Below are 43,949 nucleotides of genomic sequence, written 5' to 3' on the forward strand. Positions count from 1 at the left end.
CCATAAACGCTAAGATTTGAGCTAATGGGTAAGTCATATCGCCTTCTCGATGAAAAGAAAGCTTACCGATATCAATACCCATTATCCCCATCGGTCGGTAGCCCGTTTGGTTTTTGTTCTCAAATTGCAATACGATATTTAAGCCAAGGTGGTTTTCTAATATCCCCATTTTGTCAAATGATGCCGCTCCAACCCTTCCATGTCGCCACGAGTAGACAATTTGCCGGTTTCGATCAAAGTAAACTTCCGCGTCTTGAGGTTTGAGTAAGAAAAGCAACCACGCTCCTAAAGATAAAGTGCACATCAGGGCAAGGAAGCCTGTCGTCGAGAGAAAGCTATCTAATTTTCCGAGTTGCTTMAGCGCTCTCATATGAGTAAACAATGTCACACTACCGTCTTGCTCAAAATAGATGCTGARACCTTTAATGGAATTATCTGCGAGAGCTATCCCGCGCCGATAAATATCTTCTTTTTTCTTATCTCCTTCCTTTTGTGCATCTGAAAGGCGGTTTATGTATCTGGCTTTGTCTTCTTTATAGCTTTCAATCATACGCTCAGCTCGAGCCTTTTGAGACTCAAAGTCATATTTGTGGCTGGAATCGTAGAGAAAATACAGGGTTAATATGGTTAGCATCAGCATCCATGGCACGACAATGGTATTKCGGCGAGTATGATAACCAGTCCTTAACGTCAACAGATKGTCATTGACCGTCATAAASGGTTCGAGCGGGTCTTTCATCGGGACGACKATCACTTCTGCTCGAAATTGCGCCCACCATTTTGAAAAAGGTTGCGCTTTGGTTGTGAATATTCCTCTAGAGCCGCGATTCATTTAYTTYCCCCAAGGTGTTGAGTTTGGTTTTTCATCAAGCATACCTATTTGACTCGTGCTTATGTRGCCGCTGTTGGTTAAATAGCGTTTTGGCACAATGGTGTTTGGTGTCGGTTCATAACACCAGATCAGACGCGCTGGATGCGAAAACTCGACATTGACCGTGACATGCAGGCCGTCTTCTTTGGCGATACATAACGTCCTATCTTCAAATGCCGCCGCCAATGCACTCCTGAAGGTTTCGGTCATAGCCTTATCGGGATCTGGGACTGAGTAAGCCGCGTATTTGGCGTCATCCAGTTCACGAAAAACCGAACCATGCAATTGAGATATGTTCATTTTAAAATCTGGCAAAACGAACACATAACTGAGCTTGTAACGATATGGCGCTGAACCATACGGACGAATACTGTTATCCACTATTGAGAGTTTTGGTGCGTAGAAATAGTTCAAAAACTCCTGAGACTCGACGTTCAATGCGGCATCAAAGTATTTGATGTTATCAGATGTCACTGCTTTGTTGTTATCAGATGCCACAGCGGTGAGAACATCTATCCTCTCTTGAACAGTATCAATGTCTTCTTGCTTTTTAAAATCACTCCAAAATGGATAATACTTACTCGTCCCCCAGAAAGAGCTGTAGAGCAAGTTTTCAAAACTATTTTTGCCAAATCGGTCGATTTGATATGCGCTAAATAGGAGGCCAGCAAGACCAACGACTAATAATATGACTCCAACAGGGCCCTTGATGACAGAAAGGGCAATCAATAGACTGGAGACGCCACCAGTCAGATAGCCCAGAGAAGCTTGTTTATTGCCTGATCTATAACTAGTAAAAACATCCCAGAAGTAAATAAATGCCATTGCTACGTTTGCACCTACAACAAGTCCTTTTATCGGCGCTGCTGCTAGACGCGTATCTAGACGCTGACTGTAAGCTTGTAAACTGCGTACTCCGAGCTTTTCAGCTAACTGCTTACTCATATTCGGTAACTGCTTTTGAAGAGCAAGAAGTGCCCTCTCAGTGCCACGTGCTGCAACATTTACTCCCTTAGCACTATACTGGCTAAGAGTAATACTGTCTGCGGTAATTGCCGCGAGCGTAGACAACATTTTCACCGTACGATACACATATTCTTTATCATCATTAACGGGATCAAGTGTATCGAATTGTGTTTGAGCTAAAAGATCATTGATGGTGTTCACATTTGCTTGGTACGACCAATAGGTCAGTCCTAAGCCTGCACTTTCTTGAGCGAAGTGGAGAAGTGTTTTGGTAGGGAGCTTATCGACCATCTTTTTGAGCCATTCAGGTGCTGATGCTGTTGGCTCAGCTTCCAGCAATTCGAAAATACGTTGCTCTGCTTGGTTTGCTTTCATTTCAGACCAATTGAGAAGCTTTTCTCCAAATTGCACGTTTGATTTGATCGAGCTTTTTTGACCTGTTTGTTTATCGATTAAGTTTTCGATGTCATCGAGCGCCACGTTGACTCGATTCCCCGTAAACCGAACTCCTAATAAGGCATCAAATAATGTTGGTAAGGTTGATCTATAAAAACACTCTAACCCAGAATTTCCCAGTAACTTAGTGCCATAAGTGAACTCGGCTTGTATACGAGCTAAATAATTGCCTATAGAAGTTAATACTGGAGGAACCGCATGGTGCCAATTTATTTGTTCTTGAGGTTGAAGAAATACTATCTGAATCGCTTTTAGAGCAATTCCCCACACCTTATCTAATGGGGTGAGTTCTTCTGTATGAAAGGCTTCACCAACCCATCTATCCATGCTTTCAATACCTTCTTCACTTGCGGTCACGCCTTCAAAAAGCGACCCAAGAAGGAGCAGCAGTTTACCCATCTCGGCAGCAGGATCGATAATGCCTTGCTGACGAATATCAAAGTAGTGTCTTAGATAGCAAGTAAGCGAGCCAACCTCATCTTCAGCGCCTTTATCTGCAACAAAGTAGTTCATTAGAGCAAGCAACTTCTTACGTTCTGTCTTTTTGTTGCTGATTTCATCTTGATAATCTGCCAAAAATACTGGGAGCCTTTCCGTATCAAGGTTTTCCTCTGCTGCTTTTTTGACTTCTAAAATATCGCTTTCAAGACACGACTGTGCGTATTGACCAATCGTCAAAGGGTATTGGTTGACACTTACATAGGCTTGCTGCTCAGCAACATTTTTCGAGATGGCTTTGGAGATATCACGCTGACGACCAACAGGATCAAACAAAGCCACCAACGTACCATCTTTATGCTCGCTATGGCTTTTTTGCATGGTTTCTACTATGCCTTCAGCCGCAAGGTGATAACTTAGTGCGGTGGTGGCCAAATCAAGGCCATGGGGCATCGGTTTGGCGCTGTCTTTGTCTGCCAACCACTTCTCATCGTTATTACGATAATCTTCAACCAATTTACTCAAGTTATCTTGTGTGGCTTTTTGGCTGAACTCCGTGTTCGGTGCACTTAGGTCAACCCGCTGCATAGACTTTCCACGTAACTCCTCATCATCGTTCATCTTATCGATGATGGCAGCTGACCATTCATGCTCAGAGTAAGCAATGGATATGTGCTTGGTTTCTGCGGTGACGAACGCAAAGGGATAGAAGGTGGAGCCAGATGATGTATCGAGCGTTAAACCATCTTGGGCGTTTTCTTCATTGGTAAAATAGTACTTCTCAAACTTCTCAATCACCCCCGTTGGGGTGTCGGTTTGAGCGTACTTAAAGATATGAAACGGCTGCGCCTCGTCTTCTCCTTCTTCCTTAATGTATATCCAACCTTCACGGAGTAAGCGAAGCAGATAACCGCCCGTTTCGTTCAACCCTGATGCGGCGACCATATCAGTCATGGTCGGTGGCGCTTGCGCTGGCATCAGCTCGCCAAAGAAGTTCGCGTAGCCATAGCGCACCGGATAAATGGGGATCACATTTTGAATCACACCAGCCACTTCATTCATATAAGGCTCAACCGTATCAATCGATTGAGTGGTATTCACTACCGCGGGTATGGCTCGATTTTCTGTCGCATATAAATTTTCTGGCGCTTTAGTGACGTGCACATTGGTTGTGTTAGCAAGTAGAAGTGAAGCTTTAGTCTGAAGTTTGGTAAACGTTCCTGAAATTAACTTTGGTAATCCCTTCATATAAGCGTTTAGCGTATTAATATGCTTATCGAATACATCTTCAGATAAATACGCATATTGAAGCTTACTGGCTTCATCACGTAAGAAGGTGAGTCGAGCTTTGATTTTACCGAATAGAGCTTCGAATTCATCATTGATGGTTTTTTGCGCCGCTTGCCATTCATAACGGCTTAAGTAAGTTTGTGGATTGCCCTTACCACGTGCTCGCATATACGCGAGCATTCGGTCAGCATTTTCATGGGGTGCCAGTCTTAGTAACACAGAGAGTATTTCGCCCTCCTCTAATACAATCGGAAGCGTGTACGCCAAAAGCACCTCTGTCGTATGGGGTAAAGGCTGATTTAAGTGGCCAATAATGGCGGTACACGTTTGACCAAACTCATAGGCAGTTTCAGGATGAAAATGGCAGAAATGCAACTTAATTTCGGTTTCTACCATATCTTGGAAGAATTGATCTTCACTCAAGGACGCGCCAATACATCCCCAAGGGGTACCAACCGTATCAATTTTAGTCGGTTGCCAAAAGCCACGCCCACCCTTGCTTGCCATGTCAAAAAATTCATCATCTGGCGTTGACTCTGAATAACGAGGGTTTTCTCTGCGTATTGGCGTGACGACAAAATCATCTTGGCTTTCTTGCGCAACAATTTTGACTTTTCCTGGTTTTAGCTCCGCCGTCGTGCTTTTGCCATTCTCATCTAAAATGCCGGAAGTCACCGGCGCACCTTGCTCATTCATTAGTGTATATTGGGCATTGGTTAACCGTTGTCCATTAGGGTAACGTACACTCACATCCACCACATCGGTGCTTTCTAAATCTTCATCGACACTGACCGAGGGGTTTTGTACCCCCCCTAAACACATGGTATTAGCCGCGTTCATTGTCATTTGGTCAGAAAGGCGCGCGACGCCTTTACCTTCAATGAGCACATCCGGCGAAGCAGAAATAAACTCAGCTTCAGCTTCAATAGTACCGGAAGATATACCTTTCTTATCGCCGCCTGCATCACCCGTACTTTTTGAAAACGTACTGCCTTTTAGCGCTATGCTATTACCTCCATCTGCACTGACCGAGGTTGAACCACCCGCTAAATCTGCCGATTTAGCATTATTGCCATATGGAATAGGAACAACTGGCTTGCCGACTGTCGTCAAACAAACATCGGGTAGCGTTGCGTTAGCTTCGCCTCCTGAGCCTTTGTGAACAACACTCAACCCATTTGCGGCTATCGTTACTGCCATATGTAATAACTCCTTGGCTAATTTAAAGTGATTTTGGTGGCTTGAATTCTCTGCATTTTTTCAGCAGTGCTATTAATCGTTTTAGCAGTCGTCTTGATGCTACTATTTTTCGCCGTCATCGTTATTTGAGCGTCACCAGAACGTATAACAACCTCTTCTTCACCTTGTATCTGCATTTTTTTTGAACGAAAGACAAGGCATTCACTGCTAATCAAAGAGGTGTAGATATTAGTGAGGATGGGAAGGTTAATATCACCAGTGAAGAACTCAATACGACAATCCAGTTGGTTGTCAATCGCCAGTTCAATATCAGACATCGTAAATGCTCGCCCGATACTTGCCCAAATAGGTTGACCCAAAGGGTTATTTTCAAAGTCTACTTTGACTCTATTTAAGTCCTGATGAAGTTCGATCACCCACCCGAAACGTGAATTCAATTCTGGGGTGTGCTCTGGTTGCTCATACATGCGCATTACTTCGTTGATGTAAATATCGAGCAATGATATCAATTAAGTTAGAGAAGACACTTTTTCTAACCATCTGAGATACGTCGACTCTCCCCCTCGTTTGCAATGAACTTATAGTTATTATGACCATCACACTAGGTAATATAAATATAGCGTTAGCCATAAGGCATAAATCACCAATAACATGAAAATCAATAATCGAGATATGCGTCACGCTTTGTATTTTTAGGATACACTCGCTGCTCACGTCATTCTCGAAAAGTCGCATAAAAATCAGAACAAGCGGTATCAAATTGGTAGTAGCGACAAAAACCAGCCCAAAGGCGTCTGGCACAAGGCACCATTTTAAATACGTTCTACTATTGATAGACTTCAAGCAACTGTTGAAATTTTAGATCAATCAAAACATACGTAGCCGCGTACATAAGAGCAAGTGTGACCCCACTAACAGTAAGGATCAACTTTGGTGACACTACTCTTTTTAGAGGCTTCTTTAGATACTTAGCGTTCAAATTAACGAGAGAAACTTTCTCTTGTTCAGCTAACCTATCATCACGAACCAAACGATAAATTGTGCTACCGATCTCAGCTAACTTCTCATTGCCACGTTCTTCCCGACCATATTTACCTTGAAAGCCCAATTGAAGTAGCAAATAAAGAAACTCTATCACATGGCGGTATTTCCTAGGATCTGTCTTCAAACGTTCAAGAATGATAAAGAACTTATCACCGCCAGACGTTTCGTTGTGAAATTCAGACAGTAAACTGTTTTGGCTCCAGTAACTGTTCGCACCCCATTCTTGTCGACACACTGATTCATCCATTGCCGCACACAAGCAATAACGAATAACTAAAATCGATGCACGATCAAGCTCCATATCGTTAAGTTTACGTTCACCCTTTCGTATTTCACGCGCGACTTGTTCTCGAAACGGCATCGGATCATCTAGCCAAGGGATAGAAGACATACATGACAGGCTTGCGATCAGCCAAGTAAATTGGTCAACAAGTGGGTTAACACCCATGTTTTCAATGTTCAAATTACGCACTGAGATGTTGCGAGATAAATCTGGAGCAGGCATTACCTCCATTGGCTTGCCTGGCTCAGGTTGGAATAACACTACCGTCGCATCGGTTTCTGCGTAACTCATAAACGGACTGCCCATAGTTGCAGTGATAAATTCGCGAAGTCACCGGCTACATGAACCGCAATAGCAGCGGCATTCTTAAGCGCAGCCCACTCTTCACACGCTTTATCCAGTTCGAAATAGGTATAACCAGCATGATAAGGAAGTGATCGGGGTACGACAGGCATAGGTTTAATTTCGATACCCGGAAGCTGTAAGTTAATCAAATCGCGAATATTATCAATCGAACCAATCTTCGTTTGGCTAATAAATTGCGTGTGTAAAACGTCCAAAGTAACGTCCGCTTTAACCGCAAGAATAAACGTAGTGTTATCCACTAATTTGCTATCAGTAATGGCCGCTGTGCGAATGCCATATTTTTGTTCGGTTAGTGCCAGTGGCACTGCACGTTGCTCAGACATCACACTCAGCGTCATCTTAGCGCTTTCTAATGATCTCGATAGACACGAGGTTAAATCACCATGATTATATTTAGTGAACTCTTGAGGACGTCGAGATACAGAACAAAGGGTTGATAACTCTCCTTCCGCTTGCACAAGCTCGCGATACAAAGATTCAGGATGTACTCCATCAACACTCGCAAAGTGCCAAAACAAAGGCTCATAACGGTTTAATGCTTGCAAAAGCATAAAATCAGACACCGAAGAAACACCTTGTTGATCAACAACACCGAGTCGTTGCACGATAGATTCGGCTCTGTGCTTTAACATAGAAGCAAACTCTGTCGCGAATTTGCTCAAAACGACGGAAGCATGAATATCGACGCAGGTTGGAATGAAGCTATCGTCTAAGATGACACTTCCATCTGGCTTTACTTCAGAAATCTTTAAAATAGGGATCGAAGTATAAGCACTTTTATCCTCATGGTCATATTTCAAGCAAAAGCTAAGTTTACCAACAATAATACTCGCCATATCTTCAGAGTCGTAACAAGCATCAACCGCTTCTTGCGACTCCATATTGTACCGTGCACCGTTTTGTTTTGAACCAAATAGCTCCGAGCGCTCTGAGGGTAACGGACAACATAAGTACACCACTTTGTCCGCGATAGCAGGATCGACATCTTTCACTTCTGGCAGTTCGGCTAACAAAGGTAAGTCGAATGGTGTGCGGTCTTGTAAAATCCCTTCAGCTCGAGTAATGCCTATTTTTCCAAGAACCAACAGCTCGTTATTAATCTCTAACCGTTTAATACCCCAGTGAAGAGGAGAACTATAGGAACTCAACATATTTGACAGTTTACTTTGAGAACGATCTAACTGTTGAAAATGCTGAGGCTTCATGAACATCCCATCTTGCCAAACAACTGGATTGTATAAAGACATCTATCTATCCTTTAAAAGTAAACTTGTTCAATACCGCGAGTATTATTTGATGACAATTTGCTATCTTCTAATTTAAGCCTCAGGAAGTACTCACTTTTCTCTTCAATTACTTCTACTTGACGCCATGAAGAGCCGTTTATATCTCTAAATGCGACCGAGAACCCAACCGCTCTTGTCGATGGGTCAAGCACCAGCATTTCACTGACCACATCACCTGGTTGCAATTGATATTCATAGCGCTTTATATACTCATCCCCCAATGATGCTTTATCATTTTCAAAAAGAGCAAAAAAATCCAAACTTCGAAACAGAACGGGTGATGTCAATTCGTGCACACGTAAGATCACTGGGGAGGATTGACCGCCCTCTCGTTGGTTGAGATTCGATGATGCTTCAATCACTAATTCAATCGATGATGTTTCAGGTGTAATACCTGATGACTCCTTAAATTGGTCCCACATCGAGCAACCTGATAGCAATATAACCCCAATACATATGGCGACACTACGCATGACTTTCCTTAGTTGATTTGTTATATATTTCTTTAATTTGACCTTGCAACGAAGTCTCATGTAACTGACGTCGCTTATGTGTGTAAAACTCAGTATATTCTGACCACAACTTCGATTTTGTAGTAAATATAGAGCCTTTAACATAATCATCCTCAAATCGCATAGGATCCGTTATAGTTGATTGCTTGATGAGTAAATCACTAACTGCTTTGCTATAAATGGTTCGGTGCTTTTGAAGTTCATCTAATATTTGTTCAATCAATTCTGTAGGCGCCAGTAAATCTTGACTATTCAATATCAGCATTAGCTCAGTTAGATTCGCCTCTTGTTGTATATTTTCTGGCTCATCTTTAATCAATTCAATTTCGCGAAGTTCTTTTTGTAAGTTATCCATACATAAGCGAAGACAGGTTCCCATCTGTTTAAAAAACTCAGGTTCCTTACTAATCAAATCAGCCTCATTAATACCAAGCCCTTCGCAGAACGCCTGTGCTAAATCTTTCGTAACAACAAACTGACCTAAGTCTTGAGAACTATCATTCCCCAACTCTCCCTGAAGATTGCTCGTAATCTCTTTTTCATTATGCGGAGTGGGTTCTTGTGCTGTAGGTACAAACGGCTGCGTTACTTCTTCCCACTTTTGGCGACTGTCTTCACCAACATTAAGTTGGCTTGGTTTACTTCCTACACCTTCAAGTGATGGATGCGTTCCTTCTACTTTGCCCTTTTCGCTCGAGTAAGCATTTTGATGATGAATAAACGCTCCATCTGGTTTATCTTGATCCTGTTCTAACTGAGTTTTCAATTTTTCCATTCCCATCCAATCTTCTGGGATTAGACTCGACAACTCAATTTCAGAGTGAATACTTAGGCTATCGTCTACGATCTGGCGGCTATTATTAATCGAATTGACCTGACTGCTTTCAAGATTATTTTCATCGCTGATTAAATGGTCATCTTCGCTATGCATAGAAAACTGAAGGTGTGCGACAGGGTCATGGCTCTCGATTTCATCGAGTTTTGTTTCCATAAATATATCTTCAAGCGAGCCTACCTGAACGCTTTCTTCCACAACCACTTCACCCAGATTAACTAATGGATCCGTCGAGTCTCGTTCAGGTGCAATATCAGATGCAATATCTTGTGTCGCTACAACTTGCTCTAGGGCGATACTAATCTCGTACTGCCCCATTGATATAATATCGCCATCACAAATCGAGACAGGTTGATTTTTTAGGATTTTGTTACCATTAACTAAAATACCATTAGTGCTAACATCACTGATATAAAATGTATCCCCGTAAACACTAATTAAACAATGAGTACCCGAAATAAACCGGTTATGGTCTATGAGAGATAAAGTACAACCAGCAGAGCGACCAATTGAACCACCACTTTCAGGCATTTCAAACTGCTTAACACCTACGTATTCTTCTGGGCACTTTGAAATAAATAGAACGAGCTGATTTAAGCGCATTATAAGCCTCTAGAATAAGAGTGAAACTGTCAGCTCAACACCGCCGAGGCCACTATTGTAGACAGGATGAATGTAAGACACTTGTGGAATTATTTGTAAATGCGCATCCGGGCTACTACCCAATTTGATCACACTACCTATCGTTGCTACAGCGCCCAACTCAAATTGTTCAACATCATCAAGCTGATTACCATATTTATACCCATCTTTGTCTACTTCCCATCGATTTGAGTATTGTGAAAACCCAGCAGAAAGGCCAGCACCGATATAAGGTGTAAAGATACTCCATGAATCTAGGGCAAACTGAGGAACAACGCGAAATTCATAGTTCGTGACTTCTTGATAAACACCATTGCTAGGTGCCTCTATTTGCTCACTCAAATAATTAAAACCTAACCACCAACGCCAACGGTTGTTATTTTTATCGATAGGACGAGTATGAACGATTCCATAACGTAAAGAATCCTTTTGACCGCTAGAACCTTGATCGTATTCCATACTTTCAATTGCTAGCATATTCACTGAAATGCCATATCGTTCGCCTTTCGCAACCGCAAAAGATGAAAACAGGCACACAACTGAAATCAGCCCGACATTAATTGGTTTTAGCATTTACTTCCTCTAGGTCGTTCCCCTGGTACAATTTGGAGGAAAGATAACAAGTATCTCTTTTTTTTCAACCCGCTAATAACCACCTCGAACAAATAAGTCAAATTACCTAACAATAAATGTCAAATACCTACTGATATGAACATTGTAATCTTCTCTTCATTACGAAAATAAGGATGACGTACCGTAATCAACTCGTAAGCCAACATTTCAGGAAAGCTCTTCAAACAACACAGGATTCGCCTGGTAAAGAAAATTCACTAATATTTAGAACCAAAAAATGATATCTTCGTTCCACTTTCTCATACTTTTTATCCACTGCAAAAATAGACAAGTATCGATATATAATTCTAATTTATTCTGGGCTCACAAATTATTACACTCATAAATTTATTTATAAATCAATATAAAATCCAAAACTGAGATTAGCATCACAATTAATTGAATTTAATTGTTAGCCGAGTTTATAGTTATTTAATTTTATTTTTTTGCCGATAGAATTCATCAAATAAAAATCACTAAAAATCACTAAAAATATCGCGCATTCTGAATATGCAGAATGACAAAATTATAAATAAGAACTCAGTTGGAACCAACATTCATGATTTTTACCGACTTCGCAAGAAGACCTATCGACGAAACTTTGCCCAGCGGGATCAACCCAAACAATTTGGAAGAGTTCAACGAAATAAAGCAACAAATAAACAACCTAAATAAGGTAACTGGTCGCACTTCGTGGAAATTAGTCCAAACATTATCGAAGAAAATCCTCGTATCACATAGCAAGGATTTTCGGTGCAGCTGCTACTACACCGTTGCAGCTAATCAGAATGAAGGGCTAAAAGGCTTAGTTGAGGGGTTAAGCTCGCTACTCGATCTTTGCGTTGTTTACTGGTTTAGTGCTTTTCCAGAACACTCAAAATCAAACGCTCGGATTAGTGCCATTGAATGGATGGTAGAAAACATAGAAAAACGAATTCAGAAAAAAAATGTGACCCAAGATGACCTTCCTTTAATTGAAGCTAGCCATCAGCTTTGCATTCGTATTGAAGAAGAATTACGCCTCCATTATGGTATTAAAGCACCTTCACTAGGTAGAATCCATCGCATTTTAAAACGTTGGATAGAGGACCTGAAAGAACGCAAGATTCGAGATATTGCGATATTAGAACAAAGCAAAAAAAAACCCGTTCACTCAGTTCCGGTTATATCGCCCCCTGTTGGAGTAAGTATCGACATCCCTTCGAGTGCATCCAAACAGCCGCAAGAGGAAGCAAAGCTTAACCCTAGTAAACACGCATCTGGACGACTGGCAATCTATTCAATGATAGGGATTATAGTAATAGCGTTAGTCTCTCATTTTGCTCATAAACAGCACACCTATTTATCGCTCGAAAATCAAATCGCGCACGCGTCCATAACTGAACTCAAACCTGTATTAGACTCGTTAGGTTACGACAATCATATCTATTCTAGCGACTTGAGAAGCGCTGTTGTTAAACGGCTTGACTTACTGCTTACAGATTGGGCTTCCGACCCGATAAAAGTCAGTGAGGTAAACACTATCTCTGCGCTCACGGAACAATTAATTGTACTTTACCCTGACTCATCATCAGCACGACTTCTACACGAAAGTTTCACTCGTCAGCGGATTAAATTTGAATCAGATTTTCAAACATTACTTAATCGCTTTACATCTGCAAGAACCACATTTGCCAACGTTAAAATAAACAATTCTGACTCCGATTCGGCTAAAGCATACGAGTATAGCAACTCTTTATTCCCGCTTCTGGGTCGAATTGAATACGCAGAAAAAAACGCAAAACAAGATGAGCTTGACCGCTCTATCTTAATTCTCAATACGTACTTATATAAACTTAATCAATTACAAGCGTCTATTGGCGTACAGAAAAACAACTAATCAAAATAGAAACCAAGGCTTATGTTCAAACACAAACTCTTTAGAAACCCAGTGATTGTTTCCAGCGCTGTGGCAGTGCTGTTATCAGCACTCATCATCGCCATTTATATTATCTGGTTAGATAACTCTCAAAAACCTTATCTTTGGCTTGGTTTAGGTGCTATTGCTTTCTTATACGCAATTTTTCAAATTACTCTTTGGTTCAAAAAGAGGAACGGCACCTCAACTCAAAAGTTGGAGACTGAAGATGAAGCGCTTGCGATGGTGATTAAACCACTTCTTGACAGCGCAAGGAAAAAGCCTATTTATCTGTTGATTGGCAATAAAGGGTCGGGCCGAAGCCAATTTTTAACCAACTCTAACGCCATTAAACCAATAGACAAAAATCGCACAGCGAAGAACGATTTCTTCGAATGGTACGAATCAGATCATGCCGTTTACATCAAACCTGATCACCGTTTGGTATTCCAAGATATATCAAGCAGTGATGAGTCATTATGGAATAGGTTGATTGAAGAGATAATACGTCATAGACCAAGAAAGCCTTTTGCTGGGTGCCTGCTTTTTATCGACTTCGAATGTCTTATCGTTTCTGAACCTGAACAGCTCGATTATATTCAAAGTGCATTACTCGAACGCCTTAAGTCTATTAATGACAAAACTTCTTCAGCGCTTCCTGTGTACCTCATGATGTCTAAACTAGATAAACTAGAAGGCTTTAAGGAATACATACATTTCAGCTCTTTGAAAACAAACGTGGAGTTTCTATCTATTCCTCTTAAAGACGCGAAAGGCGTTATCACTGAGTATTATAATGATAGTTACCGTAACCTAGTTAAGGTGATGGAAGTTAACGCTCTGGACTCTTCCGCTCACTCTAATGACGTTAGCGAGAAACAAGCCATTCTCTCTTTCCCTAAGCAATTCGAATTGTGCCAAGCGGAGATCAGTTTAATTGTAGAGCGAATTTGCCAAGTAAACACCGGATCATATTCACTAGATTTAAGAGAGATTTTCTTTAATTCGAGTCTTCAAGGGGGGAGGAAGTACAACTTACTTGCTAAAAGTTGCAGTAGCTATTTTAATTTGCCAATTATTGCTTCTGAGCACACACAGTTAGCCGAAACGCCCTACTTCACTCGATTCCTTATTGACGCAAAAATATTGCCAGAAAGTGACTTTGCTGGTGAAAATAAAACTCACCTTCGCTTAATTCAAAAGCAAAGCCGACTTGCCTTTTCACTGTGCTTTGTTTTACTTGTAGCAAGTGGATACTTCTTTGCTACAACACTTGATAGCAACCTTCGCGTAATCAATCAATTAATCGGCATTGAAAATAAAGAACAGGTAACCCAAGAGCAAATTGAGTTTACTAAGCTACTCGTGCAAGCCAATGATACCGTTCAACCTTCGTATAACGCCTGGCTCACTGGAACGAAAGCACTCGACCAAGAACTAGTGTCGATGAATGTAAGTCGTTTAGATAAAAGTACCAAAATTGCATATCAAGCGTTACTTAATGAAGTATCTCAAAAGTTAATGCCAGTAATTGAGAAAGGCTACCGAATTCAATTAACTCAAAATCAAGATGAAGTTCACCGTGCTTTGCCACTCTTAAAAGGGTATTTAATGCTTAAAGACCCATCTAAGCGTGATCTGCAGTTTCTTCGTCAACAAACACTCGCTACCTTAACTTACTTGAGCGACCAACCTGAAGTCATTAATGAAGCAATGAACTACTTAGACGCGTATTTCCGAACCAAGTTTGAGCCAGTCCCAATTAATATGGACATAGTGCGTGCGACGCGTCGAAACTTACTTGCAAACTCCAATGTTGATCTTGTTTATGCAAGTCTATTGCAGCAAGCTCATAGTATTGACTTAGGTAGGTTAGACCTAAGTCGTGTCGTCGGATTCGATTTCAATAATGTGTTCACCGATTCTCAAGAAAATGACCGCTTGATCATCGATAAAATCTACACATCCACAGGATTCAGTACCTTTTATCGTCCGCGAGTCGATCTCATGTCTCAGCAAGTGATCAGCGATAACTGGGTTCTTGGCTTATCAAATCACGTTATCCCAACACCACAAGAGCAAGAAGCATTTAAAGCTGATGTACGTAAAAAATATACCGATGATTACATTAGTTACTGGAGGAACGCCCTCAGTGAACTAAAAGTACGCCGTTATAACGATGTGGGGCAATTAACGAACGCCATTGACCTTATTTCAGGACCATCATCACCGATGACAACAATCCTCAAACAAGTTTATACCAACACTCAGTTTTCTCCAGTAGGAGAAAACAGCGCTCTTTTGTCACAAGTTAACCCTAAATTGCAAGAGGTCGTTGATACTGCATCAGCAATAACAGAGGAAGTCGTTAAACCAGACTACTTACTGGTAAAAAGAGTGGAACAAGCCTTTTACTTGTTAAACCAATTACAGATTAGTGAAACTCCTAATTCACCTACTCCGTGGGACGAAACGATTGCTGCACTCAGTCAAGTACGCACCTACATGAAGAATATTGCAGATGCTCCAGACCCTCAGATGGCAGCTCTTTCTGCAGCTCAACACCGAATGAACAGTACTGACACCGATCCAATCATTCGATTAAAGCAAATCGCTCAAAAGTCACCTGAACCCGTAAAAAGCTGGCTCCTAGGCATTGTAAACCAAAGCTGGTCTGTCATGATCGCAGAATCGTCTAAGGGAATACAAACGCTGTGGTACAGTAATATTTATACTAAATTTAAAGATTTGGGACTTAATAAATACCCATTCAACCTGACATCAAGTGAAGAGATTTCCCTTGAAGACTTTGAATTGTTATTTGCTACAGGTGGGTTACTCGATTCCTTTATTCAGAAAAACTTCGCGCCCTTTTACGACACAAACTTGTGGCAACCAAAAGAAGTTGAAGGTCAAACGATGCCACTATCTCCAGAACTTCTTGTTCAGTTAAGAAATTATAATGTCATTCGAGACACTCTAATCAACAAAAACACCAACAGAGTAAGCATCCCATTTAGCGCTAAAGTCCTCGATCTTGACTCAAGTGCCATTCGTGCACGCGTTAATATCGCCGACGTCGATATTAGTTACTATCACGGACCTAGTAGAATTCGTGAACTTCAATGGCCTCCTCAAAATGGGGATTTTAATATCAGCATTACAATCCAAGATGTAACAGATGAAGGCAAACAGCACGTATTAAGTAAGAGTGGTCAATGGGCTATATATCGCCTGTTCGGTGATTCAACACTAACAAACACTCATAACGGCAGTTTCATCAGCGACATCAAGGTTTCGGGTAGAGATTTGAGCCTACGTATCACCCCTCTTACCCAAAAAAATCCGTTTACTCTAGCGGAACTTTACAATTTCACACTTCCAGAAACTATATAAAAACAAAAAAACAACAAGGCAGAAAACACATGATGGCAAATATGAATTTACAAGGCTTAGACAAATTGGACCGAAAAATTCTTTCGAATCTTTTATCAAATGGACGCGAATCTATCGCCAACCTATCTCGGAACATTGGTTTATCTCGGACTGCCGTCGCAGAACGAATCAACAGACTCGAAAAAACGGGTATTATAAAAGGCTACACCGCTCAGATCCGAGTTGAAAATGAAGGACGCAAAGCAGCGAGCTACTTACTTATTTCATGCGAAAAAGGCAAAAAGAATGAGGTAAGTAATGCCCTCAAAGAACTTCCTGAAGTTCGCCTAACCAGCATCGTGGGCGGCTCTTACGATATTATCGCGCTTATAGAAGCGCCTGATTTACACTCAATTCACCATTTGTGTAATGAAATTGAATCTTTCGTCGGTATCCGCTCGCTAAACACTACTGTTGTATTACACCAACCGATTAGCCGCTGATCCGTCGCTCGCATAATAAGCCGCTCAAATGAGCGGCTTATTAGATACTACCAATTACTTTAATCTGCGCATCTTGTGCAGACGGTTTTCCTAGCCAAAATGTTTGTCCTAAATTATTCCCTTTCCCTTGCCCAAGCATATTCTTTGGTATGCTATCGAGATCGACCGTTAACATGAGATCCCATGACATTGGGTCACGTAGTATGAACCGCATCAACGCCACAAGTGTTCTATGTAGCTCCCCACCATTAGAAAACTGTTTAAACGTGGCAAAATTTATGTTGTCGATACACACGTTAAACTTACCATTAAGATCCGCTACGCTTTGTCCTAAATGTAAGTTTTGACCCAACAGACAATTTGACCGATTGAGTTTGTTTCTCTGTATCGCTGAAATGTTTACCCTTCTATATACCCACTCCTCAATCTTTACACTAGACAATGAAAAGTAATGGGCAACAATACCCGAAATCAACTTTGGTGATCGCGTACGTGTAGATAACTGATTTACATACGAAAGAATTTTGGCACGATCAAGTTCAGCAACGTCACACTCTTGAATCACACTCGATAATCCCGCTAAATGTAACACACGCCCAGAAAATTGATCACTCGCCCCACTCTGATATTGAATATGGTACCGATACTTCTTCCATACTCGATAAAGCAAACTGTTGTATCGGTTATGGAAGAAGTCGAAAAAGTCTTTTACTGGGTTATCTTCAGGATCTCTTCCAGCAAGCTTCTCTGTATAAGTCGCTGGAAGGGGCGAGCTTGAACCATGTAAACCAAGAAAGTTCGTTTCTACCCGAGAGTAGTTCCGCCCATTTCGCTCCATATGTGCGATATAATCCATATCACTCTTTGGGAACGACAAGTTTGGTGAGACACTAAATTCAATTCTCTCTTGATAAAAGTACTTGTTTTCACCCACAGCAACAAAGTCTGTACCGGATTCTAACTGGTAATATTTCTCAAGTAACGAAACCGCCTGATAGAAGCTAAACTCATTTGTACTGGCAGATAATTGGTTAATCATAATATTGTCTGCTGACCTTCTAAGCTTACCCAATGGTAATTTTCACCACTTGCTTCATCGAAGACTTCAAGCTCAGTAAAAGAATTCACGCTCGAATAAAGGCGAATAAACTCATTGAGTACGTTAGCCATCAAAAACATATCACCCTCATTGACAAAAAATGTTGAGTTAGTTACCAACTTGAACTTGTTTCCTCGTACAGATACTCCCCGAAACACTCGATCAATGGGCTTCATCTCTGAAGAAATAATGCCGTCAAGACGATGAATAGATGCTCGGTGCGCTTGACGGTCAACTCGAGAATGGAAGTCATATGTCGATAGTAGGACCTTAAGAACATCAATATTTGCCAGAGACAAGTAGTTAAGTGACATATTCGCAATCAGCTGCCACTGCAGTTCACCGTTCACTTGAGGGCTCACAGATTGTGTTGGTTTTGTTATATTTTTAAACGTCGCATAAGCAGGGGAATTATGAGTTGTATAGATAACATCGCCGACCGACAAGCGTTCCGCTAAATCTGCATTACTGCACTGTAGCTGCATCAAAACCGTTTCAGTTCCTAAATCAGCTATATCACCATTATGAGTGTGGAAAGAGATATAACGCTCCAACCCTCGACCACTGACTCTCTCCCCTACCTTCGACTTGTAAAACTCGCGCTTGTCTCTTTGATTGATATGATGTTCAAATGACTCAAACTCAATGAGAGGCTTACGTCGTCGCTCATCCTTACTCCAACTTTCCACTGTATTGATCGAATACACTTCATAATGTTCTTGATTGGTACTTTGTGGTCGAACTTTGTATTCGTTTCTTCGGTGCTCGAGGCGTATTGGATCACCATCTTTTTCAAACAAATTGACCGCTGGTGTACAATGTAAACGTAAGTGTTTATTTTTTAGAACTAGCTCAGATGGCAACGCACGTTTAAAATGAAAACTCATTTTAACAGTACTGCGTTGGGGAATGCCTCTTAGCCACTTTAATCCATGTATATCAAAGAACATAAACTTGTCAGGCAAAGAGAAATACTCTTGTAATAGCCGATAGCCCGCAAAGGATTTCTTGCTGTACGGTAGTAGTGATTCTTCCTCATCATAACCCACCGGTTTCACGAATTCGGGACCTAATCTATGTTTATAGCCTCCACCAACATCAAGCTCAACATAATCAAGATACCTAAATAACCAAAGAAATACCGTTCTTGTTATGTGTATTTCTCCATGAAGGTGTAACCTCAAAGTATCAAGTCCAATTCTCGACAACTCTAAGCCATGCTCAGTGGATAACGTAACATCAATACTGGAACTCGTGCGGCTGTTTGTTTGCTCAATATTTGTGATTTTTAGTGGATATAAATCCACATCATAGCAAGTCCTGAATTGGCATTGCGTTCCCTCTACCTGCTCGCTAGCCATTTCCGCACCACGCTTAACAACCGTCTTCTCGGTAACACTGCCGGTATAAGGCTTTAACTCGCTGATACACATTGAAGGTACTGAACGCATATAATGAGGCCAAAGTAACGTCATCATAGATTGAGTCAATTCTGGCAGTTCATCGTCTATTTTTTCGCGGATTCGACCAGTCAAGAACGCAAAACCTTCCAAAAGGCGTTCGACATCTGGGTCAAAAGTGCCTTCTGCTAAAAAGTTGGTTAACTTAGGATTGTATTTGGCAAATTCACTGCCTGACTCACGTAGATACGTCAGTTCATCTTGAAAATATTTGCTGCTACTCAAGTGACACCTGCTAAACGTTGAATTGACCGTCGGTTCCCATATAGACATCTATTGACATCGGAACTTTGCCGCCGTTGTGCAAAACTTCGCCGCAAATTCCAAAACCTAATTGCAGAGGGTTATGATGGTCTTCACGGTAATGCACCTCGACATTTCGTAACCGAGGTTCGAAGCTTTCAATCGTGGTTGTAATGTTTTTCTGAATATGACGAACAAGGTTAATATTATTCGACAGAACATCATTAAAATCTGGTAAGCCATATTCACTATCAATCATTGCGTTGCCAGAGTGAGTATTGAGCAAATCAGCGAGATGTAGATGTATCGACTCAACCAGGTGACGATGCGATACCACCTTCTCATAGCAATTTTTTGGCTCATCCAGTTCGATACGTTCTAAAAGCCGATAACCTTTTTCCATACTTTTCCCTACGAAAAAGCAGCCAGAGTACTGGCTGCTTATTGCTACAAACATCTGATTACTGGTCTAGTTTACCAACTAGAGACAGGTCAAAACTTGCACCCATGTACTTAAAGTGTGGACGTACAGACATTGATACTTTGTACCAACCAGGATCGCCTTCAACATCAGATACTTCGACTTTTGCAGCGCGTAACGGTCGACGACCACGAACTTCTGCTGGCGGGTTTTCCTGATCAGAAACGTATTGACGAATCCACTTGTTCAATTCAATTTCTAAGTCAGAACGCTCTTTCCAAGAACCAATTTGTTCACGCTGTAATACTTTGATGTAATGAGCTAAACGATTAATAATGAACATATAAGGTAGTTGTGTACCTAACTTGTAGTTCATCTCTGCTTGTTTACCTTCAGGCGTGTTTGCAAATACTTTTGGCTTCTGTACTGAGTTAGCTGAGAAGAAGGCCGCATTATCAGAACCTTTACGCATTGTTAGCGCGATAAATCCTTCTTCAGCGAGTTCGTACTCACGGCGATCGGAAACCAAGATTTCTGTTGGAATCTTAGTTTCTATTTGCCCCATGGCTTCAAAGTTGTAAACAGGCAAATCGAAAACCGCGCCACCGCTTTGTGGACCTATGATATTTGGACACCAACGATATTTAGCGAAAGATTCACTAATTTTAGACGCCATTGCATATGCAGAGTTGCCCCAAAGGAAGTTACTATGGCTATCTGTTACCATCTCGTCATAATCAAATGCCTTAATAGGGTTATCTTCCACTGAATAAGGCGTACGAAGCATAAAACGAGACGTACAAAGGCCAACATAACGTGCGTCTTCATGCTCGCGGAACCCACGCCATTTAGTATACTGAGGCCCCTCAAAGACGGATTTAAGGTCTTTTAAGTTTGGTAGTTCTTCGTAGCTATCGAGACCAAAGAACTGTGATGAAGCCGACGTGATAAACGGTGCGTGTGACATTGCACCGACATTGCCCATGTATTCCATCAGTTTGATGTCTGGTGACGATGCAGAGAGCTGATAATCACAAACAACTGCCGCTACTGGTTTACCACCAAATTGACCGTACTCTCTGGTATAGATTTGCTTGTAAAGACCAGATTTAACAACTTCTGGAGCATCTTCGAAATCATCAAGAAGCTCGTCTTTCTTTGCAGAAATCAGTTCTATTTGAATGTTTTCTCTAAAATCTGTGTGATCAACCAAATATTTCAAGCCACGCCACGTTGATTCAATTGCTTGAACATCATCATTATGAAGAATCGCGTCTACTTGCTTTGATAATTTCTGGTCAATCTCTGAGATCATAAGATCAACAAGAGACTGATCCACTTTTTCTACAGCGGAATTGCTTAGCAATTCACCAATGAATGCTTCTACGCCGCGTTTTGCAACATCAAAACCTTCATCCGTTGGCTTTAAACGTGTTTCATTTAGAATGCTGTCCAGAAGTGAGCCCGATTCTACTAGAGCCGCTTCTTGTTCTGGCGCTTGTGCTTCTGCTGACATGGTATCCCTTACTCTTCTTTCGCGTCTTGGCTTTCACCAATACTTAGTTCTTCCAAAAGTTTCTTTCTCGCGTCCTCGTCTTGAAGTACGGCTGCAATTTTCTTTCGAAATGCAGGTACGTTGCCAAGGGGCCCCTTCAATGCAACTAGCGCTTCACGTAGCTCCAGCAATCCGTTCAATTCAGGAACGTTTTTCGCAATAGATTCCGGTGAAAAGTCCTTCATGCTTTTGAACGTTAAATCCACGCCAATTTGCGCTCCGTCTTCGTCAGAAAGACGGTTAGCAACGTTCGCTTTGACATTAGGAGCATAGCCATCTAACACCTCATTGAAGTTATCTTTATCGATGTTAATTGGCGTTCTTTCTTCTATTGGCGTTTCATCTGCACGAGCAGTGAAGTCACCGACAACCATCATACTCAACGGCAGTTCTACGTCTTCTTGCGTATCACCTGTCGCTGGAACATAACGGATATTAATTCGCTCTTTAGGAGCCACCGAGCCATCACGTGACATAATTAGTTCCTTCTCTAATTTTGCTACTAGTCATAAATTATTTCCCATTCTTTGTATTTAGTAGGAAGACGATCTTTGGTTCTGAATAACTCTCGAAGAGTTTTTTGAATTAGACCATCCAACTGCATAGACAAATGGGGTTCCCAGCTAGCAAGATTAAACTCCTTTTTAACTTCCCATCCTTTCTCTAGGTACGGTAAGCACAAAGGGAATAACCCCGCATTCTGGTAAGCTTTTACCAATTGTAAATACAACGTAAACTGCCCTCTTCCTGAGTTATCCAACTCGAGCTTTTGAGACAGTTCTGCTGCGTATTCACCCAGATTTGCAAGGGTGATATCCTCCATTGGCAGTGAATCATCAGTAGTCACAACAGTCGTAATAACAGCTTGACGACTAGATGTTGCAGCAACACTTGTTGACAACCACTTAAGTGTTGCTTCATCTGCAAATGGAATGGAATTTTTAAAAGAAAGGTGTTCAATACCCTCAAATCGTTGCACAAACAGTCTCACTTCCTGCTCAACGGCAGAAGCAGCTTCTTGCCATCCCAAATTGTTAAGCATCGAATAAACGAAATAATGGCCAGTTAGCCAGAAAGGTGCATCTGTCAATGTACGCTCTAGGCGCTTAATCGTATCCACGTCACTTTCTTGCATCGCTTTATCTTGATAATTTGATTGCTGATCCGTAGAGACAGCAAGACTCAATTCTGTTTGGTTATTTTGATTTTCAGGTAACCCATCAATGTCATACCAAGTCAGATGCCGATATATTCGATAAGCCAACGAGTTGCTTGGGTCAGAGTAAATCATCATTTCTGCGACTTTTTTTAACGATCGTTTTGATACAGAGGGGGACGAAAAATCCGTATCAACATCCTGCTCTCTAAACTTTGATTTAGGAGCAAGAGGCTTAGCTTTTTGTACGTCAACAACAGGCGCCTCCAATAACGGGGCGGGGTCGATTGCTTTGATATCTGAATGATGCGCTTCAGCAACCTCCGCAGTTTGCTCCGTAACTGCACCTGGTATCACTCCACTGCTTGCGGCATTATGAAGAAGTGTATTGAGCTGTGTTTTTATCTCAAAGAAATCAGCTTCAGAGTCATGGAATACATCATCAAGTTGATACTGAAGTTGCCCGATAAGAGTTAAACATTCCAAAAGCACACTTCTATCTAAAGACTGAGAAGCTAACTTATTGCTCACCAACTTAATTTGGTTATTAAGCCATTCTATCGCCCCATCTCGACCTCGTTTTCTTTTTGGATAGAGGTCAGAAGCATATCTAGTCAGTAGTTCATTAAAGAGTGTTAGCCCTAGTTCTAGTCCCACTAGATCGTGCTCTTCTACCAAAGAGCGCACTAGGTAGCAGATTGCTTTTATATCTTTACTATGATGTTCTAGAACTTCTGTCGACAACGATTTAACAGCATCCCAATCAACCGTTTCTCCAAACAAGGAACCAAACTTTTTAACTTCGGACTCCATCCTTTCATAACACGACTCATATCTGGCATCGCCACCAGAAGGTGCTTGTTCAGAAATAGGCGCCAGCAATCGTTCACAATCAATTATTGACACTATTAACTCTTCCCTTCCATGCGATACTCACGAAGTGCTCTTTCAACAGCAATTGCACCTCTAGCCGGTTTAGACTGTTGATGACTGTTATCGATAGAATCTGCTGCCATACTTCTTAACACCCCAATGATTTCATTAAATTTCTTCGGAGAATTGCTTTCAAGATCACTTAAAGAATCGTACAACTTTTGCTTGGCAAACACGGACTGTTCCGTCACCGTACTAAACAGAATAAATTCACTTCTTGCTACTTTCAGATGACGCACTTTTTCAACCAGTTCAGGTGTCGGTCCAAAAAATACTTGTGCAGCCTCCGCTTCTCGGATTGCTTTTGAGTAATAGCGCTGCTGGGCATTGACTTCGATAGAATTGTTTATATTTTCTAGCACCTGTTGTGGCAACACTTGGCTATAGAAATACGCTTGTGATTGATTGATAACCCACGCTGACTTCAATGCTTCATCAGCCAATTGGCTTTGCCCATTCAACACTAAATCAGCTAATTCCTTCGCTTTACTTCCAGATAATTCCGAGAGCTTCTGAGATTCGATAGAAGCCTTATTCAACCCCGTCATTGCAGATGTTAAGGCCGCGTCTGCATAAGGAAACAAAGCTCCGTCACCATTGAGCTTTTCTCGCAGTACGACAAGGTCTCGTCTAACCTGTCCAAGGCTCTTAGGTAGTTTGTCTGCAACTGTCTGAGAAGACACGATCTCAATTTTGTTTTCTTCATATAAGTCCGAAAGCTTCTTTTGCTGCACTTGATACGCTTCCCGATATGGTGCGGTGCTCACGACATTCATTTCCATATCATTTAGGACAAGCTCTATCTCCCAAGGCGGAAGGGCAAGAAACGATGCGGTTTGAGCTGGTTTAATTGTCGCACTTGGAGACACCGAAGAGTGTTCAGCGTTAACAATCGATTTCCATTCCGGTTGTGCCTGCTCGTAAAGATAGCTGGCTGTTATCGCAATAACACTAAGTACTAAGCTCGCTTCAAGGAATTTAAAGCGCCCGCCTACAGTTCTATCTGAATGTCGGCGCTGCGTTAGCACTAAATCAGCATTGCGTAGATTGCTAAAGATAGGAGCGCTGGTCTTGAAGTCCATAGCATGCGTATCAATATGAGCTAATTGTTGAGCGAACGAAAACGCGGTGTAGTGATGTCCTCTTGGATTTCTGATAACTTCTCTGATCAACTTCCAAACGTGGTTTGGGATTAGAGTTGGTCGCTTGCGGCTTTTTAACTGCTTATGCCAAGCATCGCCAAAAGCCGCACCAAGAAACAGGTGCCCCGTTAATAGAGCCAGTGAATACACATCATCTGACGGCTCTGTTACGCCTGTTTCAAGATATAAAGGGGAAGCGTAACTCATACTCGCTTCCGCGTAAGGTTCGGATTCCCCGATATAACGCGCAGCACCAAAATCAATGAGTTTTACGTAATCATTGTCTGTGACAAGAATATTAGAAGGCTTAATATCGAGGTGACACACACCTCTGGTATGCATAAATTCCAAAGCACCAGCCAATTGATACACTAACCAGGCAATATGGTCGTAGCGAAACCCTTTACTTGAGTGCCGCTCCATTTTTTCTGCTAACGACTCCCCCTGAATCCATTCATACATTAGATACGGGCGCTCGAATTCACTGCCAATTTTAATAAAGTCGGCGACACTCGGATGTTGGGATATCTCTAATCTACTCGCTTCATTGAGAAGCATTTTTTGGGTTACTTCAGAGGCATCTGCATTGACGACTTTACAGCAAACCTGCTTCTCTGGGTTACCCTTCTTGGCTAAGTGATAAATAGTGGTTCTACTATTTTTTGAATGCAGGGTATCAAGTACGTCAAACTGCGAAAAAAGGACATACTCAAGCTTCGGCTTATTTTTGCTTTGCGTCGCTTGCTGAACTTGTTTCTTTTTCTCAATAGCTCTTACAACCAACTGGTCAATATAGCCTTTCGCATCCCCTTGCTTATCCGACACTTTGCACTCTTTTATAAACCAAACATTATTAAGCACGAATAATAATAACTATGCTTGCCTCATTTCAACACTAGCCTTTAAAACAAACGGTAAGACTATTAGTTTAGTCATTATTACTAAAAACTTTCTTAAATAGACTTTCTCTTTCACTAACCAAATATTGGCTTTTATCAATGATATTGCCAATAAAAGAAAACCTCTAATAATCAATAGTATTATTCCCTTAAATAGCTAGCCTGATATTAGTTGAACAAAGGCCTTCGCTTTATTCTCACCAAAAATAAGCAACGACGCGGGCTGTTTGAAATGATGCTCTCTAATTGTAAATGCAATTAACGCTAAAGATGAGCAGCAACCCATCGTGCCCCAGAGTTCATTAATCAATTTTGGTTGGTTTGGGTTGGTAAAATACTCAGCTCTCGCCCCTAATGCAAAGCCATAATCTTCCGTATGTGCTCGTAGATTGGCCATATCACTATATACTTCACCAAAACAATCCATCACTCGACTCGCATTCTGGACTAGCCGATAGATACCTCTTCTATCGGCAGGATTATCATCTACCTCTACGTAGCCTAACTGAGCTTTTGGGGTCAGCTTTAAGGTATCAATCAAATTTTTTCTACAAAGCACAATACCTGCAGCACCTTCACTAGGAATCAAGCCCCAAGGGTTCAGGTTACTCATCACTGCTTTCTTTTCTGTAAGGCTAGCCATTTGACTGAATAATGAATCTGCCGACACACACATTAAGGCATCGTATTTTTCCATTGCCTTGAGAGCATGAGTGACGACTCTCGGCCCTTCAACTTGGATTGTTTCTACGTGGGAAATATATTCATTTAGCGCACTTCCAATGATCCACTCTCGCACATGAACCGCTTCTATACCTTTAGGCAAAGCGATCAATAGTGGAATAGGATTGAGTACTCTGGGGAGTTGACGCACTAATGACTCAACAACATAGCCGAGCATTTCCTGTAACTTCTCATCCACATTTTGGTGTTTAGTAAACTCTACCTTTGCGTAGCTGAAGCGCTCTAGACCATCTTCTGCGACTTGATGTCCAAACCTCCCCAAATCACTTCTTGCCACTTCAGTAGCAATATCTAGATTCATACCAGTCGGTGTCACGACTTCCATACCAAGGATATAGCCCCCTTTAGAGTTCAACATGGTCGCTTAGCCTTTCTTTGTAATGGTCGTGGATGCCAGCAAGTGCTCTTTACCTTGACATGGAAAAGCGGCGGTATAACTAATAGAGACTGTTCTATTTTCTGTGTCGACAAAGACGGTGTAAATATCCATATCTACTCTCTGCTGCTCATCTTGAAAAGTGACTAACGCGACATACTGCTCTGATGGTATTCGGAATACCATTGTCTCATCATGACAAAAACCACTCATCACCAGCCTCTCCCCGCCCTTTAGGTACCCGTTACATTGCTGATCCTTAGGTGCACTTTGGTAAAATCTCCTATCAAAGTCCACAGGTAACATAGGCCGCCTATTTTCTTGCCAGTGCTTGTCAAACGTTCCAGCATAGGCGAGACGAGATGCAAAAAACGGCGGTATTGGGCCAAAACCTGCTACCCGAAGACTTTTACCTGTAGAGCTCCAATCTTCATTTTGGTAGAAAACACTCGGCACTCTTTGCTCAATCAGTTCTTTATTCGAACTCGCAATACCGCTTCCTAACCGGTTACGAATATCACCACCAATTGCACAAGAATAGTCGATATTTTGTTCAATAAACTCTGTTGAATGACTAATGGTTATGCTGCCACTATGCTCAATCCAGACTCGTTCACCATGAACCGCAATCGTTTTGTTGATGTGTTCATCCAGTAACACACGACATTCATGATATAAAACTGGTTTTTTCGCGTAACTTCTTGCTCTACCGTAAATCACTACGTCAGTGTTCTGTTTATAATGCGCAAACTCATGGTCGATTTTCATTGCAGAAAAGCCTGGTTCCCCGACATAAACAGGGTCATCACAAATCTCTTCTCCGCTGGTCTCAAGCCATATGGAACCATTTAATTTCCAGGTTCTTTTTCCAACGACAACCCAGACTTCATCGCCGTTCTCATCTCTTTGGAAGCGGCCCTTGAGTGTCAAGTTCAAGGGTGACTCAATATCCCACAGCTGCATTACCGCTCCTTAACTTAAACCTTTCTGCAACAGACGGAAGTGTCTTCAAACGGCTAATATTCCACTTTTGTTGATGTAACGGCATCATCGTGTCCCAAGGAATATAGACACGAGAATGGAGGCAGACTTGTTTCCACATCCAACTTCGAAATTCATCGTCAATGGCTTGGTTCATCATCGCCGACATTGTTGATTCAAATGTAAGTTCACGCCCTAGCCGACTCGGTAGAATACGATAATGGCCGTCTTGCCCAACCCACTCATTTAGTCGGTTTAGCGCTTCTTGCCACTCAACTTCAACGCTTACTTGCCATGGCAAAATAGGTAGAGTGTCACCATAAACAACATAAAGCGCCTTAATCCATATTTCACCATCAAGTTCATCGAGGTGTGTTACGTGCGCCATTACGTTTGGTACTAGTATTGAGTCTCCAGAAAGCACAAAGTGAATTGGCGCTAACCTAGATGTCACTTCGAATGGCATAAACTCTTTCAACTCCAATAACTTAGCAAAAGTAATAATTCGCGGGTTAGAGATAACCTTTGCGTCAATACCATAGCATTGTCTAAACCAAGTACCGCGATCATGTTTAGTCAGCAGACGCTCAAATAGGTACTCGTTGTTGTGAGGATTAGAGTTTAACCATTCAATGCCTTCTTCCGCATTCATACACGCTAGGGCACAGTAACCAATTTCTTCGGAAATAATTTGTGACCTTAGCCAACGCTTGGTAAGACTAATACTCGCGCTTTGACGTAAAGTTAATAATTCAAAATATTGATCTCGCAATTTACATCCACCATCAATTAACTCTACAAGCGAATAATCTAAGGATTCGATGGGGGATTGAATAACTAAATACTTCGCAAACTCACAAGCCATTTCATCAAGCAGCGCCAAGCCACATAATACGTTGTCTTTAGAGTCACTAAACTCGGGTTGTAGCATCAACCAAACGTAGATTTCGACGTAATCCGATCTAAGTTGATGTATAAAGCCTGGCTTCAGACGATAAAAAGACAAATAGACTTTTTTAATCTCCCCTATTTGCCGATCAATATTATTGAGGTAATCAATTTCACTGCTAGGAAAACCCTTCTTAAACAATCTAAATCTTTGTTTTAATAAAAAATTTAGAGACTCACTGGCCAGTATTAGCTTCTCTTTACTAAATGTAAACCAACGCGCATTAAGGTGTGTGAGTTCATCGACCGCACGCTCCGCCTCTCGAAGAGTGTCTTCTATCCTATCTTGGAAAATTGGTTCTTTGAGCTGTTCGACACTAATTTTCTGACGCATCTTTTCATCCAGTACCGTTAATTTATAGCGATTGTGCCACCTTGAATTTTTTGTGCTTTCTGTGCTTGGGACATGACATACTTTGCCTGTGTCGTCACGCTTCCATCTCGTGCACTGTAGCGTGTCTCCGCTTCCCCACTACGTAAAATAAGTTCCTGATCTGTATCCATCACTATTTTTGTCGCTTTTATGGCGAATTGGTCGGTACTATCCACAATTGAAAATACTATGTCTGTTACCACTGGCAAGCTGATATCTTGATTGAGAAACTCAACTCTGCACCTCAACTGATTATTGATCGCAAGTTCGAGCTCTGTTCGCCGAAATGCACGCCCTAATCGTGCTGAAATCGGTTGTAAGAACGAGTTCCCCTCAAAATCGACACGTACACTTTCACCCGACTCGTTAATCGACTTAATTGTTCCAAAACATGGAAAGCAAGCCGTAGGTTCGGCTTGCTGTTCGCTGATAATCTCACCAATTAGATATTGTTTTTCCATCATTAGTTAATCGCTACATTGCCACCTTTCACAACAACTTTATCGCTACCTTCAATCGTAATTGAAGTACCCGTTAGTCTAATTGAACCGTCGCTGTTCATAACTAACGAGGAACCACCAGTTTTCAACACAATTTTATCGCCACTGATGATCTGTGTTGCACTGTCAGCTTTATAAGAAGTATTCCCTTTTACCGACACCGTTAGGTTTCCACCTACTGTCTGATTATCGTCAGCACCAACATCTGAATTTTTCGACGCTCCTACCGTAAGGTTACTATTCTCACCTACATCTAAGTCGTCGTTTTTACCAATTTTCGTCGTTCTATTGTCACCGATATCGAGCGCTGAATTGTTTTTCACCGCGTGAGTTTCGTTGGCGTTATACGTCACTGAAACGTCTTGCTCTACCGTTTCGGTAAACGTGCTATTGACCTGAGTCGTTTTATGCCCGCCGATAGTTTCTTTATGGTCACCATGAATATCATTAGTTTGATGGCGTGCGACTTTCAAAAACTCATCTTGACCAATATCACGAGAGCGGTTGTTTAACACTTTCGTCGACATATCCTTTTGTGCGTGAATATGCACTTCTTCTTGGTTTGCTTCGTCCTCAAAACTCAACTCGTTGTAACCAGACCCCTTATGAGTTTGTGTACGAAACGTAGTGCGTGTTTTATTCTCTGGTAGTGAGTAAGGAGGATAGTGCAAGCCATTGTATACAGCACCTGTCACGAGAGGCCGGTCAGGGTCCCCCTCTAAAAATGTCACAACGACTTCGTGTCCTATACGAGGGAGGTAAACAGCCCCCCATGTGGGTGCCGCCATTGACTGGCTAACACGAATCCAGCAACTAGAGTGTTCGTCACTTTCACCATATCGATCCCAGTGAAATTGAACCTTAATGCGGCCAAGTTTATCGGTGTAAATTTCCTCGCCAGCTGGGCCTACAACGACTGCGGTTTGTGGACCATCAACAATCGGCGCTTCCAATTTTGGAGCACGATATTCAACACTACGCGGGATGCAAGAGAACTGATTATGGTAAGTGGTTGGTAGGCCGTTATTTTCATCTTCATGTACTTGCGGATCATGTCCACTATGCGTGACAGACAGCATGATGTAATCTTGGTTAATTGCAGAGCGAGGGTGTTCGCCAATACTAAAACTGTAGCCCGAAGCCAAACGCATGACATCACTACTCGCCTCAACCTGTTGATTGTCTACAATATGCTCCGACATCCACTCGTTAGTACGAACTTGGCCTATCATTGGGTCGACATAACGACCAGGAAAATCAAACAGTTTTAAATCTTGGTCTGAATCACCCGCACAAGCCATCTCCTGAGGAATCTTCGGCTGTTCGTAATTGTAATCTGTATAAGTAACATGGCCCGTTTTTACGCGATTGACCAACTCTAAGTCTGTTATGTGCTCACGATCAGCAGCACCTCCACCATCTGAATGGTAAACAACAGGCCCCAAATACGATGCATTCATTGGTGTACTGATCAAAGGCGCTATTGCGTCATTACTATCGATAATAACCATCGTATGATTTGAATCAGCATGCTCAAAGTAATACCACATGCCGTGTTCGGCCATCATACGTTGGACAAAATGCAAGTCAGATTCACGATATTGCAACACATACTCTTTTGGTGGGTAGTTCCCAGACAGTTCAAAACGATAGTCAGTGACTGAACCACCATCAAGTACTTCACCAATAATGTCTGACGCTGATTTTTGTTGAAATATTCGGCAATCTTGGCGTTGAGACAAAAACCATGCCTGAGGAACCAATACCAGTTGATACCTCGAAAACCGACGGCCAGAGCCTAAATATCGAACTTCATTCACTACGCCATTAAAACAACGTGCAGAAGAAATGCCTTGTCCGTAAAACGTCAATGTACCTGCTTTACGAATTAACGAGTCAAAAGTGATATCAGGATCAAGTGAAAGTAATGAGAGACTGATGTGGAAAGGCTTAGAAAGCTCATCATTAACTTGAAAGCTCTCAACTCGGAATTCATGCCCACACCCGGGCACTTCAAATTTAAACTCTACGTCATTCACCATATCTTTTACCTGATACTAATAATGGAACAAGGGCCAACAATTGTTGGCCCTGAATCTTTACACCAAAAGCAATTATGCTTCGCGTGGAGCACGCCAATCATCGTTACCAGCAGTACCACAGTTTTCGTGAGTTACTTCAATTGCACGGTAAGTCAACTTCAGAACTTCTTCTGTTACTCGATCTGCAGTTGCAGCATCTTGACAGTGATTCATGCGTGTTTGGATATCGACAAGTAGTGCGTCAATCAGCTTGATTGAGTAGTAGTGCTCTTGCTTACCTTGTACAGAAGTACGGTAGAAACGAATCACACACTCTGGAAGCTTTTCACCAGAAACTAGCGCATTGAATAATAGTGGTGAAGAACGGTCTTGAACTTTTGTTACTACTACCGGGCGGTGGACACGTTGGCCTGTTGGCTGACCGCTTTGTGGGTCACGAGGTACTGTAAGTACGTGATCAAGCTCTTGTACTAGGAACTCATCAACGTGAGCTTCTTGCCATGTATTTCCTACAGAATCTGCAGAGTACGTGTCTTTAGTAATGTGGCCTTGAGTTTCACCATTGATAGACATATATGCTGGAGTTGGCATCGATATTTCCTTTTTTAAAATTCTAGATTTGTTAATTCACCAAATCGCTTATCACCGCGACTGATTACACTAATACAATTCCCATGCCAACTTAAAAAGTAACTTAAGAACAATGACTTAAATAAAAAACCATTGTTCCACTTAATTTTTCACATACAACTTCTTGGCAGAAATAACGAAAAATTGCCTAACAAAAATAATAAATTGCTTTCACTCTGTAAAGACAAAATAACCAACAACAAAATCTAAAAATAAGTCATTCCAACTAACTATTTAGTTAATTTAACCAGCAATACAAACACTCCGATTTAAATAAAAAGTAATTAGTTATTAAAGAAACTATCGCCACCTAAAAAACACCTAATAAGTACTAGTTAAAATATCTTCGTGAAAAAACAAATATGCCAAGTTTAGTATAATCAGCGCCACTTAATACCCATAATGAATGATGTAACGATGATAAATATAAACCTTTCCTCATTAATTCAACGTCTGCACCCTATCGCTAAGGTTGCCTTAGAAGACGCAGCGGCACTCGCCGTATCAGAAAAAGCGAACGAAGTTCAAATTGAACATTATTTGTTAAGTCTCTTAGAAAGGCCTAACAGTGATTTTGACGTCCTATTAAGTCATTTTGATTGCTCAGAACACCTATTGAGACAATCTATTCGCTCAACATTAGATACTGAAGCTAAGGGCAATGGCAGTAAGCCTGTTTTTTCTGCACTATTAATCGAATGGTTACAAGAAAGTTGGCTAGTCTCATCATTAGACCTTTCAGAAACACAAATTCGTTCGGGCGCCCTTCTTCTTACTTTGGTAAGTAACCCTCTCCGTTACGGACAACATGGATATGCCTCCATTTTAGAAAGTGTTAACCCAGATAGCATTAAGCGCAATTTTACCGAGCTGACAAGCCCATCTTTAGAAGCTTTGGCTGCGACATCAGAAACCACCCAAGCACGTGAAGATGGTTCCGCACTGAGTCAATTTACGACAGATTTTACTGGTAAAGCCCGTAAAGGCGAAATCGACCCGGTATTCTGTCGTGATCAAGAGATCCGTCAGATCGTCGATATTCTTGCTCGTCGACGCAAAAACAACCCAATTGCGGTTGGCGAACCTGGTGTAGGTAAAACGGCGGTAGTTGAAGGTCTAGCGCTAAAAATCGTTCAAGGTGACGTACCAGATAACCTAAAAGGCGTAGAGCTTTACGGTCTAGATATGGGGCTACTTCAAGCAGGAGCCAGCGTAAAAGGCGAATTTGAGAAACGCCTAAATGCAGTATTAGATGAAGTAAAAAGCTCCCCAACACCAATCATCCTGTTCATAGACGAAGCTCATACACTTGTCGGAGGGGGGAACCAAGCTGGTGGCAGTGACGCGGCAAATTTACTTAAACCCGCATTAGCACGTGGTGAAGTGAAAACCATCGCAGCGACAACCTGGTCTGAATACAAAAAATACTTCGAAAAAGATCCTGCATTAGCTCGTCGCTTTCAATTAGTAAAACTGGACGAACCATCACCAGACGAAGCCGCTTTAATCATCCGTGGTCTTCGCCCTGCTTACGAACAATCACATAATGTTTATGTACGTGATGATGCCATCACCGCCGCGGCAGCATTATCAGCACGTTACATCTCAGGTCGCCAACTTCCCGACAAAGCGATTGATGTCCTTGATACCGCTTGTGCACGCGTAAACATAAGCTTAAATGCCATACCAGCATCAGTCGAGTCACTTCAGCAGGCTCTGGCCGCACAACAGCGCGAATTAGATGCACTCGAGCGTGACGCCCTGCAGCAAACTGGTGATAAGCACAGCCTAGCTACTATTCCAGATCTAAAACTCGTCATGGAGAGCACTCAACAACAACTTTCTGAGCAGGAAGCCCAGTGGCAAAAAGAGAAAGAACAGATAGAACAGATGATAGCCCTAAGATCTCGTCTACATAATTTGGTTTCTGCCACACCTGACACAAAAGAAGCGACAGTAGAACAACCACAAGCACAACACGTCGCCTCGCCATACGAAGAACTAGATGAAGAATCCGTTCGCATCGCCATCTCCGCATGCCAAGAGCAACTGGAAACGATTCGAGGTGGTAACCCGCTCGTTCACTTTGAAGTGGGACCAGACGAAGTCAGTCACGTTATTTCTGACTGGACCGGAATTCCGATGGGAAAAATGCTTCAAGACGAAGCTGAAACAACACTTAAACTAAAAGACAACCTCACGCAAAGTATCAAAGGTCAAGAGTTTGCAATCGAGTCGTTATCTGAAGGGCTTCAAACGGCCAAAGCAGGCCTAGGTAACCCAGATGCACCAACAGGTGTGTTCTTGCTCGTAGGCCCAAGTGGCGTGGGTAAAACGGAAACAGCACGCGCTATCGCAGACCAAATGTTTGGCGGAGAGCGTTTCATGACCACTATCAATATGTCGGAGTTCCAAGAAAAGCACACCGTATCTCGCTTGATTGGCTCTCCTCCCGGTTATGTGGGTTTTGGTGAAGGCGGCATGCTGACAGAAGCCGTACGTCAACGCCCCTACTCTGTCGTACTTCTTGACGAAGTTGAAAAAGCCGATCCTGAAGTGCTTAACTTATTCTACCAAGTCTTTGATAAGGGCACATTGAATGACGGAGAAGGTCGTACCATCGACTTTAAGAACACCCTAATAATCATGACCAGTAACCTTGCGACTCATGAAATTGAATCCTTAGTCCACCAATCTAAAGACATTGATGCTAACATAATTGCAGAAGCGATCCGTCCAACGCTAAACCAACATTTCAAACCAGCCTTATTAGCGCGCATGTCAGTACTGCCATTTGTGCCTTTATCTGATGAGGCCATGACTGAGATCATCCACCACAAACTAAACAAAGTATCACAACGTCTGCAGAGCCATCATAAACTGTCACTTAACTATCAAGAAAGCTTGGTTGAATTCGTACTGGGTAATTGTCGTCTTGCAGAAACTGGGGCACGTAACATTGACGCCGTGATCAATCGCCAATTGCTTCCTCAACTATCGACTCAATTACTGGTCCACGACAAGGATGAATCACATACGCAAATCGAAGTATCGGTCGATGAGCAAGGAACACTAACCTATGCGTTCAGCTAACCATAGCGAACTTAGCAACGCACTACTCGCGATCAGTCAGTCTTTGGCTGATCGCAGTCAGTTGACTCAAACCCTAGATGCGGTGTTAACCGCAGCTAGGCAAATGACGTTTGCTAAGCATGGCATTATTTATGTCTTAGACCAGACCGGACAAGCGCTTATTCCAAGTACCGCTCACCATAACGACAACGTCGTTATAGGCCATCCTTGGGAGCCGCTACAGATTGATTCAGCCAGTGAAACCGACCCATTTAACTTTGCCGTTCGCAATGGGGAAGTGGTGTTAATCAATGAGTTATACAAATACAACGGTTATGACTGTGAAGGCATTTATCAAACGGAACAAGCGCTCGGCCTAAAAAGTGCAAACCTACTTGCATGGCCACTTATCGACAACAGCAAAACCATCGGCTTGTTAGTGCTACTTGACCTAAGTGTTATCGATAATGAAACAGCTCTCACCGAGTTTTGCCGTATGGCCGCGAGCAACATCCGCCATGCTGTATGGTTAGAGCAATACGGGCAGGTGATAAAAAGCTTAAGTGCGGACAATCAAGCCCTTGTCCGTGAGAACGCTCAATTAAAAAAACGCACTCAAAAAACCTATCAAGGTCCCATTGCCGAGAGCGAAGAAATGCTCAGTGTATTGAGCCGACTAGATAAAGTTCTTTCTTTACCTGTTGACGTCTTACTCCGTGGTGAAACAGGGGCAGGTAAAGAGGTGATTGCCAAATACATTCATGAAAATTCGAACCGTTCAGAGCAACCGCTTATTGTGCAAAACTGCGCAGCGATCCCCGAGCAATTGCTAGAATCCGAGTTATTTGGACATAAAAAAGGGTCCTTCACTGGTGCTGACAAAGATAAAATCGGCCTGTTTGAAGCCGCCAATCATGGCACACTATTTCTAGATGAAATTGGCGATATGCCAATGTTGCTGCAAGCCAAACTGTTGCGTGTTTTACAAGAGCGAAAAGTACGCCCAGTTGGAGCTAGCAGAGAAATTGAAGTAAACGTTCGAGTCATTGCTGCCACACACTGTAATCTGATGCAACAAATTAAAGATGGGGGGTTCCGGGCGGATTTATTCTACCGTTTAAACGTCTTCCCTATTACCCTACCTCCACTCAGAGTACGACAGGCAGACATCATTCCACTGGCCGAACATTTTGTGCAGCACACAACCAACACCTTAGGTTTACCGCAAGCACCGGGCTTAAGTGCTAATGTACGAAAACAGCTGCTTGCTTACCCTTACCCAGGCAATGTCCGTGAGTTAAAAAACATCATTGAACGCTCTGTCCTCTTGTCAGATTTTGAGACCATCACTCACATCGAGTTTGGTGAACAAATCTCAAGCGAAGTACAACACATTGAGGTGATACAGGCAACATCAGTACCAATAAGCGCTGATTCTCTCTCTGAACCGCCGGACTCCGGCGATGTCGCACTCGGCTTAAAAGAAGTCGTAAGTCAGTACGAACGTACCGTGATCATTGACTGTTTAAACGACTGTAATTGGCATACAAAGCGCGCAGCGGAGCAACTTTCATTGCCACTGAGTACACTCAATCACAAGATAAAGAAATACGATATATCGGCTGCTGGGTGATTAGGTGTTGATTGTAGTCAGTACAGGGCTGTAGATAATAAGAATAAATAACCGCCCGAAGGCGGTTTTTTATTTGTTCAAAATAGATGCCTCAATAACGGTCGCTAAATATGGGTCTCGAATCCAAGTCATCAAACGCTCTTTGCGAGCAGCCGAATCCAGTTTTGCCCAGTTGATGTGCATATCTTTATCAACTTTATAGCTTGGATCTTCACCATCAGAAAAATAAGATAATTCATCTACATTTTTGTACTGCCTGCCCAACGACATCTCAAAGCTTCCAAGTTTGAACGGCGTTTTTTCCGCTGTATTGCGTTGTACTAGAGAGGACACCTTTAGAACTGCTTCTTGGAATCGACCAGATGTCGAAACAACGGGTCCAAATGGTCGAATCCCCTTGATTTCTTGCCCGTTCAGCGCTTTAAATGCGAACTCGAAACGAGACGCGTAGACGACCTTACCATCGAAATCTTCATCCATGTCTATGTTGGATAGAGCCTCAGAGACAAAATCTGCGTCTATATTTTTGTTAATCACATCGCTGTCATCTAGCGTCCATTTAGAACCGTCCTTCTTTAGTATCCCAATATAAGTAAGGTTACTTAGATACTCAGGACCAGCGGTAGTTTCAGAGCCGAATACGGCTTCATTATCAAAAGTGGTAGAGAGCTTTAGTGAAACTGGAACACTCTGCCATTCGAGATTTTGGCCCTGATACGACTCTTTTCTGTGCTTGCCACCAATGAGCATAACTTCCATAGCGAATGACTTATTCGAAGTCCAATCAAAGCCTTTGAGCTCATCTGCAGTAGTGAACATACTGTCCTCGTTCATAAACTGTCGTTTATTTCCGTAGTTGACCGCAATCGCACTGTGCTTAATGTCATCGATAACAGGCTTTGTCGGGCCTTTATGAACTTTACTATGTAAGACAAAATCTAGCGTTAACAAGTCTTTCTCTGACACACTATTTCCGTTCGCTATAAAGCCCGATTTAGCAGAGAGTGTGTAGTTATGGTTTGTATCGACCCCTACAGGAATCTGTCTAGGTGACGTAATAAATCGTCCGACTGTCTTGTCCACTCGTACTGGTAGCTTATAGTTGCTTCCAGATAGAGTGAACTCATAGGTCATATTTTTGAAGCCACCGCTGTTTACATATTCTTTGAGTACATCTTGTTGGGATTCAATTTTTATCACCTGCCCAAAAATCGGACCTAGAGCAACTTTAGATAAGTAGCCACTATAATCGACTAAATCATGCTTGGCGATCAAAGGCTTCACTCCTGAGAAGACATCATCACCAAAGTAAAAATACGGCTCAAACTCACAACCAATAAGGACTTTGCCGTCTACTTTTTCCGCCTCAAAAAATTCGGTCAACTCACCTTTGGGATCTACACTAAATTCCTCGTGTTTCATCGGTTTGAACATCAAGTTAAACTTAGGTCCACTGGTACTAAATAAACAATCAGTGCGCTGATAAGACATTTCACACTGAAACACATTTGACGTCATGTGTTTCAGACTTTGTTTGCCTAACACCATTTGCCACTTCAAACGGTGGAAAGGCGATAATCGCACCTTTTTATTTGCTTTTAATCGCGCCTTCTCCCACTCATCAAACGTGACCCATTTGGACTTTTCATGAGGCTCTGAGACTAATAACCGAACGAATCCTAGATCCTCTTCTGATAATTTTTTAGACTCAACATTAAACTGTGTCGCAAACTCCACCAAGCCTCGTTGTTGATCGCGATTATAGAGCTTGTCTTGCACTGGAAACGCGACATTAAACGCCCCAGATACATCTTTCCGTTTTGGAACAATATAGTTGGCTTTGTTGCGAGTAATGATTTGTTCCGCTATTTCTTCACCGTAACTTTCAACTAATTGCTTGTGTCCCTCACGACGCATAAGTTCTTGGAGCCACAAGTTACACAAGTTTTCTTTTAACTCTGTGTTTAATATCCAGCCGTCGGTTTCGATATATCGCTGAATGTATTCATCGATAGCTAATACTTGCCACTGCTCTGTGAACGCTTGTTCGCCCTCAGCACAAGCTCTTTGAATCAAAAGTACCAAACCATTAATCGCAAGTGCACGGCGTTGATAGCGCTTAATCAACTCCTTTGCACCCGTAGCTTTTCCTAAGTGCTCAACTAACGCCTCCGAAGACGTAAAATACATCTCGGTCAATTGAGTATTAATTTCAGCCAATGAATCAATAATTTCTGTGGTTTCATGGCTAAGTTGTTCAATTGCAGATATGCTTTTTCTAACCTCGTTGTAGGAAGACAAGTAATAATCAAAGAGCGCAGAGTCTAGCAACTGGGCGCCACTCATCAGCATTTTTCCGCCTTCTTTGACAACGAAAAAGCCTCTTGCGGCCTGCCCTATTATCGGAACATAGCAAGCCATACCAACGATCATCTCGAAGATAGCTAGCTTGAGTTCTTTTGCAATTGCTTCTTCTCCCAAGTTCGCATTTAACTGAGCTAAACGCGCTTGCTCCATAGCCTTAAAGCCGAGTCGACTTGGTGGAATTCTCGCCGCAAACTCTTGTAAGTAGATTCTGACTTCAACGCGTCGGTTAATATTAAGTTCCGCGTTTTCGCGTTTGATTTCGTTGTTTGGTACCTCGACTATTGGTCGACGTTCACCAAAAAATCGAATATCACTGACTGAAAAAAAGAACTCAGCAACATGCTGCGCTCGCTGTTGCGAAAGGTTTTGGTTATATTCTGAATCACCGTTTTGGCAGGCATGCCCTTCGATTTCAACAACGGCATTGGGAATCTTAGATAGTTCTCTATCGACAGCAGCCAAATAGGACAAGTGCGGTGCTTGAACCTGGTTGTTATCAAAGGGAAAAACCAAGCGTAAACCGGCACCTTTATGGTCTTTAACAAACATTGCACTGTCTTCAGCAACGTCATTAGGAATGCTGTCAGTAAAGGTTACATTGTCGCCTAACTTATCTATGATTTGCTTAAGTAATAATTCCCCACTTTTAAGACTTTCTTTCCAGACTGGTACCCAGTTCAGATAATCGCGTGATACTTGCTCAAAATAACTTTTCCTGAGTTTAGATTTCTGTTCTGCTAAGCGTAATTGCTCGCTTTTGTCAGTGATCTCTTTTATCTCATAGAAGGTGTTAATTGCATTGAGCCCGGCACCAGCAAAAGGCGACAAAAAGCTTTTGACACTGCCGTTACCTGTCAACCACGTTCTAGCAGCACTCCCCGCCACAACGTGGGCATTACCATTTCTCGCAGGTTCAATAACCTTGGTAAAGAACTTACTTTTATCAAACCCTTTCTCTTTGAGAAGCGTTTTTAAGCCCACTTGAGCTGCACGCTCAGATTCCGATGCTGCTTGGCGTAAATCTTGAAGAGTTTGGTAAGCTGCTGCAGTCGCCGATACCCCAAATGAAAACTCCAATGCCGAAATCATGGCTGGGGGTAAAGCGCCCTTGTCTACTTGCCCCCAAAACGTGTTTGCTAAACTTCCAATCACGTCGTGTTTACTTGACGGGTTTTGATGAATATTAATGCCAGCATTAACCAAACTTGGTGTCACTTTTGTGCCAACCTCCCACAGCGCAGCACTCATACTGGCAGTCGTTCCGCTATTCTCTAGGTTTTCAAGCTCCCCCATTCGGAAGGCTTGTAGAGCTTTAAACTGCGTAGGAAATTGGTATATCAAAGACTCTTCAAGTGAGATCATGTCGCCCGCAACAACCGCGATCTTACCAAACGGTGTCGTTTGGCTGAGCGTGATGTATTCTCGCAGCTCGTAGCTGACTTTAGTGGGGAAACCTAAGTTATTGTACTCCTTTGTTACATTAGTAGCATTCTGAGCAAATTCAGGAATTTCAGCTCCAAACTTTTGGTCGAAAACCACTTCAATGGTGTACATGCCATCAGTAAAAACCTCCGATGCAAATGGAAACAATGCTATTGGACGATGCGAACCACTGTTTCGGTCAAGTTGTGCTTGCGTTATGATGTTTTCATGTTGCAGATTGAAGTGCTGCCCACTCTCCTCATCAAAACGAGTGACCTTAACAATTGCATCAGCATACTCTTGTGTTGAAAATGCTACGGCGAGAAATGAAAAAGTTGGCACGATAAAACCACGAATGGGCTTATCTTCAGGAACAGAGTCATACCATTTGTTATATGTAACTTGCTCATCAGTTAGTGCTTGAGTGCCCGCTTCATATTTAGGCGCGAGTTGTGAACGCTTTACTTCTGTGACAGCGTATTCCACTTTTTTTTCTAGCGAGTTCAGTGTTTGCTTGCTCCCATTTCCCTTTAGATTTCCTAAGATAGAGGCAAGATCTGAGCACGCCTTTTTGATTGGCCGAGCATTACTCTGCGCACCAATCGCTAACTCTGTGAGCATTGACCATTCAGGAAAAGACAGCTTGTACGTCTTCTGTGCTAGTTCATGTACTGGCGAACGCAGTGCTAAAACCTGATTGATATTGGTTTTTTGGTTTTTCTGAGTTGAATCACCCAGCACATGTAAGCGACCTAAATCGTCTGTCGCCCAAAGGGCTGCGCTTTCCTCACCTAAATTTATTGCAATGGGAAGCCGTGACATAGGGCGGATATTTTTCAACTCTTGTAATGAGGTCAGGTCTTTTTCGGTATTGAGTGCTTTATATCGAGGGTTCTGTGCATCCCCAACATTAGGAAAATCGACACCAAACAAATAGACATCTGTTGGTAAATACTTAAAGTCATTACTCATCGTTAACTACCTCCAGAAAACGCCCGTCGTTGGCATCAGCATTATAAAGCACTGGAGTTTTAGCTATTCTACCAGATTGGACCACTTTCCAGCCTTGTACTCCTTCGCCATTCATCTTATAGCGGAAACCTGGTCCATAGCGGTTAATCATTATTAAAGCTGTACCACTTTGTGTTTCATTGCCGTTGTTACTGATATTGTCCACTTCCGCATAAACTTTCTTTTCATCTCCATCATTAGAAAACGCAAGCCAAGTTTTATCCTCAACGTTAATCAGCACCTTACGATACGAGTTTATTCCCCATACATACTTCCCATTGGGGCTGATCGCAATTTGACGGTAAATGCGCTTCTCAATATCGACGGAGTCTTCAAACTCTTTTTCAGGCAAAATAGTATATAAGCGTTTGAGTGTATTGGCGTCATAAACCCCAACCCCCAAGCCCGCGGCATTGATTAACTTTCCATCTACAATGACCGTATCTTCAGACAACGGTACATCTACTTCTTCTTTGACTCCTGTCGCGAGCGTGTATTTAAAGCGCTTAAAACCGTCTGAGAAATAGATGTAGCTAGAATCATCCGCCCAGACCAAATATGGCTTAGTACGCTCACTGCCCAGCTGAATGGTCTGTTGCGTTTTTAAGTCAAAGATGGCTTTTATCAGAGGCTTGCCGTAACTGTATGCATATGCCACATAACGATTATTGGGCGAGCGACTCATCATAAAATTCTGCGGTGATGCAGTGTTTGGCATATCATCCGTAACTAAACGTAAATCTGTCCCATCAATTTTCATGCTCCAGATTTTGTAGCCATTTTCGTAATCGTTTACGAGAGGGTCTCTAGCACTAACATTATTCCACCAAAATTGAACTCTGGGTTTGTCATAGGAGCTCGCATCAGATAAATCTTCACGAGGCCATTCTTTTGCTCGTCGAACGGCATATCCCGGTTTGACAGGAGCTGTGCCTGGATACTCTGGCTTGGACAGTTCTTCAGAGTAAACAATAAAGTTGTGCTCACTTTGCCATTGGCAGCGTGGTCCTGTCACCTCTTTACGTTCAAGTGAGGTTGCTTCAGCAACATTGTAGCAAGCCCTTTGAGCAGGTTCTTTTTCTACGGATTGTGTTGTTGCAGCATTCGAAGTTTGCTTACTTTCTTCACCACAGCCAGCTAATAACATCGCTGTCGAAAGAAGCATGATACTTAACGTTGTTCGTTTCATTTTATAATAGTTCCGTGAGTTCAATGTCTTGATAAATTACTGACATTAAGACCGTTTTATCTGAGTTATGAGATCGGCAATGACGGGTTAGATTGACCCTTTTAACTTCTGGTAACCAACCACTAAACACGACTTCTTTACAATACTGATCCACAAACTCAGCCTCGCGCAAAAAAATCTTTTGGCTCCATGTTTCATCAACACACGTCAGTTGGAAAAAATCATCCGGTTGATCACACTGGGGGTTACTTTTATAGGTAATTACGATGCCTTCACTTGGTGAATTAACAACAGCGGCAGCAACACCTTGCTCTTTTTGACTGACGACATTGTAATCTGATTTACTTGGCGCTTGAGTATCTAGATTCGGCAGCGAAATCACAGGTTCGGAGCTCTCATCAAAGTTGTGATCCGAAGAATAATCACTGAAGTTAACTTTAACCGTTTTTTCGTTGTTCCCGCTCTTTAATTCGTTGAGTTGCTGAGTATTGAGCTGAGCCCGAGAATAATAAAGGGCAACATCACTTTGTACGCTACCGTTTATTTTGTATGGAAGCCAAATATGGGGCAAAGGAACACCAAGTGGCTCTCTCTTTGTTTTACTCCCAGCCTTAAATGGGCTCAATTCGGTTTGAAGTAATTCTGTGTATGTTTCGCCTTCGTTAGGCCAATCAGCAACCACTACCTCGACTTCATCAGCAGTTAGACCAAAAACACGGGCGCAAGCGTATTCGTCCAACACACTCTCGTAGACTTTTTTACCGTCTTGGTACAACTGAAACGCTTCCCCTGACAGAAATGCTTCGGAGTCTTCATCATATAAGCTAATATCGACCGATCTTTGGGGCGAGGACTTAGTGCTTTGGTAGAGTGATAGATCGACATCAGAAAAACGTCCGTCGTTTTGAATTTGGATTTCTCGCCAAATTTCTGATTGCCAAGCGACATAAATGTAACCACGATCAATAGATATATACCCTGAATCACCCTTATGAACCGGRACCACCGGYACCAACACGTTATCCCACTCGTCCATCTGAGCTTCTTTGTTAACGGGTTGTAGGTCTTCGGCTAGCTTAAGTAAAATGGGCTGTGGCTGGTCAACGCAAGGGRTTTTGATATAAAGCGTTTTGCCTTCAGCTTCGAGATCTTTAAATGTRGCAAGGCTGCGGTGTTT

The 43,949-nt window shown here is 42.2% G+C and carries 29 protein-coding genes; 5 read left to right on the forward strand and 24 right to left on the reverse strand.

Annotation, left to right across the window (positions count from 1 at the left end; all coding sequences use genetic code 11):
- The 8 genes from L4D74_RS24020 to L4D74_RS24055 all read right to left on the reverse strand — a co-directional run.
- A partial coding sequence (locus L4D74_RS24020) for a hypothetical protein (RefSeq protein ID WP_428754928.1) occupies positions 1-832 on the reverse strand: 832 nt, incomplete at its 3' end.
- The gene (locus L4D74_RS24025) at positions 833-5,221 is read right to left on the reverse strand and encodes a PAAR-like domain-containing protein (protein WP_428754929.1); all 4,389 of its coding nucleotides are present in this window, start codon (positions 5,219-5,221) and stop codon (positions 833-835) included. It abuts the gene before it with no gap.
- A 17-nt stretch (positions 5,222-5,238) separates the two neighbouring features.
- Positions 5,239-5,688 carry a hypothetical protein gene (locus L4D74_RS24030; RefSeq protein ID WP_265677168.1) on the reverse strand — a complete coding sequence of 150 codons (450 nt, stop codon included), beginning with the start codon at positions 5,686-5,688 and terminating at the stop codon, positions 5,239-5,241.
- A 359-nt stretch (positions 5,689-6,047) separates the two neighbouring features.
- On the reverse strand, positions 6,048-6,839 hold the full coding sequence (gene icmH / locus L4D74_RS24035; protein ID WP_265677169.1) for a type IVB secretion system protein IcmH/DotU: 792 nt from the start codon (positions 6,837-6,839) through the stop codon (positions 6,048-6,050).
- Positions 6,836-8,161, reverse strand: a complete 1,326-nt coding sequence (gene tssK, locus L4D74_RS24040) for a type VI secretion system baseplate subunit TssK (RefSeq protein WP_428754930.1) — start codon at positions 8,159-8,161, stop codon at positions 6,836-6,838. The genes icmH and tssK overlap by 4 nt, the downstream gene beginning before the upstream one ends.
- An 11-nt stretch (positions 8,162-8,172) precedes the next feature.
- Entirely contained in the window at positions 8,173-8,673 is a 501-nt protein-coding gene (tssJ, locus tag L4D74_RS24045) for a type VI secretion system lipoprotein TssJ (protein ID WP_265677190.1), read from the reverse strand.
- A complete protein-coding gene (locus L4D74_RS24050) occupies positions 8,666-10,150 on the reverse strand; it encodes a type VI secretion system-associated FHA domain protein (RefSeq protein ID WP_428754931.1) in 1,485 nt (494 codons plus the stop codon). Before L4D74_RS24050 ends, tssJ begins: the two co-directional genes overlap by 8 nt.
- Positions 10,151-10,159: 9 nt before the next feature.
- Positions 10,160-10,762 (reverse strand): hypothetical protein, encoded by a 603-nt coding sequence (locus L4D74_RS24055; RefSeq protein WP_265677206.1) that lies wholly within the window; start codon positions 10,760-10,762, stop codon positions 10,160-10,162.
- Between the two features lie 598 nt (positions 10,763-11,360).
- On the opposite strand from L4D74_RS24055, the gene L4D74_RS24060 reads away from it, so the two are divergent.
- Genes L4D74_RS24060 through L4D74_RS24070 form a run of 3 tightly spaced genes read left to right on the forward strand, consistent with a single transcriptional unit; the run spans position 11,361 to position 16,576 of the window.
- Positions 11,361-12,680: a type VI secretion system ImpA family N-terminal domain-containing protein gene (locus L4D74_RS24060; protein ID WP_265677207.1), complete on the forward strand. Its 1,320-nt coding sequence runs from the start codon at positions 11,361-11,363 to the stop codon at positions 12,678-12,680.
- Positions 12,681-12,701: 21 nt separating this feature from the next.
- On the forward strand, positions 12,702-16,094 hold the full coding sequence (tssM, locus tag L4D74_RS24065) for a type VI secretion system membrane subunit TssM (RefSeq protein ID WP_428754932.1): 3,393 nt from the start codon (positions 12,702-12,704) through the stop codon (positions 16,092-16,094).
- Positions 16,095-16,123: 29 nt separating this feature from the next.
- Positions 16,124-16,576, forward strand: coding sequence for an Lrp/AsnC family transcriptional regulator (locus L4D74_RS24070; RefSeq protein ID WP_265677210.1), 453 nt, complete (start codon positions 16,124-16,126; stop codon positions 16,574-16,576).
- Positions 16,577-16,616: 40 nt separating this feature from the next.
- Here L4D74_RS24070 and tssG read toward each other — a convergent pair whose 3' ends face one another.
- The 13 genes from tssG to L4D74_RS24135 all read right to left on the reverse strand — a co-directional run bounded on the left by tssG (position 16,617) and on the right by L4D74_RS24135 (position 32,039).
- Positions 16,617-17,615 carry a type VI secretion system baseplate subunit TssG gene (gene tssG, locus L4D74_RS24075; RefSeq protein ID WP_428754933.1) on the reverse strand — a complete coding sequence of 333 codons (999 nt, stop codon included), beginning with the start codon at positions 17,613-17,615 and terminating at the stop codon, positions 16,617-16,619.
- Entirely contained in the window at positions 17,612-19,360 is a 1,749-nt protein-coding gene (gene tssF / locus L4D74_RS24080; RefSeq protein WP_265677213.1) for a type VI secretion system baseplate subunit TssF, read from the reverse strand. Before tssF ends, tssG begins: the two co-directional genes overlap by 4 nt.
- 10 nt (positions 19,361-19,370) lie before the next feature.
- Positions 19,371-19,781 carry a type VI secretion system baseplate subunit TssE gene (gene tssE, locus L4D74_RS24085; RefSeq protein ID WP_265677214.1) on the reverse strand — a complete coding sequence of 137 codons (411 nt, stop codon included), beginning with the start codon at positions 19,779-19,781 and terminating at the stop codon, positions 19,371-19,373.
- Between the two features lie 58 nt (positions 19,782-19,839).
- Entirely contained in the window at positions 19,840-21,315 is a 1,476-nt protein-coding gene (gene tssC / locus L4D74_RS24090; protein ID WP_265677215.1) for a type VI secretion system contractile sheath large subunit, read from the reverse strand.
- Between the two features lie 8 nt (positions 21,316-21,323).
- Positions 21,324-21,830: a type VI secretion system contractile sheath small subunit gene (gene tssB, locus L4D74_RS24095; protein ID WP_428754934.1), complete on the reverse strand. Its 507-nt coding sequence runs from the start codon at positions 21,828-21,830 to the stop codon at positions 21,324-21,326.
- 26 nt (positions 21,831-21,856) lie between these two features.
- A complete protein-coding gene (tssA, locus tag L4D74_RS24100; protein ID WP_428754935.1) occupies positions 21,857-23,416 on the reverse strand; it encodes a type VI secretion system protein TssA in 1,560 nt (519 codons plus the stop codon).
- Between the two features lie 2 nt (positions 23,417-23,418).
- A complete protein-coding gene (locus L4D74_RS24105) occupies positions 23,419-25,410 on the reverse strand; it encodes a serine/threonine protein kinase (protein ID WP_428754936.1) in 1,992 nt (663 codons plus the stop codon).
- Between the two features lie 231 nt (positions 25,411-25,641).
- Complete coding sequence (locus L4D74_RS24110; RefSeq protein ID WP_428754937.1) at positions 25,642-26,586, reverse strand: hypothetical protein; 945 nt, start codon at positions 26,584-26,586, stop codon at positions 25,642-25,644.
- 6 nt (positions 26,587-26,592) lie between these two features.
- A complete protein-coding gene (locus L4D74_RS24115) occupies positions 26,593-27,567 on the reverse strand; it encodes a DUF2169 family type VI secretion system accessory protein (protein WP_428754938.1) in 975 nt (324 codons plus the stop codon).
- The gene (locus tag L4D74_RS24120; protein ID WP_428754939.1) at positions 27,548-28,867 is read right to left on the reverse strand and encodes a hypothetical protein; all 1,320 of its coding nucleotides are present in this window, start codon (positions 28,865-28,867) and stop codon (positions 27,548-27,550) included. Before L4D74_RS24120 ends, L4D74_RS24115 begins: the two co-directional genes overlap by 20 nt.
- 17 nt (positions 28,868-28,884) lie before the next feature.
- Entirely contained in the window at positions 28,885-29,370 is a 486-nt protein-coding gene (locus tag L4D74_RS24125; protein WP_428754940.1) for a hypothetical protein, read from the reverse strand.
- Positions 29,370-31,448 carry a type VI secretion system Vgr family protein gene (locus L4D74_RS24130; protein WP_428754941.1) on the reverse strand — a complete coding sequence of 693 codons (2,079 nt, stop codon included), beginning with the start codon at positions 31,446-31,448 and terminating at the stop codon, positions 29,370-29,372. The genes L4D74_RS24125 and L4D74_RS24130 overlap by 1 nt, the downstream gene beginning before the upstream one ends.
- Before the next feature lie 72 nt (positions 31,449-31,520).
- Entirely contained in the window at positions 31,521-32,039 is a 519-nt protein-coding gene (locus tag L4D74_RS24135; protein WP_265677228.1) for an Hcp family type VI secretion system effector, read from the reverse strand.
- Positions 32,040-32,495: 456 nt separating this feature from the next.
- Here L4D74_RS24135 and tssH point away from each other — a divergent pair, with 456 nt between their 5' ends.
- Together tssH and L4D74_RS24145 are read left to right on the forward strand one after the other, a co-directional pair.
- Positions 32,496-35,171, forward strand: coding sequence for a type VI secretion system ATPase TssH (gene tssH, locus L4D74_RS24140; protein WP_428754942.1), 2,676 nt, complete (start codon positions 32,496-32,498; stop codon positions 35,169-35,171).
- On the forward strand, positions 35,158-36,783 hold the full coding sequence (locus L4D74_RS24145) for a sigma-54-dependent Fis family transcriptional regulator (RefSeq protein ID WP_428754943.1): 1,626 nt from the start codon (positions 35,158-35,160) through the stop codon (positions 36,781-36,783). The genes tssH and L4D74_RS24145 overlap by 14 nt, the downstream gene beginning before the upstream one ends.
- A gap of 69 nt (positions 36,784-36,852) precedes the next feature.
- Here L4D74_RS24145 and L4D74_RS24150 read toward each other — a convergent pair whose 3' ends face one another.
- From L4D74_RS24150 to L4D74_RS24160, 3 genes are all read right to left on the reverse strand, one after another.
- The gene (locus L4D74_RS24150; protein ID WP_428754944.1) at positions 36,853-41,544 is read right to left on the reverse strand and encodes an OmpA family protein; all 4,692 of its coding nucleotides are present in this window, start codon (positions 41,542-41,544) and stop codon (positions 36,853-36,855) included.
- Complete coding sequence (locus L4D74_RS24155) at positions 41,537-42,772, reverse strand: TolB family protein (RefSeq protein WP_428754945.1); 1,236 nt, start codon at positions 42,770-42,772, stop codon at positions 41,537-41,539. The genes L4D74_RS24150 and L4D74_RS24155 overlap by 8 nt, the downstream gene beginning before the upstream one ends.
- A gap of 1 nt (position 42,773) precedes the next feature.
- Positions 42,774-43,949, reverse strand: a 1,176-nt coding sequence (locus tag L4D74_RS24160; RefSeq protein ID WP_428754946.1) for a hypothetical protein, incomplete at its 5' end; no start/stop codon positions are given.

Source organism: Vibrio cionasavignyae (assembly GCF_050337155.1).
Taxonomy (GTDB): Bacteria; Pseudomonadota; Gammaproteobacteria; order Enterobacterales; family Vibrionaceae; genus Vibrio; species Vibrio nomapromontoriensis.

Coding starts and splice junctions, on each gene's coding strand:
- L4D74_RS24030 (WP_265677168.1), bottom strand. CDS start 5,688: ATGTATGAGCAACCAGAGCACACCCCAGAATTGAATTCACGTTTCGGG.
- icmH (WP_265677169.1), bottom strand. CDS start 6,839: ATGAGTTACGCAGAAACCGATGCGACGGTAGTGTTATTCCAACCTGAG.
- tssK (WP_428754930.1), bottom strand. CDS start 8,161: ATGTCTTTATACAATCCAGTTGTTTGGCAAGATGGGATGTTCATGAAG.
- tssJ (WP_265677190.1), bottom strand. CDS start 8,673: ATGCGTAGTGTCGCCATATGTATTGGGGTTATATTGCTATCAGGTTGC.
- L4D74_RS24050 (WP_428754931.1), bottom strand. CDS start 10,150: ATGCGCTTAAATCAGCTCGTTCTATTTATTTCAAAGTGCCCAGAAGAA.
- L4D74_RS24055 (WP_265677206.1), bottom strand. CDS start 10,762: ATGCTAAAACCAATTAATGTCGGGCTGATTTCAGTTGTGTGCCTGTTT.
- L4D74_RS24060 (WP_265677207.1), top strand. CDS start 11,361: ATGATTTTTACCGACTTCGCAAGAAGACCTATCGACGAAACTTTGCCC.
- tssM (WP_428754932.1), top strand. CDS start 12,702: ATGTTCAAACACAAACTCTTTAGAAACCCAGTGATTGTTTCCAGCGCT.
- L4D74_RS24070 (WP_265677210.1), top strand. CDS start 16,124: ATGATGGCAAATATGAATTTACAAGGCTTAGACAAATTGGACCGAAAA.
- tssG (WP_428754933.1), bottom strand. CDS start 17,615: ATGATTAACCAATTATCTGCCAGTACAAATGAGTTTAGCTTCTATCAG.
- tssE (WP_265677214.1), bottom strand. CDS start 19,781: ATGGAAAAAGGTTATCGGCTTTTAGAACGTATCGAACTGGATGAGCCA.
- tssC (WP_265677215.1), bottom strand. CDS start 21,315: ATGTCAGCAGAAGCACAAGCGCCAGAACAAGAAGCGGCTCTAGTAGAA.
- tssB (WP_428754934.1), bottom strand. CDS start 21,830: ATGTCACGTGATGGCTCGGTGGCTCCTAAAGAGCGAATTAATATCCGT.
- L4D74_RS24110 (WP_428754937.1), bottom strand. CDS start 26,586: ATGTTGAACTCTAAAGGGGGCTATATCCTTGGTATGGAAGTCGTGACA.
- L4D74_RS24115 (WP_428754938.1), bottom strand. CDS start 27,567: ATGCAGCTGTGGGATATTGAGTCACCCTTGAACTTGACACTCAAGGGC.
- L4D74_RS24120 (WP_428754939.1), bottom strand. CDS start 28,867: ATGCGTCAGAAAATTAGTGTCGAACAGCTCAAAGAACCAATTTTCCAA.
- L4D74_RS24125 (WP_428754940.1), bottom strand. CDS start 29,370: ATGATGGAAAAACAATATCTAATTGGTGAGATTATCAGCGAACAGCAA.
- L4D74_RS24130 (WP_428754941.1), bottom strand. CDS start 31,448: ATGGTGAATGACGTAGAGTTTAAATTTGAAGTGCCCGGGTGTGGGCAT.
- L4D74_RS24135 (WP_265677228.1), bottom strand. CDS start 32,039: ATGCCAACTCCAGCATATATGTCTATCAATGGTGAAACTCAAGGCCAC.
- tssH (WP_428754942.1), top strand. CDS start 32,496: ATGATAAATATAAACCTTTCCTCATTAATTCAACGTCTGCACCCTATC.
- L4D74_RS24145 (WP_428754943.1), top strand. CDS start 35,158: ATGCGTTCAGCTAACCATAGCGAACTTAGCAACGCACTACTCGCGATC.
- L4D74_RS24150 (WP_428754944.1), bottom strand. CDS start 41,544: ATGAGTAATGACTTTAAGTATTTACCAACAGATGTCTATTTGTTTGGT.
- L4D74_RS24155 (WP_428754945.1), bottom strand. CDS start 42,772: ATGAAACGAACAACGTTAAGTATCATGCTTCTTTCGACAGCGATGTTA.